Genomic DNA, 57,671 nt, shown 5'->3' with positions numbered 1-57,671 from the left:
TTCAGCTTATTGCGCGCTTGCGCCTTATTGGGCAGAGCAACTTAACAAGTGTTCGTTGATTGGCTATCAGGCGTCAGAGCGCGGTGGCTATGTCGGCATGATGTTGAAAGAAGATCGCATAGAATTAACGGGACAAGCCGTAACTTTAATCAGGGGAACCATTAGTGTTTGAGAAAATATGGCGACCAAAGCTAGTTGAGTTTATACAGCAAGAAATGACCACAGACCCTGCGCATGATTTAAACCATGTTCTGCGCGTGGTGAACACCGCGACGCAACTTGCGGTGGCTGAGGGAGCTAATTTGGACATTGTACTGCCAGCCGCGTTTTTACATGACTGTTTTACTTACCCCAAAGATCATCCTGAGAGAAAGCAAAGTTCATTCATAGCCGCCAATAAAGCCAGCGATTTTTTGTCGACAATTGGCTATCCAGGTCACCATATCAGTGCTATTCATCATGCGATTGTGGCCCATAGTTACTCGGCTAATATTGAACCGACGTCTTTAGAAGCACGAGTGGTTCAAGATGCTGACAGGTTAGATGCTCTGGGCGCCGTTGGTGTGACACGCTGCATTCAAGTTTCGGCAAGCTTAGGGCGAACATTATACTCAGCGAATGATCCGTTTTGTGCAGAAAGGTCGCCAGATGATAGCCAATTTACAATCGACCACTTTTATACCAAGTTATTTTCAATCGCCAAAACGATGCGGACAGAGGCAGGTCGGAGTGAGGCGATGATGAGAATGAAGTTTATGCAGTCTTATTTAACGCAGTTAGAACGAGAGATATCATGATTGAACATCAAATCGAAAGAAAGCGCTTTGTGTACAGTAAAGACGGACAAGAGGGAGTGTTGGATTATAAATTGAATGGCAATAGCGTTAATTTTACTCATACTTTTGTTCCTGATGTTTTCCGTGGTCAAGGTGTCGCGAAACAATTGGTGGCCGAAGGGCTAAATTGGGCAAAGTCACAAGGATATGAGATAGAAGCCGATTGTTGGTATGTGGCGAAAGCACTCTCCTAGTGATTGGCTTGATTCATCGATGGGTAACAATCGTTGACAGGTAACAATTGTTGATGAATAACAATCGTTGATGGGTAGGGATAAAAAAAGGGATGCCGGCTGAGTGGCATCCCTTTTGAGTTTTATCCTTGTTGGCTATCTCTTAACTTAGGCAACAACGATAAAGAATAGAGTGGTCGCGATAATACCAATCAGAGCATATGGGAACTGAGTGGTTGCGTGCTGCATGGATGTACAGCCTGAGCCCTGAGCTGACAGTACGGTAGAGTCACTAAAGAAACAAGAATGACTACCTGCCGCAGAAGCGGATAGCATCGCTGCAATGGTCAAGTGCAATGGCACACCAATTTGATTTGCTAGAGGCAAAATGATTGGCATCGCGACTGCGAATGTGCCCCACGATGATGCTGATGCAAAGACAAGTCCACCCGTAATCAAGAAGATAAGAGCTGGAAAGTATTGCGGAGACAAATAAGGGCTCGCGGTATCAATAACAAACTGAGTTAGGCCAAGTGAATCATTGACATTCTTTAACATGAAACCGCCAATAACGGTTGCAAGTGGCAATAGCATGACTTTAATGCCATCGTAAACCGCATCGAATAGCTCATTCATCGTCACGAGTTTTTGGATGCCGTAAAAACAGATAGTAAAGATAATGGCAACAAATACCCCAGCAAGCAGGTCAATCCCAAAGTACCAACTTGCACCCACTAAAACTACCATAGGTAATAGGAAGTTAATCAGTCCCATGGTTGGATTTGAGTGGGCTTTGATGTCGGCACCAAAGTCGATATCGGTCGCGCCATCGGGTTTTACTTGACCCGATTTAGCACGGGCTTCTGCTGCTTTCATTGCGCCTAAATCAGGCATTTTTCCCATCGCGACTAAGAATACAATGATCAATGTTACCCAACCGTAAGCCATATAAGGAATGGCTTCGATGTAGGCGGCAATACCTTGTCCTGGTTCTGCGACGCCATTGGCTTCAAGCAGTGAACTAAAGAAGATTGCCCATGTGGAGATAGGGACTAAGATACAGATGGGGGCAGCCGTGGAGTCCACCATATAGGCAAGCTTCTCACGAGAAACCTGATAGCCATCGGTGATTTTTTTCATCGATGATGAGATGGCAATGGCATTAAGGTAGTCATCAATAAAAATTAAAATACCGAGGAAAAAGGTCATCAAAAGTGATTGATTACGGCTTTTAACTTTATTCACTAGCATGTCGCTGAAGCTAAGGATACTGCCGCCTTTTTCTAGCACTGCAATTAATCCGCCCATTAGGCCACAGACCAAAATGATCCAAGCAATGGTTTCATTCATCATGACATCCATAGAGATGCCAACGATTTGCTCAACAGCTTCAGTAGGATTAATGAGCAAGACACCTGCAATAGTGCCACTAAATAGTGCTTCTACGGTGCGGTGTGTCGTTAAGGCGAAGACCAAAACTAAACTTGTCGGTAATAAACTCATCCATCCATAACTTTCTCCTGGAACGTGATTCAGTCCAATGGTGGTAAAAGTAATGAATAGGAACACGATACTAAGGCTTACCGCCACGTGTTTACTGCTGAGCTTAAACGGCGCATCCAGCGCCTTGGTTTGGGTAGTCATAAAAACAATTTCCTTCTGTTATGCCGAGTGTAACATCCAGTCGATTTCTAGCGGCGTGATGATGCGCTCAAATTCGATGAGTTCACTTTGTTTGCAAGCAAGATAGAGATCGATGAAGTCCTTAGAAAAATACTCACCTAATTCACTGTTTTCGAGTTGAGTTAGGGCATCGGACATGCGCGTAGGCAAGTCGATAGCAGTATCGCTCAGAGCAGGAGGACATTGATCTTGGTTATAGTTATTACTCGCTAGTACTGCTGAGAGTACAACGGCAGCGAGGATGTAAGGGTTAACGTCAGCGCCAGCAATGCGGTGTTCTATACGTCGGTTTTTTCCATCACTGATTGGAATACGCAGTGCAACGCCTCGGTGGTTCTCACCCCAATCGGCTTTGGTTGGTACATAAGCACCTGGGACAAAGCGACGGTATGAGTTGACGTTAGGACACAGCAGTGCCATCGAGTCAGAAATATGAGACAACATAGCGGTAAGAGTCTGATAAAAAAGCGGGCTGGCAGAGTCATCTGGCTGAGAAAACAGGTTATTACCTTTATCGTCAACCAGACTGATGTGCATGTGTTGGCCATTGCCCGCTTCTTCAAGGAATGGTTTAGCCATGAACGTGGCATCAAAGCCGTGTTTATGAGCAATTTGTTTGATTAGGCGTTTTGAAAAGATGATTTCATCGCAAACACGCATTACATCTTGGGAGTGGTTGAAGTTAATTTCAAATTGCCCCGGAGCCGATTCAGACAGTGCCCCAGCGGTGTTCAATCCTTGTTGCGCTGCGGCATTGTTTAAATCTGAAAGGAAATCAGCATAATCATCAAGCCCATCGACGTCGTACACTTCGGTATCGCGTTCGCGACGGTTTTTAGTTGGATTAATGGCGGTCTGCAACTCACCGTTTTCACCGCGCACCTTGTCGATAAGGTAAAATTCAAGTTCAAGTGCCACGACTGGAAATTGATTGTTGCTGTGAAGCTGATTCAACATACGCTCGATAATATTGCGGATGAAAAGGTGGTGGGGAGTTTTGCCGTCATCTTCCATCATGCTGAGCAAAATTTGCCCGGTTTGCTCTTTTGCCGTCGGTAATAGGCTTCCTAGAACGGGAAAGCATAGATTGTCGGGTTCACCAAGGTCTTCGCCCAACCCAGCCGATTCAACCACGGCACCTTTTGTATCCAATGTGATAGTTGAAAGAGGAAGTGCGACGCCTTTAGCGAGCTTCTCCAGTGCATTAACTGGAATTCGTTTACCTCTTGGGGTTCCGTTTAGGTCGGTAAATATAAGGTCAACGTACTCAATTTCAGGCCACTTTTGGCGAAAATTTTTAACTTCCTGTAGATATGCTTCCATCTTTACTACTCCTGATAGCCACGTGTAATCAGTGATACTGAGGCTTGATTTAACAACTTCACTACAAAAACCATGCTTAAAATATGGTTAATGACCAAATATCAATTTAACCATTTGATTTTATTTGATATTGGATAAATTCAGTTTGTTTTGCATTTGTATTTTGTTAACTAATTTGTAACAGTTGATCGCCTTTTGCTCAATATTTCGAACGAAATTAGTGTTTTTTTTAACCAAAATAGGGATGGCAATCACATTTTGGCATCTATTTCGAACGAGGGTGTTGATAATTTCGCACATCGCTTGTAGTGTTTTTGTTAAATAAATCGAACATGGATGTGACAATGTCTGAAGTAAGAAAACCAATAATCGGACTCGTAAGTTGCAGGAAGTCACTTGCTGGTTACCAGATACAAGCGCTGAATGAGTTTTATCTTCAGGCAATCAAAGACTTTGGAGGAACGCCTCTTATTCTTCCTTCTTCTATTGAAGCCTCTGAACTTGATCAGGTACTCAGTATCTGCGATGGATTGGTGTTTCCTGGCAGTCACTCTAATGTTGCGCCTCACCGCTATAACGGGACACATGAAGAAGCAAAAAAAGATGAAGACCGAGATGAGTTAGCGATTATGTTGATACGTCACGCCATTGATAAAAACATACCGTGTTTAGGGATTTGTCGTGGTTTCCAAGAAATGAATGTTGCGTTGGGAGGCTCGCTTGATCCTGCGGTGCATGAGTCTGGCTACAACGATCACCGTGAAAACCCCGTTGAAGCATTTGATGAAAAGTATGCTCCTGCTCATCCTGTGTTGGTTGAGGCTGGTGGCGTTATTTCAAAATGGTTGCAGCAAGAACAATGGCAAGATACGTCCTCATTTGAAGTAAATACATTGCACAACCAAGGTGTAAAAAGGCTGGCAAGCGCGCTAAGAGTCGAGGCGAAAGCACCAGATGGTCTCGTCGAAGCATTTAGTTTACCTGGGCAGAAATACTTCGTAGGCGTGCAGTGGCACCCAGAATGGCAAGCAAAAACCAATCATTTCTCACAAATTTTATTTAAAGAATTTATTATGTCCGCTTCAGATTGATTTAAGGACTGAATAATGGACAACCAGCAAATTGGTAAAAATATTGCGCACCTAAGAAAAGAGCGTGGATGGTCACAACGAGAATTGGCAGAAAGAGCAGGTATAACGCACAGTGCGATTTCTTCTATCGAGAATGGCAAAGTCAGTCCATCGGTGAGTTCGTTGCAAAAAATAGTGAACGAATTTTCATTGTCACTTTCTGAGTTTTTTACATTAGAGCAGCAGAGTGACAAAAAAGTAAAAGTGCTGGTGAAGAGTGATGAATTGATTGAAATTGGCAGCAAGTTAGTTTCAATGAAGTTAGTCAGCAATGGCAGTAATAAACAAGAAATTGGATTCCTGATTGAAGAGTATGCACCACATAGCACAACAGGTTCGGCCAATATTAAACATGAAGGTGAGGAAGTCGGCACCGTCTTAGACGGTGAAGTTGAGCTGGAATACGATGGCGAAACTTATCTGATTAAAGCGGGTGAGTCTTACGTTATTGATACCACGATTCCTCACAAATTTACTAACCACTCCGATAAGGCATGCAGAATGATTAGTGCCCACACGCCTAAAGCATTCTAGCGCCTTGAGGTAAGCAAGGAGCGCGTATGAAAACGCAAGAGCAATGGATTGAATTTAAAGACGCATTAGCGATAGAGCAGCGAGCTTTCTTAAATGGAGAGTATCGTGATGCAATACAAGGTGAAACGCTAGAGGTCGTCAATCCAGCGACAGATGAAATTATAGCGACTATTCCTCGCTGTCAATCTGGCGATGTGGATCTTGCGGTTAAGTACGCGAGGCAAGCGTTTATCGAAGGTGAATGGAGCCAGAGTGCCCCTTCACATCGTAAAGCGGTACTAATGAGATTTGCCGCGCTCATTGATGCCAATACAGAAGAGTTAGCCATGTTAGAGACACTGGATACGGGTAAGCCGATATCACACAGTGTGTCGACGGACATTCCAGGCTCCGCCCAGTCCATTCGTTGGTACGCAGAAGCGATTGATAAAGTGTACGGTGAGGTCGCTCCAACTGAAAAAAATGTCCATGCGTTTGTTTCCCATCAAGCCATTGGTGTCGTGGCGGCGGTCGTGCCATGGAACTTCCCACTTTGGCTCGGAAGCTGGAAACTCGGTCCGGCGTTAGCAGCAGGCAACAGTGTCATTCTTAAGCCTTCCGAAAAGTCTTCGCTGAGTGCAATTTTCCTTGGGAAATTGGCCAACGAAGCAGGGATCCCAAGTGGCGTATTCCAAGTGGTCACCGGGTTTGGTCATGAAGCCGGTGAAGCACTAGCAAGACATGATGATGTTGATTGTATTGCCTTTACAGGCTCGACTCGTGTTGCTGGGCATTTGATGATCAGCTCTGGTGAAACCAACCTCAAGCGAGTGTGGGCAGAAGCGGGCGGCAAAAACGCCAATATTGTATTTGAAGATTATCAAGACCTTGACAAAGCGGCGGCAGAAACGGCAGCGGGATGTTTCTATAACCAAGGTGAAGTGTGTGTTGCAGCCACTCGGTTGCTAGTCCATGAAAGCATTAAAGAGATATTTATTGATAAAGTGATGTCGGCAGCGCAACGCTTTATGCCAAAAGATCCCATGGATCCGTCTTCGTCTATGGGCGCGCTGATCGATCGTGAGCACAAAGAAAAGGTGTTAGGTTACGTAACACTGGCTCAAGACGAAGGGGCTGTTGTGCGTTGCGGTGGTGATGTAGAAGGTGTTGGTGCTTTTGTGGAGCCAATCATTATCGACCAAGTTGATAACAAAATGCGCGTGGCACAGGAAGAGATATTTGGTCCAGTACTGTGTGTGATTTCATTCAAAACTGAGCAAGAAGCCATTCAAATTGCCAATGACTCTAAATACGGACTGGGTGCCGCACTTTGGAGTGATAACCTAAATCGAGTTCACCGTGTTGCTAAGCAGCTAGAAGCAGGCTCTGTATGGGTGAACAACTACAACGAGGGCGATATGACCGTCCCATTCGGTGGATTTAAAATGAGCGGAAACGGACGAGATAAATCGATCCACGCCATTGAGAAGTTTACTGAAACCAAAACGACGTGGATACGTCTCCAACCTTAGGCCAGTAGCGCTTAGTACCGTCATGCTTAGCCCTATCGGGATAAAACAAGCCGTGGCAACAACAAGGAATTGAATAATGAATAAACATACAGATTCATACTACGCGGACTCAATCTTGAATGTAAGTGAGTACCCACAACTACGAGACAATATCGAGTGCGACGTGTGTGTCGTTGGGGCTGGATTTTCAGGTTTGTCGTCGGCGCTACATTTAGCAGAGAAAGGCTTTAAGGTTGTTATTTTAGAAAACGCAAAAGTGGGTTTTGGCGCATCGGGTCGTAACGGTGGACAAATTGTGAATAGCTACAGCCGTGACGTTGACGTAATTGAAAGTCGCTACGGTGAAAAACAAGCAAAAGCACTCTGCGATATGATTTTTGAAGGCGGCAGTATTATTCGCGGCTTAATTGATAAGCACAATATTGATTGCGACTTCAAGCAAGGCGGCATGTTTACCGCTCTAAACGCTAAACAAATGAAAGGTTTAGAAGAACATAAAAAGCACTGGGAACGCTATGGCAACGACCAACTCAGTTTGTTAGATGCAGGTGAAGTAGAGACGGCGGTTGGCACAAAAGCCTATAAAGGTGCGCTACTTGATATGAGTGGTGGACATATCCACCCACTTAAACTTGCGTTAGGTGAAGCCGCGGCAGTGACGGCGCTAGGTGGTCGAATTTTCGAACAGTCAGGGGTAACACGAATAGAGAAAGGCGCTAACCCAGTTGCCCATACCGAGCACGGTAGCGTGAAAGCCAAGTACATGGTGTTAGCAGGCAATGCTTATTTAGGTGGCTTGGCACCAAACATCAGTAATAAAGCGATCCCTTGTGGTACGCAAGTAGTGGCAACCGAGCCATTAACTGACGCGCAATTGCAGCAAGTTCTACCGTCAGATTACTGCGTTGAAGATTGTAACTATCTATTGGATTACTTCCGATTGAGCGCGGATAAGCGTCTGCTGTTTGGTGGTGGTGTGGTATATGGCGCTCGCGACCCTGAAAATATTGAATCGTTATTGCGTCCGAAAATGGAGAAAATCTTCCCACAATTGAAAGGGATTGGTATTGACTATAAGTGGACGGGTAACTTCCTACTGACGTATTCGCGTATGCCTCAATTTGGTGCTTTCGCTGACAATATCTATTACCTACAAGGATACAGTGGTCACGGTGTTACGTGTACACACCTAGCGGGCAAGTTACTGGCTGAAGCCTTAGCTGGCCATGCAGAGCGTTTTGATGCGTTTGCACAACTGACTCATATCGCCTTTCCTGGTGGACGTCATTTTGCCATTCCAATGACGGCGATGGGCGCAGCGTACTACAACTTACGAGACAAATTAGCCATTTAATTACGCAATAACGAAATTAGTTCAACACTATGAACGACGAATGATGGCAAAACCATAGTCACCGTTCAATAACGTGAAACAAGAAAAAAGAAGCGCCTGCAATGACGGGCGCTCATCAGCCAAAATCAACGATAAGATAAAGGAAGATCTCATGAGTAGAGTAGTTAAATTCGCCGCGCTTCAATTGTCCAAAACGTGGGACCTTGATGCCAATATGACCAAAATCAAAGGCGCTATCCGTGAAGCGGCGGCAAACGGCGCGAATGTGGTTGTTCCCCAAGAGTTGTTCGCTGCCCCTTATTTTTGCAAGAAGCAAGAATCGAAATATTTTGAACTGGCGGAAGAGTTTGATACCAGCCCTTTGATTCATACCATGAGTGAACTGGCAAAAGAGCTAAACGTTGTGATTCCGGTGAGCTATTTTGAGAAGGCAGGTAATACGTTTTTTAACTCACTTGTCATGATTGACGCTGATGGCACGATTTTGGAAAACTATCGCAAATCACACATCCCAGATGGTCCTGGTTATAGCGAAAAATACTACTTCAGCCCGGGTGATACTGGCTTTAAGGTTTGGAAAACCAAATTTGGTACATTTGGTGCGGGTATTTGTTGGGATCAATGGTTTCCTGAATTGGCACGTAGTCTTGCGTTAAATGGGGCAGAAGCGATTTTCTACCCAACGGCGATTGGCTCTGAACCACAAGATTTGACGCTTGACTCTCGCGATCACTGGCAGCGGACGATGCAAGGTCACTCTGCTGCGAACTTGGTGCCTGTTGTTGCGGCCAACCGTGTGGGTGTGGAAGTGGATGACGGCATTGAAACGACGTTTTATGGGTCATCGTTTATTACCGACCACACGGGTGGAAAACTGGCCGAAGCGCCACGAGAAGGCGAGACCATTGTTTATGCGGAAATCGATCTTCAGGCGACCACAAAAGCTCGTCATGCATGGGGCTTGTTCCGCGATCGTCGTCCTGATTTATATCAAGACGTAATGAGCATGGCGATATAGCGAGGTCACAATGAGACTCACAACAACACCTAAACAAGACGGGTTTTCTTTTCCAGCAGAGTTTGAGCCAGTGAGAGAAGTGTGGCTAGCGTGGCCCGAGCGAAAAGATAATTGGCGCAATGATGCCATTCCTGCTCAACAGACATTTGCTAATGTCGCGAACGCCATTGCTGATGTAGTACAGGTGACAGTAGCCGTGGCATCTGGGCATTATGAACGCGCTCGCACTTTACTGCATAGCTCAATTAAGCTGGTGGAAATGGATTATAACGACTCTTGGATGCGTGATATTGGACCAACGGTTGTTGTGAATGCATTAGGTGAGCGCCGCGGCGTGAGTTGGAAGTTCAACGCGTGGGGTGGTGAGTTTAACGGCCTTTATGACGATTGGCGTGCAGATGATCAAGTGGCAGAGTCGGTGTGTGACGTTGCGGGTATGGATCATTATCGAGCGCCGATCGTGTTAGAGGGGGGCTCCATTCATACTGATGGAGAAGGCACACTCTATACCACGGAAGAGTGCTTGCTTAGCCCAGGTCGTAATCCACAGCTAGAGCGTGCGGAAATCGAGCACAACTTGTGTGAGTATTTGGGTGCTGAGAAAATTGTTTGGTTACCGAAAGGGCTTTATAACGATGAAACCGACGGTCATGTTGATAACCTGATTCATGTTATTGGACCAGCTAAGGTGGTACTGAGTTGGACAGATGACCCCTTTGATCCACAATTTAAACTCTCTCGTGAAGCTTATGCTGCACTAGCCAGCCAAAGAGATGCGAAAGGCAGAACGATTGAGGTCATTAAGATCCCTGTTCCAGGTCCCTTGTACTACACACAAGAAGAAGCGGAAGGGATCGAATCAAGTGACGGTATGGTGCGTCAAGAAGGCGAACGCTTAAGTGCCTCGTACGCGAACTTTCTCATGGTCAATGACCACGTATTTCTTCCATTGCTTGATGAACAATTTGATCGCGTGGCAATCGAAATATTAGAACAAGCACTACCCGGTTTTGACATCGTGGGTATCCCAACCAGAGAAGTATTACTGGGTGGTGGCAATATCCACTGTATAACACAGCAGATCCCTGCTTAATAATTTAGGTGTTTTCCGAACAAAGCGTATGGCCTAAGGAAGACAAAAAGAAGGTAAATCACCATGCAGCAAATACAGAATAAAAGCTTACTCTCTTTTATGACTTCTGCGGCTGAGCAGACGGTCACCGTGACAAATCCGGCAACAGGTGAGCAGGTAGGTCAAGCACCCGTGTCGAATGAAGCGGCATTAATGGACAGCATTGAACGCGCCCATGTGGCGCAAAAAGAGTGGGCGAAATTGCCAGCCAAAACTCGTGCTGGCATGCTTAATCGTTGGTATCAATTGCTTCTTGAGAACAAAGATGATCTAGCGCGTATTATGACGCTAGAACAAGGTAAGCCATTAGCGGAAGCGGCGGGTGAAGTGCTTTATGGTGCCAGTTTTATTGAATGGTTTGCTGAGGAAGCGAAACGCACGTACGGTGAATCCATTCCAGGCCCAACGTCGGATAAGCGTTTGGTGACCATCAAGCAGCCTATTGGCGTAGCATGTGCGATTACCCCTTGGAATTTTCCTATTGCCATGATTACCCGAAAAGCTGGCCCAGCACTTGCGGCAGGCTGTAGTTTTATTGTTAAGCCGTCAGACTCGACGCCGTTGTCGGCATTTGCCGTTGTTGAACTGGCTTATCAAGCGGGCATCCCTCGTGATGCATTGCAGGTCGTTCTAGGTGAAAGTTCTCGTAAGATAGGTGCAATCTTCACATCCCATCCTCTTATTAGGAAATTGTCTTTCACTGGCTCGACTCAAGTGGGTAGCGTATTGATGGCGCAAAGCGCCAAAGACATTAAACGCACCTCAATGGAGCTGGGTGGTAATGCACCCTTTATCGTGTTCGAGGATGCGGACATCGACGCTGCGGTTCAAGGCGCAATGGCATCAAAATTTAGAAACGCAGGACAGACGTGTGTTTGTGCTAACCGTTTTTACGTACACGACGCCGTATACGATGAGTTTGTGACTAAATTTGATGCCGCCGTTCAACAGCTTAAAATCGGCAATGGTTTGGATGAAGGGGTCAATATCGGTCCCGTCATTAACGAGTCAGCAAAGAAAGGTATTCAAGCGCTAATTGATCGCGCAATTGAGCAAGGCGCAACACCGACAACAGAAATTAAGACGTTGGATGGGCTCTTTATGCAGCCCGTTATTTTGAAAGATGTGACGCACAATATGGACATCATTCAAGAAGAAATTTTCGGCCCTGTCGCGCCGGTGGTGCGTTTTGAAACTGACGAAGAGCTGATTGAAATGGCTAACGATACGATTTACGGCTTGGCGTCGTATTTCTATAGCCAAAATATCCACCGTGTATGGAAGGTAGCAGAAGCACTAGAGTACGGCATGGTAGGCATTAATGAAGGCATTATATCAACAGAAGTCGCGCCGTTTGGTGGCGTGAAACAATCGGGTATCGGACGTGAAGGCGCAAGACAAGGGATAGACGAATATATGGACGTCAAATACCTATGTTTTGGTGGCAACTAAGAAGGAATGAACAATGAAAAATCAACAACTACACCAAAGAAGAAGCCAAGTGATTGCTCAGGGTATGGGCGCCCTCTATCCCCTTTACGTTGAGAAAGCAGACAATGCCTTTGTTTGGGATGTTGATGGCAACAAATACATCGACTTTGCGGCAGGCATTGCCGTGACGAATACAGGTCATTCTAATAAACGTATTTCAGAAGCCGTGAAAGCGCAGATCGATAATTTCTCGCATACTTGTGCCATGGTTACGCCTTACGAATCGTTTGTAGAGCTTGCAGAAAAGCTGACCGACATCGCCCCTGGCGATACACCGAAGAAAGCGATATTCCTAACAACCGGTGCTGAAGCGGTAGAAAACGCCGTCAAAGTGGCTCGCGCACATACGGGTCGTAGTGGTGTTATTGCCTTTAAAGGCGGATTCCACGGTCGTACCAATATGACGATGGGATTAACGGGTAAAGTTGCGCCTTACAAAGCAGGCTTTGGACCGTTTCCTAACGAAATTTTCCACGCACCTTACCCAAATGCCTATCACGGCATATCAACGGAGCAAAGTCTGCAGGCAATCCACGATCTCTTTGCTTGCGATATTGAACCAAGCCGAGTCGCGGCCATCATTTTTGAGCCAGTACAGGGCGAAGGTGGGTTTTATCAAGCACCGCCAGAGTTTGCTCAGGCATTACGTCAATTGTGTGATGACCACGGTATCATGCTCATTGCCGATGAAATTCAAACCGGTTTTGCGCGTACTGGTAAAATGTTCGCAACAGAATACCTAGGTATTGAACCTGACATGATGACAATGGCGAAAGGCATTGCGGGTGGTTTCCCAATTTCTGCCGTAGTGGGTAAAGCGCATGTCATGGACTCGGCATTACCGGGCGGTCTGGGTGGTACTTACGCCGGTTCCCCGCTTGGCTGTGTTGCTGGGTTAGAAGTGCTTAAAATTGTTGAAGAAGAGCAGCTTTGTGCGAAAGCGCAGGGCATTGGTGAGGTAGTGAATGCGCGCATTAATAAGCTGAAAGAAACCGTGCCAGCAATTGGTGAGGTTCGCACTATCGGCGCGATGATGGCGATTGAGTTTACCGACCCCTCGACTGGGCTACCAGGTCAAGATATTACGAAAGCTGTAATCAGTAAGGCGCAAGAAAATGGATTGATCTTGTTGTCTTGTGGCGTAAAAGCGAATGTGATTCGTTTGTTGCCACCATTGACGATTGAATCTGAGGTATTAGCGGAGGGTCTTGATAGGCTTGAAGCGATCATTCAAGAAGTGACAAAGTAGCTTTCCTTACACCCTGAGTTCCAATAAGCGGTATGCTATTTTAACTCAATGAGCATACCGCGATAAAGCCAGCCCCCTCGATTCGAGCCCGAGGGGGCTTTTTACGCTTTGGGCATTTCTAGTCTCAAATCCGACCAATTATTACCCTGATACCCTCCCTATATCTCTTTGGTCATGCTTTCTAAGCTCTCGTTTCATTCATCACGATCGCCAATATCAGGACATGATAAACATCAGTGAAATCATGTGAGATTTAATTTCATTTTGGTAATTAAATTTCATTAATGGCGTAAATAGGCTGATTATTACTCACTTCTGTCGCCATTGGTGTGCCGTTATTACGCTTGATGAGTCGTAACTTTCCTCAAGTGTGATCTCTATCACTAATTATTTTATAGTGGTACGTATGGGTAGTGTGATCAATATCACTTGTTATTGATAGTTATTATCACTTGGTATGGCTTGTAATTTATGGACAGGTAAAAGATGTGATATTAATCACCATAAGTCATTTCTTGTGAGCTAATCTTATTGAGCTGCGTCACAAAATGTCGGGTGGTGGTCATTTTTTGAAATCTTGTGTTACTTTTATATGGACTTTTGCAAGACACATTTTTGTCAATAACGACATTGTTCAACGAATAATACAATAACGAGGACACCCTTATGTTATCTCCTGAAGCGAAAATCAAAGTGCAAAACTTTGGTCGTTTCCTATCCAATATGGTGATGCCAAACATTGGCGCATTCATCGCTTGGGGTTTGATTACGGCTCTATTTATTCCTACTGGTTGGATTCCAAACGAGACGTTGAGCTCAATGGTGGGTCCGATGATTACTTACATGCTGCCGCTACTGATCGGTTATACCGGTGGTAAAATGGTAGCGGGCGACCGTGGTGCTGTTGTGGGTGCAATTACCACGATGGGTGTTATCGTTGGTACTGACATACCGATGTTTATGGGAGCGATGATTGTTGGTCCTTTAGGCGGCGTTGCAATCAAGAAATTTGATGAAGCAGTAGACGGTAAAGTTAAGAGCGGTTTTGAGATGTTGGTGAACAACTTCTCGGCAGGTATCATTGGTATGATCTGCGCTATTCTTGCCTTTATCGTTATTGGTCCAGCAGTAAAAATGCTGTCAACGGGTCTAGCTGGCGGCGTAAACTTCCTCGTTAACGCAGGTTTGTTGCCACTGACGTCAATTTTTGTAGAACCTGCGAAAATCCTGTTCCTAAATAACGCGATTAACCATGGCATATTCTCTCCACTGGGCATTCAGCAAGCAGAAGAAACGGGGCAATCCATCTTCTTCCTTATTGAAGCAAACCCAGGTCCAGGTCTTGGTCTTCTACTTGCTTATATGTTCTTTGGTAAAGGCAATGCAAAAGAATCGGCACCGGGCGCCGCTATTATCCACTTTTTTGGTGGTATCCATGAGATTTACTTCCCGTACGTATTGATGAATCCACGTCTTATTCTTGCGGTGATCGCAGGGGGTATGACGGGTGTATTTACACTGACAATGTTTAATGCAGGTTTAGTTTCTCCTGCGTCTCCAGGTTCAATTTTTGCGATTCTACTGATGACACCAAAAGCGTCGTTCATTGGTGTAATTCTATCGGTTATTGCTTCAACGGTGGTGTCATTCTTAGTTGCTGCGCTTCTGATGAAGACACAAGCTAAAAATGAAAATGAAGAAGATTCTTTAGAGAAAGCAGCAAGCCAAATGCAAGGCATGAAGGCTGCATCAAAAGGTCAAGCAAGTGCAGAACTGAATCTAGCAGAAGTACGAAAAATTATCGTCGCGTGTGATGCAGGTATGGGTTCAAGTGCTATGGGTGCAAGTTTGCTACGTAAGAAAGTTGATGCGGCGAACCTTGATATCTCAGTGACAAATCTAGCAATCAATAACTTGCCTCAAGACGCAGACATTGTCATTACACACAAAGACTTAACAGACCGTGCCCGCACTCATGCAGACACCGCGCATCATATTTCTCTGAATAACTTCTTAGATAGTGCTTTGTACGATGGTCTAGTGAGTGACCTTAGTGCGGCGCAACAAGCAAAAAAGTCTGAAGCGCCAGTAAACACAAGCTCTAGCAATAATGGAACGCTAAAGCTTTCAAATGAAAATATCTTCTTAGGCATGGAACTTAAGTCCAAAGAAGAGGTTATCAAGTTTGCTGGTGAGCAACTCGTGAAGCTTGGTTATGTTGAACCACAATACGTTGCTGGAATGCTAGCTCGTGAAGAATTGGTGTCAACTTACTTAGGCGAGTCTATTGCTGTCCCTCATGGCACGATTGAAGCAAAACAGTTTGTGAAGCAAACGGGCATCGTATTTTGCCAATTCCCTAAAGGTGTTCAATGGGGTGAAGATGAAGATGACGTCGCTAAGATGGTTATAGGTATTGCTGCTCAGGGGGACGAACACATCCAAGTCATTACCGCTATCACTAACTCTTTGGATGATGAAGAAGCTGTAGAGTTGTTGAAGTCAACGACTGACGTCTCTGATGTACTTCGTATTTTGAACGGTAAATAGGGCTATGTATCGCTCCTAAGTGAAAGAGACCAACACCCCCGTGTTGGTCTCATTTTGATTTTTTCTTTTTCTTTTTATTCGTATTTATTTAGGAAATATCTTATGAAAGCTCTCCATTTTGGCGCAGGTAATATCGGTCGTGGTTTCATTGGCAAACTTCTTGCTGACGCAGGTATCCACGTCACGTTTGCAGATGTAAATGAAACAGTGGTGAATGCCCTGATAGAGCGTCAATCTTTTCCTGTGAAAATTGTTGGTGAAGACTGCGTCGTTGAGACAGTAACCAACGTCACGGCGATTAATTCAACCAGCAGTGATGTGATTGATCTGATTGCTGACGTTGATATGGTTACCACCGCTGTCGGCCCGACGGTACTGAAGATCATCTCCAAGTCTCTGGCACACGGTATTGAAAAGCGACTTGCTGTGGGAAATACTTCGCCGCTTAATATCATCGCGTGTGAAAATATGGTGCGTGGTACGAGCCAGCTGAAAGACATGGTATTTGAACATCTTTCGACGCAGGCGCAGCAATTTGCTTCTCAGCATATTGGTTTTGTAGATTCTGCCGTTGATCGTATTGTCCCACCGGCGGAAGCGGGTGAAACAGATCCACTCGCTGTAACTGTGGAAACGTTTAGTGAATGGATTGTCGATCAAACTCAGTTTGTTGGTGAAATTCCATCGATAAAGGGAATGGAGTGTACTGATAATTTAATGGCATTTGTTGAGCGTAAATTGTTTACCCTCAATACCGGGCATCTAATTACCGCGTATCTTGGTGTACTTGCGGGGCATGAAACGATTAAAGAATCGATTGAAGATGCTGCTATTCTCGCTGATGTAACCGCGGCAATGCAAGAGAGTGGTGAAGTTCTGATTCGTCGATATGGATTTGATAAAGAAGCGCATGCCGCGTACATCCAAAAAATCCTTGGCCGTTTCGCTAATCCATATTTACGTGATGAAGTTGACCGTGTAGGGCGTCAGCCTATTCGTAAACTGAGCCCACAAGATCGTTTAATTAAACCGTTGAACGGAACATTAGAATACAATTTGCCGAATAGTCACTTGCTAAAAGGTATCGCCGCTGCGTTTCTTTATCACAACGACGACGATCCTCAGGCGGTAGAATTACAAGCAATGTTCGCCGAACAGGGGTTTGATAAGACATTATCCCATTATTCAGAGCTGAATGTTGACGCAGAAGTTGTTACACTTGCTCACCAAGCGTATCTCGCGCTTAAATGATGCAAGTAACGAGTGCCACTTCTGTGGCACCGTTCGTTTTAAGAGAACTTATGCCGTTACATCCACCTAACGAAACTGAACTATTAGAAGCGTTGTCTGAAGCGAAAGATGCGAGTGAGTGTCTAATGGCGGCTTACGATGCAATAGATGACACCCTTGATGCGCTAATCAATACTATTTTTCATAAAGATGACTACGCTGTGAAGTATGTGGTAGATCCACTATTGAGCGGAGATGGGCCATTAGGTGATATTTTAGTTCGAGCTAAATTGTTGCTAGGGTTGGGCGTTATTTCAAAAGAAGTCTACGATGACATTGATATCTTTGTGACTCTTCGAGAGTGGACTAAGCTTCAGGAAAATAACGTCAACTTCACTGAAGTTGACGTTATTTTTGAACTAAATAAAGTCACTGCAATTCAGAAAATGATGCCGATTGAATACGACGCCAGCATGGCGGAAGGATTAGATCCTGTTATGTTGAAAATGTATCTAGAACGCCATTATCAACGAGTCAAGTCAACGCTAATCCTCGCCATTACTGAGTTGGTGAGCACACTGTGTCGGGATAACCCTCTATTATAGTCACGGCTCTTTAAACAACGCTTTTACCCATATCTAATTGTTAACACTCAATGGCGGTTTATCTTAACCGCCATTATTTTGCCAATAATTCGAGCATTTTACCGCGTACTGGCGTCCTTCTTTTTTGCTCTTGTTGCTTCCTTACTGTGATTAGAAACCCCTCTAACTCCACCCATTCCTTCATGCCCCGTTGGCTTCATTAAGCATTAGGTGCTTGCTTCTTAATCTTATTCCCTTAGTACGACTCACTCTTTTGCACCCGGCTCATTGACAGTGAATAGGCTTGCTATGTTTCGTTTCGTAACTGAGGCATAATCGGTAATCTGTAATAAAAATGAGACTTTGAAGGATGGTCAGCGGTTTGCTGCTATCTTGGTTTGCCAATTATCTTCCGTTGTGAAATAATTAATGCAGTTAATAAGTTTTGAAGTGAAACTAATGCGAAAGCGAAATACTCAAGTAAGGCGTCATTCAATTGCCCAGCTGGTGAAAGAGAAAGGACAAGTCAGTGTGGAAGAACTGTCTGCGCTGTTTGATACTTCAGAAGTTACGATTCGAAAGGACCTGACTTCTTTAGAGAATAATGGTCAGCTCTTAAGGCGATATGGCGGTGCAGTGGCGTTGCCACAAGAAGCGGTTGATGAAGTTTTGAACCATTCTATTGAAGATATCGCGGATAAAGAAGGCATTGCCAAAGCTGCCGTTGACTTAATTAGAGATCACAACCGAATCGTGATTGATTGCGGCAGTACGACAGGTGCATTGGTGTCGTGTTTAGGGAGTAAAAAGGGGCTCGTTATTATGACGAACTCGCTGGCGTTAGCCAATGCCGTCAATGAATTAGAAAATGAATCGACACTACTGATGACCGGGGGAACATGGGACAGTCATTCTGATTCATTTCAAGGCAAAGTGGCCGAGTCGGTACTACGATCGTATGACTTTGATCAATTGTTTATCGGTGCTGATGGCGTAGACCTGACTCGTGGAACCACGACGTTTAATGAATTGACCGGGCTAAGTAATGTTATGGCGGAAGTCGCGCGTGAAGTCATAGTCATGATTGAGTCTGAAAAAATTGGTCGAAAGATACCTAATTTAGAGCTTGCGTGGGATGCCATTGATGTCTTAGTGACGGATAGCGGCTTATCACTTCAACAAAAACAACAAATAGAATCAAACGGTGTAAAGGTAATCTGCGCCTAAATCAAATTTACCCTCCTAAATAATGACTGGCTTGCGTTCATAGGAGGAAAAAAATAAATGGAGAAATGCTATGTGTGGAATCGTAGGTGCGGTAGCGCAACGTGATGTCGCTGAAATTTTGGTTGAAGGGCTTCGTCGCCTCGAGTATCGCGGCTATGACTCAGCGGGTGTGGCTGTGGTCAATGAAAGCGCAGAACTGACACGTGTTCGTCGTTTAGGTAAAGTACAAGAGCTTGCTGATGCTGTGAATGCACAAGATGTGATTGGTGGGACAGGTATCGCTCATACCCGTTGGGCAACCCATGGTGAACCTTCAGAAGCGAATGCGCATCCACACGTCTCTGGTGATATTGCCGTTGTGCATAATGGGATTATTGAAAACCATGAAGAACTGCGTAGCCTGCTGCAAGAGCGTGGCTATGTGTTCCACTCTCAAACCGATACAGAGGTTATTGCTCATCTTGTTGAGTGGGAGCGCCGCACGTCTGATACCTTAGTTGAAGCGTTGCAAAAAACCGCCGCTCAGCTGGATGGTGCATACGGCACGGTAGTCGTCGATCGTAAAGACCCAAGCCGCATTGTTGCTGCGCGTTCAGGTAGCCCAATTGTTATTGGCTTTGGGGTTGGTGAAAACTTCTTGGCTTCTGATCAACTGGCGTTACTGAGTGTGACTCGTCGTTTCATGTATCTTGAAGAAGGTGATGTGGCAGAGATTACTCGTCGTGAGGTAAAAGTACTGGATGTCGATGGACAACCGGTTGAGCGTGAAATTACGGAATCGAACGCTGAGCATGATGCGGGTGATAAAGGTCAATATCGTCACTTCATGCAAAAAGAAATCTACGAGCAACCGCGTGCGCTTATTAATACAATGGAAGGGCGTATTACCGATAAAGCGGTAGTTACGGAAAGCATTGGTGTCAACGCTGTTGAGATCCTTAATAAGGTCCAACACGTTCAAATTATTGCCTGCGGCACATCGTACAATTCAGGAATGGCAGCGCGCTATTGGTTTGAGTCTATCGCTGGTGTGAGTTGTGATGTCGAAATTGCTTCTGAGTTCCGTTATCGTGATTTTGTTGTACGTCCAAATAGCTTACTGGTAACGCTATCTCAATCTGGTGAAACGGCCGATACATTGGCGGCATTGCGTCTCGCAAAAGAGAAAGGTTACATGGCGGCGATGACAGTATGTAACGTGGCGGGTTCTTCACTGGTGCGCGAATCTGATTTTGCCTTTATGACTCGTGCGGGAACAGAAATCGGCGTAGCATCAACAAAAGCGTTCACCACACAGTTAGCCGCGATGCTAATGATGGTGGTGTCTATTGCTCGTCTCCAAGGCCGTATGACGGAAGAACGTGAAGCGGAAATTGTTAAATCACTGCACGAATTGCCCGCAAATATAGAGAAAGCATTAGCGTTTGATAAAGAAATTGAAGCACTCGCTACCGATTTTGCCGATAAACACCATACGCTATTCCTTGGTCGTGGTGAATACTACCCCATCGCCATGGAAGCGTCTCTGAAGCTAAAAGAGATCTCATACATTCACGCTGAGGCTTATGCGGCGGGTGAATTAAAACATGGTCCTTTAGCATTGATCGACGCGGATATGCCAGTGGTCGTGGTCGCGCCAACGAATGATTTGTTAGAGAAGCTAAAATCGAACATTGAAGAAGTGCGTGCTCGTGGTGGCTTGCTCTATGTCTTCGCCGATGAAAAAGCAGGCTTTGAAGGTGATGAAAATATGAAGATCATCCAGATGCCACACGTCGACGATATTATTGCACCAATCTATTATACGGTGCCGATGCAGCTGCTGTCTTACCATGTAGCCCTTATCAAAGGGACCGATGTAGACCAACCTCGTAACCTGGCGAAAGCGGTGACAGTTGAGTAAGTATCTTGCGTTTAGGTACGTGGTTGTCGGCAGACAATAAAGTTTGATCAGTTACAATAAAGTCTGATCATATACAATAAAGATTGATCGTTTTTTGACCTCCTGCTAAGTTTAGCTTAGTCGGAGGTTTTTTTATGTCAGATGCAGACAAGCCGCTCAAAAAGAAAGACCAGAAGCGTTTAGATGAAAACGAGGTGAAAGGAGGGAAAATATTACGTTCCTTTTAATAAAGTCGGAGAGTTCAGCAGTTCAGGTGAAAGCATTCGTGATCCGCACCAGAAGTTTTGGACACTGAGTTAAGTGAGTACAATCACTAACGAGGTGAACAATGACAACTAAGAAAACACGAATCAAACATGCTCCTGAATTTAAAGCCGAAGCACTTAAGCTAGCTGAGAAAGTCGGTGTCGCTGCTGCTGCACGACAGCTATCGTTATATGAATCTCAGATCTATGGATGGCGTAAAGCCGTCAAAAAAGACGCGAAAATCAGCGATAGAGAAAGAGAACTCGCCACTGAAAATGCCAAGCTCAAACGATTATTGGCAGAGCAAGCTGAAGAGCTAGATATCGTAAAAAAGGCCACCTACTTCGCGAAAAATCTAAAGTTGATTGCTATGAGTTTATGCTCGAACAGCTGATGCAATATAGGATTGTCCGTATGGCTAAGGTGTTGGGGGTTTCTCGAAGTGGGTTTTATTATTGGATTGATAATCGCCATAAAGCCACTCAACGCGACGGTGCAAGGCGTACTCAAAAAGAACTTGAGGCAAATGGTAATAAGCACGATGTAAAAACCATTGCCGCGAGCATGAAACGCCAGAGCTTAGTCGCGAAGGCCGCACACAAGTTCAAATGTACGACAGACAGTAAGCATAGGCTTCCTGTTGCCCCGCACTTACTTGAATAAGACTTTAATGCGTCAGCACCAAACCAAAAATGGACTGGAGATATCACCTATCTAGCAACAAGCGAAGGTTGGATTTATTTAGCCGTTATTATCGGCCTGTACTCACGGCAAGTCGTTGGATGGTCAATGAATACCAGAATGACCGCAACTCTGGTTTGTGATGCTCTATCAATGGCATTGTTCCGCAGAGGTATGCCAGAAGAGGTGATTATCCACAGTGATAGAGGTAACCAATATTGCTCAAAAGACTACCGAGACTTAATCGCAGCTCATAATCTAAAACAAAGTATGAGTAGGAAAAGAAACTGCTGGGATAACGCCTGTGTTGAAAGCTTTTTCCACTCAATGAAAGTAGAAGCCGTCCAATACGAGCCGATAATGACTCGAGAAGAGATGCGCCAAGCGCTTTTTGAATACACTGAAGTTGATTATAATCGAACAAGAAGGCACAGTGCTCTTGGGTATGTAAGCCCAGTTAACTTTGAAAAACAATATGTCGCTTAATGCGGTGTCCAGTCTGACTGGAGCAGAACAACATTTGACAATGAGCTACATTGAAGCTTTTGAAGCAGAATTAACTAATTTCATACAATAACTTACAAGGCTAATAATGATAGCTAGCTGCAGATTACTCAGTATCAGTTACAACCCCTGAATAATTCAAAGGTTGTATGCGCTATTTATACTACTCCGCTTCTACAAAAAACATATCATCGTCTTCAAGAAGCGATTCATCTTTTGTATCTACTAACTTTAGTAGCTCAGACTTACTATGTTTCAAATGAGCTAGCATTGTCTCCTTCGCGAGTTTTTCATCCCTCATTTGCAGAGCATAGAAGATTTTTTTGTGCTCATCTAACCAACTCCGCTTTAGCTCTTCATCATGTAAATACTTGATATTAAGCTTATTCCATAAAGGGCTATCTGTTCGCACTATATTCCATAAATTATAAGCCGTTGCGATTAGCATTCTATTTTGAGTAGACTCGGCTATTGCAAGGTGAAACTTACGGTCAAGCTCTTCAAACTTCACATTATCATTGATGAACTCTTCTTGTTGTTGGATTATTGTTCTCAACTCACGAAGTTCATTTAACTTAATGTTGCGGGCTGCAAACTCAATAATGCTAGTCTCAAGAACCATTCGAGACTGAAGCAGCTCAAAGACTCCAACATTCTGTGGATTCAATTCATTTGATACGCCATCAGAATTTTCATCATTATCTAAAGAAACTATATCTTTAAAGTATATGCCGGCACCCTGCCTCACATCCACTAGGTCTTTCAACTCAAGCATAATGATAGCTTCACGAATAGTCGCTCTACTGGTCTCAAATTGTTCACTCAAGTTCCGCTCAGAAGGTAACCTTTCTCCAGGTTTAAAAACGCCGGTTACTAGCAACTCCTCTATTTGTAACCCCACCTCATGATAGCGACGCTTTGAGTTCCTACTGCCCGTCATATCACCTCTTTAATAGGTTAACCAACTTCAATCTCGGTAAGATAGCATATCTGCACTTTTATTTTAATAAAAATCAATAAATCACTAACCACGGTAATGACTGTTATTTCATATAATTGCGTTGATAAGTGTATGTGATGACATCCCTGGTTTTATAAATGTCACTTAACAAAGAGCATGGTAGAGCCACAAATTCTATTTATATTGACTCACCATGCAACTTTAAGACTATTTAATCAAATATTCGTATACAGACTTAGCGATATTAATTCCCAACTTCTCGCTTTCTAGTTTGTAAGCATGCTGTGGGTCATTAGGTGCCATTACCTTTTCTTTTCCTGGCATAGGCTTAGTTGCTCTCAACTCGCTTACCAATTGCAGCATCATCGCACCAAATAGTGGATTACCGAGTTTTTCTGGATTAACAACAATCACTAAACTAGCCAGTTTTCGCATCTTGTCATAGTCATCATACATACGAACAACATGATTACTCATATGTGCCCCCATAAGACCACCCGTTAATGCATCAATAGCCAATGCAATCCCTGACCCTTTGTGACCACCAAAGGTTAGTAGGTTCTCAACCTTATTTGGATCTGTCGTCATATTCCCTTCGGCATCTAACGCTAGGTTCTCTCCAATTGGTTGTCCCGTTTCTTTTGCCACCAAAAGTTTACCAAAGGCTGTTGCGCTTGTAGCCATGTCTACAATCATCGGATGGGAATCTTTAACTGGAAATCCAAAGGCAATAGGGTTAGTTCCTAAAAAACGCTCTGCAGATCCATGAGGAGCAACACAAGTATCTGTTTGGGTCATTGAAATACCAATCATACCTTCATTGGTAACTTGTTCCATAAAGTACGATAGTGCACCACAATGTGAACCATTTTTAACAGAGACAAAACCAAGCCCGGTTTCATTAGCCAGTTTCATTGCATGCTTGGTCGCCGCAACCATCGCTGAATGTCCCATTCCGTCATCAGCATCGAAAATGGCAAGGGATGGTGATACTTGCTCTACATTGTATTGAGCATTTTTATTAATCCCACCCATCGCAAGTCGATGACAGTAATGCTCGACTCTAAGCAACCCATGAGAGTGTACGCCTGTTCTTTCTGCATGTAGAAGTACATCGACGACTTCATCACAAACACTTGGTTCAAGGCCAGCTTCCAGAAGTTTTGCTGTTGCATGATCTTTTAGTTCTGCTTCATTTACTCTAATCATAACCTTTATCCTTAAAACGTAATCACGCCTTTGACTAAATCTCTGTTTTGACATACATCTTCGCCATAGGTAAGACCAAACGAATGGAAGTCATATTCTTTATTCTTCATAATATTTTCTGAAATTGCGCCAGACGCCATCAACTCAATCACATGCTCAAAGTCTTCTCTCATTGCATTGCGAGAACTCATTAATGTGGTTTCTTTCATATGGAATGTAGTGTTATGAAACGACAGTTCACCTTTGGTGAAGCCTATAAATACCAATTTCCCACCATTGCGAATGAGGTTTACGGCGTTTGACATCGATTTATCAAAGCCAGTCGCGTCGAAGACAATATCAGCACCTTGGCCGAAAGCTTCATGTACATCTTGTTGATATCTATCTGAAGATGCATTAAGTGTTTTTACCCCAACTTTATCTGTAGCCCAATCCAAGCGCTCCTTTGCAATATCAGCAACTATGACATTTGCTCCAGCAGCTTTAGCTATCGCCGCAGTACCTAAGCCTATAGGGCCTGCGCCAACAACCAATACACAATCATTTGGCTTAACCTCTGACCGACGAACCGCGTGAGCGCTAATAGCAAAGCATTCAATAAGCGCACCTTGAGTATTTGATACCGCATCTGGGAGTTCAATGAGGTTAGTATCGCGAACGGCTAGGTATTCACAAAAGCCACCATCCTGATGGACACCATACAAAGAAATACTGTCACAACAATTCGGCTTTCTGTCTTTACAAGCAGGGCAAACACCGCAAGAAATCGCTGGGATAACCGCGTAACGCTTACCAGGCTCAATCGTCGCTACTTCGCTCCCCATTTCTTGAGCTGTACCACTGATTTCATGACCTAGTACTCTCGGGTAACTAAAGAACGCTTGTTTACCAGCAAATGCATGTATGTCTGTACCACATATACCGACAGCGTTAATCTTTAAAAGAACTTCATTTGACTCAATTTTTGGTACTGCTCTTTCAACATATTCCATTTTGTTTGGTTCTTGGCAAATTAGGGTTTTCATTCTTTCGTCCTTTTAAGCTAAGCTTTCGATTGTTTTTTTAATGCCTAAATCGTTGATCTTGTTAAAGGCGTTCAATACTTCATCAATCAATTGCGTATTCATTTTCCCGTGGCTACCAAATACACTTTCAATATCGAGGAAACGGTTTGCAATATTCGATTTGTCGTTTATTAACGTCATAATATCTTTGAATGTTGGCGCGAGCGGATCGTGAATCTCTCTCATTGATTCATCTGAATTCAGTAGATAGTGCATCCATCCTGCGATAATCAATGGTTGAATTTTAGGAACGACACCGCGCTCTTGAAGAGTTAAGAACGGATCCAATGCGCGTTGTGGTAACTTCTGCGAACCGTCCATCGCAATTTGATGTGTTTTATGTTTTATATTTGGATTACTAAAGCGCTCAAGTAACAGTTGCGCATACTCTTCTAAGTCGATTTCGAGTGCTGGGTTTAACGAGCGACCTTGCTCCTCAACCATTAATTTTTTAGTCACCGATTTGAATACGCCATCCTCCATGCACTGGTAAATATATTCATAACCTGCAAGGGAACCGTTATAGGCCAAGAAAGAATGAGAGCCATTGAGCATACGAAGTTTCATTTCTTCATAAGGAAGGACATCATTGACCAGCATTGCACCCGCTTTTTCCCATTCAGGGCGACCCGCTACAAAATTATCTTCGATTACCCACTGACGGAAGTCTTCACAGATAATACCGCATGGGTCTCTATAACCTGTATGGCGCTCAATGGTGTCAAATTCTTCTTCTGTCATTGCTGGAACAATACGGTCTACCATTGTGCTTGGGAATGTAACATTAGATTCAATCCATGCTCCTAGCTGATCATCTAATTGACGGGCAAACTCAACAATGACGCCTTTTGTTAATGCCCCATTCTCAGGGATGTTGTCACATGACATGATACTAAAAGGTTGTAACCCCTTATCTCTACGAATTCGTAATGCTTCGGTTATAAGTCCAATAGCAGATTGAGGTGACGTTGCATTTTCTAGGTCATGCTTAATAAGGTTATTTGTTAAATCAATGGTTCTAGACTGAGGATCTGCACAATATCCTTTCTCTGTGATAGTCATAGAAACGATAGCAACTTGCGGTTCTACTAATTTCTCGATTGCTTTATCAATACCAGTACTCGGCGTATGAATAGAGTCAACAATAGTCCGAACCAAGCGTGTATTGACCGCCGCCTTCGATGTTTCAACAACAGTGAATAAGTTATTTTGTTGCTGCAAACTAGTCATAAGGTCTGAGGCGCCAAACATGTTTATTTCACTAATCCCCCACTTCTCATCAGATAGCTGATTTGTGATGTCGTTGTAGACAGCTTGATGACCTCGATGAAATGCACCAAATCCAATATGTACAATCTTGCTATTTAGTTCAGCACGATCGTAAGTTGTGGCCTCATTAAAACTACCTTTAAGTATCTTTTCCAACATCTGCTTCTCCCCTTAGATTCGTTATTGACGCCCGACGAATTTGTACCTGAGGTGTACTGTTCCGTTATTAAGTCTGGAGTCAGTATAGGAACACCGCTAAAATACATCAACCAATTTGCATATCTGGTTTACAAAAATATGATAAAGATCTAGTTAAATCATTCAAAGAAACAAGAGGGGATTTCAAGTATTTGATTTGTAAGGATAAAAATAAGATAAATAAAGCTTTGTAATGATATGTTTAATAAGTTTCAAATATAATTTCAACTTGAAAGCACTAAAATAAATCATCAAAAAGTAAAAACTATCGCTTTACTTGTTGCTAAGAGCAACGCTCAGTGATTTCTGTAGTTAAAAGTAATGAAATCACCATGTAATCTAGCATGCTGAATCAACAAATATTATTAAAAATTAATGACTTAAGCACAGAAAACCAAACCAAAGTTTATGGTTGACCAATTTGTTAATACATACCTATTATAGGTTTATGTATATCTTAGATGTATACTGATAAAACCTAAACATCATTGCAATTAAACTGACAAAATCACCTTAACCCACCCAGGTATAAATTAAAAATTATTATTTTTCATGCATTTATATAGAAATTTATATCAATCACCTTCATACCTGTGATCACCTTAAAGAAAATAAAAAAATACAGCATACCAATTCAAAATCGGTCTATCGTTTGTGATTAAAGTCACTACATCCGTATAAAATATTGTGTATAAAAGTCCTTATTGGTTAATCAATTTGACTAGCAAAACTAAACGGAGTTCCCAATGCTATTTGGCAATGTAAACAAACTTGATTTAATTCCCTATGTTTCAAATAAGCTCCCATCATGGATAGCGCAAGCGATTGCGATTGCAAATAGCGATCAAATTCAACTAGGCCGCCATGAGATTGATGACGAAGTTTTTGTGATGCTTGCCGAAGCAACAACAGAACCAAAGGAAATCCGCAAGTCCGAAATACACAAAATGTATATCGACATTCAGATCATGATTGATGGCGAAGAAACCATTGGCTATTCAAACCACATAACTGATGAAGCAAAAGCAACAGACACATTAGAGAATGACGTTATGTTTTTTGCAGACGTAGTTGGTGAGCAGTATGTAACACTTAAGAAAGGTGATTTTGCTGTATTTTTCCCGAACCAAGCACATCGTCCTTTATGTGCAGTCAACAAGCCAATACCTGTTCGAAAAGCCATTGTGAAAATCCCAGTATCTTCACTTTAGCAATGTATTTCCCATTGGGATACCAAGGTTCACTAAATACTAAATGATAACAAACAAGAGAGCATTCATGAAAGTTAACTACAATAGCAATCCTAAGGACTCAAAATCCTACGACACTTCACGCTTGCGCGAAGAGTACCTAACTGACTCAATGTTCATTGAAGATGAAATCGTATCTGTATACAGCCACATAGACCGTATTGTAGTGCTTGGGGTTTCACCCACGACTTCTAGTCTTACCCTTGAAGATCATATTGATTCAGCTACATTTGGTGTGGATTATTTCCTGCAGCGCCGTGAATTTGGTGTGGTAAATGTTGGCGGTAGAGCGCAAGTTAAAACCGCTACTGGCACTTATACAATTAATCACTTAGATGGCCTGTACTTAGGCATGGGAACACAAGAGCTTGAGTTCAGTTCTTTAGATGCCGATTGTCCTGCTCTACTGTATTGCATCAGCGCTCCTGCGCATCACACTTACCCGTCACGTGTTGTAAAAAGAGAAGAAACAAATCTAATTCAACTTGGTGATTCTACCAATGCCAATGAACGTGTAATTCGTCAATATCTGCACCCAGATATTCTACCAACATGTCAACTTTCAATGGGCGTTACATCTTTGAGCGAAAGCAGTGTTTGGAACACCATGCCAGCACATACTCATGAGCGCCGAATGGAAGCTTATTTCTATTTTGATATAAAACCACAACAGGTTGTATTCCACTTTATGGGTGAACCAACTGAAACCCGCCATGTTGTGCTTAGAAATCATCAAATGATTTTGTCCCCAAGTTGGTCAATACACTCTGGTTGCGGAACACAAAATTACAGCTTCATCTGGGGGATGCTTGGAGAAAACCAAACCTTTGATGATATGGATTTTGTCGACATGGACGCTATTAAATAACTGCTGTTTTGAACAAATAGCAAATTACAAGCAACGAATAACAAACGTACCCTACACACTCAATGGAGTCGAAAATGAAGACATTTAAAATACTACCCCTTGCAGCCGCATTAATTGGAACAATGGGCTTGTCATCAATGGCAAATGCCGCAACAGAGATTAAAGCTGCATTTAACCAATCTGATCAGCACCCTCAATATCGTGCTTTGCATGATTTTGGTGAGAAATTGGAAGCTGCTACAGATGGTCGCTACACCCTTGAGATTTACCCAAACGAACTTTTAGGTGATCAACGAGCGTCACTAGAACTTGTTCAAAATGGTGCTATCCAAATGGCTGTGGTTGCGAACCCGCTAGTGGAAAACTACAACAGTAATTTCACTGTTATTGGCCTTCCTTATGTTTATAGCGGTTATGATCACCAGGAAGCAGTATTTGCCTCAGGAGCGCTTGATGACTTATTCAAAGAAACGTCTCGAATGGGCTTTGAAATTGTCGCGGCATATACCGGTGGTGCACGTTCTATCTATAGCAAAAAAGGCCCAGTCAACAATATTGCTGACATGAAAGGGATGAAAATCCGTGTGATGCAATCAGACACTATGATCAAAACACTAAATTGCATGGGTGGTCAAGGCGTACCAATGGGACAAGGAGAAGTTTATTCTGCAATACAACAAGGAGTGCTTGACGGGGCTGAGAATAGTGAAATTACCTATTACGACCTTAAACAATACGAAGTGGCAGGGTACTACTCCGCAACTCGACACCTTATGGTTCCAGACCTTGTTGTCGCAAGCAGTTACTTCTTAGATTCTATGTCTAAAGAAGATCGAGCTTCATTTGAAAGACTAGCCAAAGAAAGCACAGCTACTCAGTTCGAGCTTTGGAAAGATCAAGTTAGTATTTCTAAAAAAGCCGCTGAGGATATTGGCGCTAAGTTCAACGAAGTAGACATCGCTCCGTTTGTAGAAGCCTGCAAACCACTCCAAGAAGAGTTGCTTAAAACACCAGAACAGAAAGCAATCTACTCGCGCATTACAGCACTACTATAATCACCACACGAAGGATAGTGGGCTAATAATGCCTTCTGTCCTTTATTAATTTTGGAGTAAGTAAAAATGACAAACCTTAAGCAAGGCAAATTCTTTGCTGCTTTGAGTTGGATACGATCGTGGGTTGATCGAATACTCTCATGGTTACTCATTTCCATCGTTGGAATCATGACAGCTTTAGTTACTTACCAAGTAATAGCACGATATGTTTTTAATAGCCCAAGTGCCGTAAGTGAAGTCCTTTCTCGCTATTTGTTTATTTGGTTAGTTTTACTTGGTGCAGCTTTTGTGTTTGGACTTCGTGAGCACATGGCGATCACTTTTGTAAAAGACAAGCTAAGCCATAAAGTCCGAACACTTGTAGAGATTGTCATTGAATCTGTGACTGCCATCTTTGCCTTTACCGTCATGTTTACTGGGGGCTATAGCAGTGCAATACGCCAAATGTGGCAAATTGATTCAGCTTTACAAATTCCAATGGGTGTCATTTATTCTGTCATTCCCATTGCTGGTGGCTTGATCCTTTTTTACGTCGTAATTAACGTAATAAATTTATTTATTGAACTATTCAGCCCCCCATCGCTAACTGAAGGAGACGCATAATGGATCTCGCATTAACTGCTTCAATAGTTATGTTTACGGGCGTATTAGTCCTTCTCATTATTGGAGCGCCAATTGCCATTGCCGTTGGTATTTCATCATTCGCCGCAATGACTTGCATCTTGCCCTATCAAGGCGCATTAACCACTTCAGCACAACGTATGTTTGTTGGCTTAGATTCCTTTGCTTTACTGGCCATCCCATTCTTCATATTGGCCGGCAATATAATGAATAATGGCGGTATTGCGATACGGTTGATAAATTTTTCTAAGATCATAAGTGGTTTTTTCCCCGCCCCATTAGCCCAAACCAATGTTGTATCGAATATGCTTTTTGGTTCAATAAGTGGTTCAGGTGTTGCATCGTGTGCTGCTGTTGGTGGTATCATGACTCCAATTCAAAAGAAAGAGGGCTACGATCCTAAATTTAGCACGGCGGTGAACATTGCATCAGCGCCTACAGGCATGCTTATTCCACCGTCAAATGCGTTAATCGTTTATGCAACGGTTGCCGGATCTGTTTCCGTTTCTGCATTATTTATGGGGGGCTACCTACCCGGTATTCTTTGGGGTCTTGGCGTAATGGTCATTGCGGCCATCACAGGGAAGCGTCTTGGCTATATTGGTCAACATAGAATGTCATTGAAACAATGCATTGATGTTTCGATTAAGGCGATACCAAGTCTTTCACTTATCGTTGTCGTTATTGGTGGGATCCTTGGAGGAATATTTACCGCAACAGAAGCCTCTGCTATAGCTGTTGTCTACGCAATGATCCTTGGGTTTTCTTACCGTCAACTTAAGGTTATTGACTTACCGACAATCTTTCTAAACACCGCTAAAATGACATCAATCGTTATATTTATGATTGGTGCATCTTCAATTATGTCTTGGGTCATGTCTTTCACTCAGATCCCAGGAATGATTGCCGACGGTCTCTTAACGTTAACCGACAACCCTATTTTGATCTTATTGATTATTAATATTGTTCTTCTGTTTATTGGTACCTTTATGGATCCAACACCAGCAGTATTAATTTTCACACCAATATTCTTACCTATATGTATGGGGTTGGGAATGCACCCAGTACAATTTGGTATCCTAATGGTATTCAACTTGTCTTTAGGTACGATTACCCCACCTGTAGGCCCTATCCTTTTCACTGGTTGTAAAGTGAGTGGTATCAGTATTGATTCAATTGTTAAACCATTACTCCCTTTCTTCCTAGTAATCTTCATGATTTTAATGCTAGTAACTTATGTGCCAGCAATTTCTATGACTCTACCAAGTGCATTCGGATTAATTATGTAATTGGAGCAACAACCTTAATGTCCGTTCTTATGACCGATTAACAAGGCATAAGAACCGACCAAACTATAATGAATAGAGCTTTTCATGCTGAATTTGCGCCATTTTCTCTATTCTCATCAATACAAACACCGAGCAAGCTAGGTCAACAAAAAAGGGACGTACATGAAATCATATAATATCGCAGTCATTGGCGAATGCATGGTTGAGCTACAAACAAAAGAAGATGGGCTCAAACAAGCATTCGGGGGCGACACATTAAACACCGCGCTTTACTTATCCCGCCTAACACAAGAACACAACGTGAAAACAAGTTATGTGACAGCTTTAGGCGAAGATTCATTTAGTTCAAATATGTTAGCCGCTTGGGAAGCTGAAGGGATAGACACAAGTCTCGTTTCTCGTTTGAGTGATAAGCAGCCCGGTTTATATTTTATAGAAACTGACAACAGTGGTGAACGTAGCTTCTTCTATTGGAGAAACGACGCCGCGGCTCGTTGCCTTTTTGACCAAGAAAACGTATCTGAACTAACAAACGACCTGCTTAAGTTTGATGCTGTGTATATAAGTGGTATTACCCTTGCTATCTTAAGTGAAAACAGTCGAAACGTTCTATTTCACTTCTTAGAGCAATTTAAAGCTATAGGAGGACAGGTTTTCTTCGATAATAACTATCGACCTAGACTTTGGTCTAGCCAGAACAAGGCTATCTCATATTACCTAAAAATGCTTAAGTTAACTGATACAGCCCTGCTTACTTTAGATGATGAGCAAGATCTATACGGTGATATTGATATCGAACAATGCATTAAACGCACGACTGAAGCTGGCGTGAAAGAGATCATCATAAAACGCGGAGGCGAAGATTGTTTGGTTGTTGAGGAAGGCAATATTTCTAATGTGTCTCCAAATAAAGTGACCTCTATTATCGACACTACAGCTGCTGGTGACTCTTTTAGCGCGGGATTCATAGCAAAACGATTATGTGGTGGTGATCCTCGTGAAGCCGCTTTTGCTGGTCACTGTGTTGCAGGAACCGTGATTCAATACCAAGGCGCGATTATTCCAAATGAAGCAATGCCAAACCTATCCCTTTAAATATATAAATAGGGCTTATAACCATCACTGTATATAAGCCCTATATGGAAAAAGAACATTTATTATGACAACTCTTAATGAACAATTAGCAAATTTAAAAGTGATCCCGGTTATTACAATAAACAAAGTGGAAGATGTAATTCCTTTAGGCCGAGTTTTAGTTGATAACGGTATGCCTTGCGCTAACTCTACGTACGGAATGTGCAATCGATGCAATTCGCTTGATGCGTAAAGAGTTTCCAGAGATGCTCATCGGTTCTGGTACCGTGCTGACCAATGAACAAGTTACGGCTTCAATCGAAGTAGGTGCTGACTTTATTGTAAGCCCAGGTTTTAACCCACGTACCGTTCAATACTGCCTAGATAAAGGTGTTCCAATTATTCCTAGTGTAAACAATCCAAGCTTAGTAGAACCCGAATTCAACTGCGAAGTGCGACACTCTCCAATATCAAGCAGCCAATGCCATTTCTTTAAAGACAATCGCTGGCTGCTTGAAGCCTAAACACTTTTTCGGTCGATAATTTATCCGCGATAAAGCGAATTCAATATCGCTGTCCATTACCGTTGTTAGGTCGGTTCCTTTCTTCACATATTGCCTTAAAAGACCGTTAGCATTCTCATTAGCCCCACGCTCCCAAGAACTATAAGGGTGGGCAAAGTACACATCAGCCTCCAGCTCCTTTGCGATGGTTTCATGACCTGCAAACTCTCTCCCGTTATCTGCCGTGATGGTATGGACATGCTCCTTGTATGGCATGAGTAACTCTATGGTTGCTTTGGTGACATCATCCGATGATTTGGATGGCACTTTCTTTACCACGTAAAATCGTGTTTTGCGCTCTAAAATAGTCACCATAGCCCCTGTACCGTGCTTGCCTAATACAGTGTCGATTTCCCAATTGATCTGCTCCAGTCAGATTGGACACCGCATTAAGCGACATATTGTTTTTCAAAGTTAACTGGGCTTACATACCCAAGAGCACTGTGCCTTCTTGTTCGATTATAATCAACTTCAATGTATTCAAAAAGCGCTTGGCGCATCTCTTCTCGAGTCATTATCGGCTCGTATTGGACGGCTTCTACTTTCATTGAGTGGAAAAAGCTTTCAACACAGGCGTTATCCCAGCAGTTTCCTTTCCTACTCATACTTTGTTTTAGATTATGAGCTGCGATTAAGTCTCGGTAGTATTTTGAGCAATATTGGCTACCTCTATCACTGTGGATAATCACCTCTTCTGGCATACCTCTGCGGAACAATGCCATTGATAGAGCATCACAAACCAGAGTTGCGGTCATTCTGGTATTCATTGACCATCCAACGACTTGCCGTGAGTACAGGTCGATAATAACGGCTAAATAAATCCAACCTTCGCTTGTTGCTAGATAGGTGATATCTCCAGTCCATTTTTGGTTTGGTGCTGACGCATTAAAGTCTTATTCAAGTAAATTCGGGGCAACAGGAAGCCTATGCTTACTGTCTGTCGTACATTTGAACTTGTGTGCGGCCTTCGCGACTAAGCTCTGGCGTTTCATGCTCGCGGCAATGGTTTTTACATCGTGCTTATTACCATTTGCCTCAAGTTCTTTTTGAATACGCCTTGCACCGTCGCGTTCCTTTTTATCATCAAAGACTTCTCGAACTTTGCTATCAAGATGCTTACGGTACTCGTTGCGTAGAGTGACTTTATGGCGATTATCAATCCAATAATAAAACCCACTTCGAGAAACCCCCAACGCCTTAGCCATACGGACAATCCTATATTGCATCAGGTGTTCGAGCATAAACTCATAGCAATCAACTTTAGATTTTTCGCGAAGTAGGTGGCTGCCTTTTTTACGATATCTAGCTCTTCAGCTTGCTCTGTCAATAATCGTTTGAGCTTGGCATTTTCAGTGGCGAGTTCTCTTTCTCTATCGCTGATTTTCGCGTCTTTTTTGATGGCTTTACGCCATCCATAGATCTGAGATTCATATAAGGATAGCTGTCGTGCAGCAGCAGCGACACCGACTTTCTCTGCTAGCTTAAGTGCTTCGGCTTTAAATTCAGGAGCATGTTTGATTCGTGTTTTCTTAGTTGTCATTGTTCACCTCGTTAGTGATTGTACTCACTTAACTCAGTGTCCAAAACTTCTGGTGCGGATCACAAAGCGAGCAAGCAAAAGGACAGACACCAGAAGTATTTTATTTTTAAGGTTGTCTGTCCTTGTGTACTCGGTTGCTGTTTCGGATTCAGAAGTGATGAGCGAGCTATTTGACGTAACGGTGTTGAACACCGCTTGGACGGATTCAGCAGGCCCAGATACCGATGGTGTCGGCTCTATAGGGTTATTTTCTTGGCTATCAATGGGTCTTTTTGCATGGCTGCGTAGACGTCACGCATGGAAACAGGCATAACGGACAATACTTTACGCGAGACTGACTTATAGAAGGAATTGGCAGGGCGTCGCGCATGCTAGCTTTAATCGCGCTACGCCTTTTTTCTCACTGTTAGTTGTCGATTGTAAAAGAGAGAGGTATCGAAAATATTTATTGAATATCTTTCATAAAACCGCTTGACAACCTCCGGAACTCTAGTATTATCCACCTCGCTCTGTTGTTCAGAGTTATTAATGATACATCAAGTAAAGCAATCCTCAGAATTCTTCGTAATAGTTGTTATCCTCAGCGGTTCCCTTAGCTTCATCGTCACATTCAATAATTCAAGCTTTCAGCGCATCGCGAAATCGCGATATTTTTCTAATGAATTTAACTTTATAAGGGACACATTATGTCTACTAAAACAACTGGTATCGTAAAATGGTTTAACGAAGAGAAAGGTTTTGGCTTCCTAACTCAAGACAACGGCGGCGCAGACGTATTCGTACACTTCCGTGCTATCGCTTCTGAGGGTTTCAAAACTCTTGCTGAAGGCCAAAAAGTATCTTTCGAAGTTGAGCAAGGCCAAAAAGGTCTTCAAGCTGCTAACGTTGTAGCTATCTAATTTCGACGTTACCGCAAATGGCCGATGGTCATTTGCGGTAATATTTACTTTTACTCTCTATACTGGAATTTCGAACACAGAAAATACGCAACACCTGCCTTTCACGCATGTCACACGTTTTATTCACTTCGCAATATCAATATAAACACCATAATTTTCATAAAATCAGCAACTTAAAATATCTCATTCATGTGAGTGACGGTATCTTCGTTGCAAAATAATATTAAGGATCTTCTATGTCTCGTTCAATGGGTCGTAAGCGCTTTTGGTTTCAACACTGTAAAAATAATAGCAATAGCAATAGCAATACAAAAAAAGGTAATCAATGACAGTAAATTTTGTTTTATTTAAAAACCAACTCTCTTGGAGTGTGTTAATACACCAGCTTAACGGCGATATTTTATCGCGCCATGTTATGATGAAAGATAATATGGGTAATGTTGGTATAGACTTTTCCTACTGCGAAAGAACTCAGCAAGGAAGTATTACTAACAGTCTAAATGAATGTATTGGTCGTTTTTCTCTATCCTCTTAACGTCATACAATATCATTCTACTTTTCGCTAAACTCTGAATCATAAATTTTAGAAACGTTGCACTAAAATACTTTTTGTATATGGCAATTACCCCATTATTCTTGCCATGTAGATTCAGACTTATCTTCTAAAATGACAGATTGTTCATTATCTTATGTATATGTTTAACCTAATAGTTAATAATAGAAAGGCAACCGCTTTGCTGCCTTTCTATAAATAAAATCATGGATACGCGTTATTGCTGAGCGTCGAGATTCAATATCGTTATAGCATTGGCTACACTGGTCGCCAAAATGTCTATGGCACCGGTTCGTAGTGCACCAACAATCGCTAATGGTTTGCTAGCTTCCGAAGCGATGGCGATAACTTGTGGGATTTTTTGATAATCGCTGATGGTAAGCCCAACGACTCGATTACTCATTTTTGTATCCTGAACTCTCCCTTTGATATCATAAAAATCATACCCCCCCACTTCTCCTACCACGCCTTGTTGAATCCTTGCTTCTACCATTTCTTGAACTGAAAACCACCCTAAGTTCACCATATAACTGCTTTCGCTGAGATCACCTATACCCACCAGCGCGACATCTGCTTTCTTAGCGATATCCAATGTTTGCTGAACGGTTTCATCTTCCATTAGCGCTTGGCGTAGGTTTGGGTCTTTAATAAATGCTGGGGCGTAGAGCGTTTCACTCACTCCATCAAATGTTTTAGCAAAGCGACGTGATATGTGGTCGGCGTTTAGCATGCCTCCTCTTGGGTGGATGCCACCGATACTCGATACAAACGTACACTTTTTTGGATTCACAATGCCAATATGCTCAGATACGGAAGAGACATTTCGCCCTTGTCCTATTGAAACGACCATTCCATCTTTTAGGGTGGAAGAGAGATAGGTAGAGACAACGCCGGCGAGTAAACTACGTTGCTCGTCTTCTGTCGGCTGGTCAAGGGCGATAAGCGCGCGTTTTAGACCGAATCGTTCTTTTAACTGTTCTTCTAATTTAGCGCCAAATACTGGATGGTATTTAACTTTTATTTCAACAATCCCTTTGTCTCGGGCTCTTTTTAGCAGCCGTCCGATCGTGACTCTGGATTGCCCAAACCGTTTAGAAATTTCTTCTTGAGTCGCTCCATCTTGGTAATACGCTACAGCGATTTCAGTGAGTAGATTATTTTCTTCTGTTTGTTCAATATTTGATAAATCCATATTCCCTTACCGCGTTATTGGGCGCAAATTAAGTTTGCGACAATTTAGGCTGATTTGGCGTGTAATTCACTATTAAGTAATGAAAAATCATGTGTAGATCGAATTTTTCTGATTATACGGCTTTGCCCATGAATCAATAGTGTTTCTGTCGTTAGGTTTTGGCTTCCGGCTTTTACTCCCTCTAGTAAATCACCTTTGGTGATACCCGTTGCTGAAAATATAACATTTTTTGAACTGGCCAGATCGTTTAGCTCGAGCTTGGTATTAGCTTTAACGTGCATTTCTACGCATCGTTGTTGCTCTATCTGTGCGTGCAACTGATTTTCGGTTGATTGGCCTTTAACTTGATCGCGAAAGAGTAGTTTGGCTTGCATGTCCCCACCCAAGGCCTGCATGGCTGCTGCCGTAATCACGCCTTCTGGGGAGCCGCCAATACAGTACATTAAATCAATATCACTTTCCGGCATACAAGTGAGAAGAGAGGCGGCGACATCGCCGTCTGGAAAAGCGTACACTCGCACACCCAGGGATTGCACTTGTTTAATAACGCCGTCGTGTCTAGGCTTGGCTAAAGTCGCCATGACTAACTCATTTATAGGCTTACTTAATGATTGGGCGATACGAGTTAAGTTATCTTCCAAGGATAAGTCCAAATCAATAGCCCCGTGAGATTTCGGTCCTACTACTAGTTTTTCCATATACATATCTGGTGCTTGCAATAAACTTCCTTGCTCGCTAGCCGCAAGCACGGCGATGGCGTTTGATTGCCCCATTGCTGTCATTCGCGTTCCTTCTATTGGATCAACGGCTATATCTATATTGGGGCCACCTTGTCCAAGTTCTTCGCCAATGAAGAGCATAGGAGCGTCATCAATCTCTCCTTCACCTATGACGATTTTTCCATTGATTGCTGCATTGCTTAGTAATAGGCGCATCGCCTCTACTGCTGCTTGGTCTGCATTTTCCTTGTTACCACATCCTAGCCATTGATAACCCGCTAGCGCGGCACCTTCAGTAACTTGGACAAATGTTAAAGCGATATCGGTATTCATAAAAGTTCCATAGTGATTGGGTTGTTCATCTGTTCACTATAAATATCATATGTACACCTACGTGACTGTTGCAGTGCTCTCATTTACGAATGGCGCTTTTTATTTCTGCATTGAAATAAAAATGAAACACTAATGTGAAACGCTTTATAAAATAGAGTTTAAGCTCTATTTTATAAAGCCTTGAAGTGCATCTAACATATTGATTTTAATTGTTATTGTGTTTTTTATTGTCTTTTTCAGATAAGAATTGGTTAAAACCTCGCTACCTTGTTTTTGTCATGTGAGGTTGTGGTTTGATCACATTAATGTTGCCAAAATGTAATCAAAGAGTGATTTGTATCTCGTTTGATATAGAAACGCATGTAATTGTTAAGGTGATAAGTGCATTATCATTTGTAACTTGTTTGGTCATATGTACATGGTAGGAGTAAGGAATGATAGCGATTGGATGTGATGATGCTGCCATTGAGCTGAAAGAATGTCTTAAGGCGCACATGCTCAAGAAGGGTATAGAAGTCGCAGATTATGGTGTCGATTCCGATAGTGAGGCGCTTTATCCCGATATTGCAAAGGCTGTCAGTGTGGCTGTGAGTGAGGGTAAACACCAAAGAGGGATCATTTTATGTGGTACCGGAATCGGCGTCTCAATAGTGGCGAATAAAGTTCCTGGTATTAGAGCAGCACTTTGTCACGACACATTCTCAGCTGAAAGGGCAAGAAAAAGTAATGACGCACAAATCATCACGATGGGTGCGCGAGTTATTGGCTCTGAGCTTGCGAAATCAATATTAGATACTTGGCTTGCATCAGAGTTTGTTGATGGGCCGTCAACCCCCAAAGTTAATCGAATTAAGGAGATCGAAAAAGAGTTCATTTCATAGCGAAAGAGACAAACCAACCATCTGATTAATGGAATAACGTGGAAATTTAACATGAAAAATAAAACGCTAACTTATACCAGTATCGCAATTGCAGTAATGATGTCATCTGCCGTAGCAGCAAAAGATCTTAAAGTCGCGACTAGTGCACAACTCGGTTCGTTGCAATACAACACTACGCAGCATTTTGCGGATTATGCTAACGAGCAATTCAAGAAATCTGGTCTTGATTACAACCTAAAGTTCTTCGGTGCGGCTCAATTAGGAAAAGATAAAGATGTCCAACAAAAGCTAAAATTGGGCACCATTGATCTTGCATTATTGACGTCAACACTGCCAACTCATGTCCCTGAAATGGCGTTGTTTGAGTTACCTTTCCTCGTATCCGATCGTGAACATGTGGCAAAAATTGAACAGGATGTATTTTGGCCGTATATCGCACCTGCAGCAGAGAAAAAAGGCTACAAAGTGATAGGTTTTTGGGAAAATGGTTTCCGTAATATCACCAATGCACAACGTCCAATTAATACCCCTGCAGACTTAGAAGGTCTTAAGATTCGCACACCTAATAGTTCTTGGCGCGTAAAAATGTTTAAAAACTGGGGAGCAAACCCAACGCCAATGAGCTTCAGCGAAGTTTTCATTGGTTTGCAAACGGGAGTTATTGACGGGCAGGAAAACCCATATACCAATATTTATGCGGCTAAGCTACACGAAGTACAAGGCTACGTGAGTGTCACTAACCACGTGTATACCCCTGCTTACTTAACGGCTGGCGCTCGTCACTACAAAAAATTCCCTTCAGAAGTCCAAGACATTCTAGAAGCTTCGGCAGTAGAAGCTCAGCAGTGGGGCTACAAGGAAGCGGCTCGATTGGAAGGTGAGTTAAAAGACAAATTGGTCGCAGGTGGAATGAAGTTAAATGTGGCTAATCGCGATGCTTTCGTTAATGCCAGTCAACCGATTTACGATGACTTTGTTGAAAATGTAAATAACGGTTCTGCCATGTTAACGAAAGCCATGGCAAGCGCTAAGTAACGATATTGCCATGGCCGACGAGGTCATGGCTTTCTCAGGTGTTTTTACGAGGGATTATGATGTCTTTTCTAGCTGGCATAAATACCATTTCAAATGTACTAGAAAAAGTGCTTATCGCTATTTCATTAACGATATTGCTGTCTCTAAGTGCAATCATCATTGTTGCTGTTTTTTCTCGTTTTAGCGGTGCGTCTTTGTACTGGTATGACGAAGTGTCGGCGATTTTATTGGCCTGGTTAACATTCTATGGCTCGGCACTTTGTGCGCTAAAACGCTCCCACATGGGGTTTGGCGGACTCGTTGCAAGCTTATCGTTAGGGGTAAGAAAGCTGGTCTTCTTACTAAGTGAATTTATTGTCATTGCCTTCTTTGTGGTGATGGCGTGGGCAAGTTACTACCTTTTAGAAATTTTTGGTGATGAGACGCTGACTAGCTTGGAGTTTATTACCTTATCATTCGCGCAATCTGCTTTGCCAATCGGTGCTGTTCTTTTTGTGGTGGCGCAACTTTGCTCTTTTCCGAAAGCATGGGAAATGGTTTGCAAAGGTTCGACGCAAGAGGAAGAAGAAATTCAAGATGCAATTCGTGATGCCAAGAAAGATATGGCAGAAGTGATGGAGGTGGTAAAATGAGTGCACTAATTGTACTGGCCTGTTTAATTGCGTTGGTCATGATTAATGTCCCTATTGCTGTTGCGATTGGTGCGGTAGCGCTAGTAGGCATGGTGGCTACATCGGGTATTGATGCCATATATAATGGCGCCCTAGCGATGTTCGAAGGCGGCTCTAAATTTACGCTGCTATCGATACCTTTATTTGTCTTCGCAGGCGCGTTAATGAACACGGGCGGCATCTCGCTGAGACTGATAAACTTCGTTAGTGCGATTGTTGGTTTTGTTCGTGGCGGATTATCAATGGTCAACGTTGGCGTATCGATGATTTTCGCAGAGATATCAGGCTCAGCAGTCGCGGACGTTGCCGCATTGGGTTCTATTTTGATACCTGCGATGAAAAAACGGGGTTATTCAGCCAGTTTCTCCGCCGCTGTGACTTCTTCATCGGCTTCACTCGCCGTGATTATTCCTCCTTCTTTACCCATGATCATTTACGGTGCGATGGCAGATGTCTCGATCTCTCAGCTATTTGTAGCGGGGATTGTCTCGGGATTGCTTGGCGCTGCGGGTATGTTTGGTGTGTGTTACTACTATGCGGTGAAATATAACTTACCTCGCGAAAATGCCTTTAGTTTGCGTAAATTATGGATAGCGTTTAAAGATGCATTTTGGGCGCTAACCCTACCTTTTGCCATTCTTGGCGGGATATTGTCTGGCTTTATGACCGCGACAGAAGCGGCAGGTATCGCCGTACTTTTAGCGTTGGTGATCAGTGTTTTCATTTACCGAGAAATGGATCTGAAACTGTTTTATAAAGCTGCGATGGAAGGAGTGACAGGGACCTCTGTTGTGATGTTACTTGTTGCGACGTCGGCTGTTTTAGGGTTATTCCTAACCGAGCAAGAAGTGCCTCAAACGATGGCCGCCGGCATTCTGAGCATTTCAGAAAATAAGTATGTGGTACTGATGATGCTGAACGTCATGCTACTCATCGTCGGTATTTTTCTGCACGGTGCTGCCGCTATCATATTAACGGTTCCAATCGTATTACCACTTATTCATGAGCTAGGAATTGACCCTATTCATTTTGGCATCATGTTGGCACTTAATATTTCAATTGGGCAACAAACGCCTCCAGTCGCCAGTGTGCTTATTACTGCCTGTTCTATCGCCAAGCGTGATATTTGGCAGGTGACAAAAGTGAATGCCTTATTTATCGGTGTTCTGTTTATCGTACTTCTGCTCGCGACCTACGTACCTGCTTTGTCTGTTGGGTTCGTGGATTACATTTATAACAAATAATTATCAAGGAATGAGAAAATGACGAAACCAACGATAGCTCTTGTATTAGGTGACCCATCGGGTATTGGTCCAGAAGTCGCGGCAAAAGTGCTTAATCAGCCGACCAGTCGGTCACTGGCAAATATTTTGATCATTGCGGATGAATATGAACTGCGAAAGGGTATGGACATTGCTCAAGCTTCTTTTGAATACGATGTGGTAAATACGTTCGAGCAGGTGGAATTTCAAGAAGGTAAGCCAGTGCTTCTTCAATTCAAATCGTCTCACGTTGATAGCATAGAGTATGGAAAAGCGACGCCGCAAGGTGGCACCTACGTTCTGGAAACATTAAAAATCGCCGTCGACCTAACGTTGGCGCATAAAACGCATGGAATTTGCTTTGCTCCGTTAAATAAGCAAGCCATGAGTATGGCCGGGTTAGAGCACAGAGATGAATTGTCATGGTTTGCTGAATTGACGGATTTCCATGACTTTGGCTGTGAGATTAATGTTGTCGATGATATTTGGGCAGGACGAGTGACGTCTCATATTCCATTTAAAAATGTGGTTGAAAACCTATCCATAGACTCCGTTCTTAAAACCATCGAACTGATGAACAACACCTTAAAATCGGCCGGTTTTGAGGAGCCGAGAATTGCCGTTCAGGCATTGAACCCTCACGGGGGGGAAGGGGGGCTGTTTGGCGATGAGGAAATTACCGTGATCACCCCAGCGATTGAAAAAGCCAAAGAAAAAGGTATTCAGGCATTTGGCCCTTTCCCTGGCGATACCACAATGTGGATCGTGGAAAAAGAGAAGATGAATTCGATCGTGTCTATGTATCACGACCAAGGTGCAACCGCCTTAAAAATGATGGGTTTTGATCGTGGTGTCACGGTTCAAGGCGGGATCCCATTGCCAATAGCGACCGCTAACCATGGCTCGGCATTTGATATCTATGGAAAAAATATTGCGGCCATTCCAGCGATGGAAAATGCGTTGAAGCTGACGGTGAAAATGGCCACCAGCTATCAAAATAACGTGTGCAAATAAACGTGAAATAACTGTTAAAAAATAAGTGGTGAACCCATGAGAAAACCAAAAAAACTGATTAATGAGCCGCTTAATGTGGCACAAGAACAATTTGAAGGTCTTCTGTCTGTCATGAGCGGAAAGTTGGAAGCACTTCCGGGTATTACAGCGGCCATTCGTACCGATCTTCCTTCGGATAAAGTGGCCATCTTGACGGGCGGTGGTGCGGGTCATGAGCCTTTATTTGCAGGGTATGTCGGGCATGGTTTAGCGGATGCTGCCGCACTAGGTGATATTTTTGCTGCGCCTCCACCTAATGTTATTTTGCAGACCACAGAAGCGGTAAATAACGGCAAAGGGGTTATCTATATATATGGTAATTACGCCGGAGACAATATGAATTTTGATATCGCCGCAGAGCTAGCAGACGACGATGATATTAAGACTCATACCATTCGAGTATGGGACGACGTGGCGTCAGCGCCGCTAGAAAAAATCACGGAAAGGCGCGGCACGGCAGGGGATGTTTATGTATTGAAAATTGCTGGTGCCGCCTCTTTGTCATATAGCTTCGAAGACGTTGTGAAGGTCACAGAGCGTGCACGAGACAATACGCGTTCAATAGGTGTGGCGTTATCAGCAGGTTCCGTGCCGCAAACCAATACCTTTAATTTTGAGTTACCAGATGATGAACTTGAGATTGGTATGGGGCTACATGGTGAACCTGGCGTGGCAAGAGAAAAAATGTCATCGGCAGATGAGGTTGTGACGAAGTTAATTGATCAACTGTGTGATGACTTACCGTACCAAAAGGGTGATGAAGTCTGTTTACTTGTGAACAACCTGGGCTCATCGACTTATATGGAGCTGTTAATCGCGAGCCGAAAAGCACACGCTTTGCTTGCTGAACGTGGTATTAGCGTTCACCACACGTTAGTGGGGAATTACTGTACATCGCAGGAGATGTCGGGTTATTCACTGACCATGCTCAAATTGGATGAAGAAATTAAATCACTTTACGACCTACCTTGTGACTCTTTTGCGTTAAGGAATTAAGAAATGGATGCATTAACAACGAAAAACATGATGGCTTATGTGGCAGATAAAATGATCGCAAGTGAGCCGGTATTAACCAAATATGACCAAGCCATTGGTGACGGTGACCATGGCATCGGTATGGAGCGTGGCTTTAAAGCGGTGGCCGAATTACTGGCAAGTGATTATCAGCCAGAAGATGTCAGTAAGTTATTACTCAAAATTGGCAGCACTATGATGGCATCAATGGGTGGGGCATCGGGCGCTATCTTTGGTACGTTGTATCGTTCTGGCGCAAAAGCCATTAAAGGGGCAACGGTATTAGATACCCAGACGTTGTCGGCGTTTTTAACCGCGGGATTAGAAGGTGTCTATGAACGTGGTGGTGCAAAGCCCGGTGACAAAACTATGATTGATGCTCTGGTCGCGGCGGTGAAAACATCAGAGTCACTGTCCGGTGATTTAGCGGAACATCTCCCCGCGATTGCAGCGTCAGCAAAACAAGGTGTTGAGGCGACAAAAGAGATGATCGCGACAACGGGTAAGGCAAAAACGTTAGGCGAGCGTTCCCTAGGCCACCCGGACCCAGGCGCCATGTCGATGGCCTTCATTCTTGAATTCATGAGTGAGTTTGCCTGTGAGCAGGTTCCGGCATGAAAAAAATATGGGTAGGGACAAGCTGGAAAATGAACAAGACCGGTGAGACCGCACAAGATTGGGCTAATGCGGTGTCTACGTCGGTCAAAAATTGCAACGCTGGTGTTCAACCGTTTGTTATTCCTCCTTTTCCTTATATCACTAATGTGGTGAGCCATTTCAGTGATACGAAGATGAAAGTGGGCGCACAAAATATGTGCTGGCAAGATGAGGGCGCTTTTACTGGAGAGGTTTCGCCAGTAATGCTTAAAGATTGTGGCGCGACGTTAGTAGAAATTGGGCATTCTGAGCGAAGAGGCTTGTTTGGCGAATCGGATAAAACGGTGAACCAAAAAGTACGAGCGGCGTTAAAGCATGGTCTGACACCGCTAGTGTGCGTAGGCGATAGTGCCGATGAAAAACAATGGGGTGTGTCGATTGAATCTGTTGTTAGACAGGTGAAAATCGCGTTGTTTCAAGTGCCGCTTGCCCAAGTTAGTCAGGTCATTATTGCTTACGAGCCTATTTGGGCCATCGGTGAAAATGGCACCCCGGCGACCAATGAGGAAGCGGAAGGTGTTCACCAGGCAATTCGAGAGGCGTTGAGTCGCCAGTATGGAGAGCCAATAGCGCAAGACATGACTTTGCTCTATGGAGGGAGTGTTAATTTGGATAATGCGTCGGAATTACTCGACCAGCCCAATATTGATGGCGTTTTTGTCGGGCGGACCGCATGGCAAGCCTCGGGCTACCTTGAACTGTTGTCTATTGCGCAAAGTAAAGCTAATAGTACCGTGAAGGAGCCTTGCTAGTTTATGGAGCAAGCCAAGTTAATGTCATGGATATTCCTTGGCTTCTTCATTGCTAAAACGGTTCCGCAAGTGACTCAGGTGCGGGTTGACTGGATTCGAAGCTTTGCTTTTAGTTACCTAACCCCGAGTTTGTTTTTTTCATCTATTTATCGCGCGGATCTTAATTTACTGCCATCACTGAGCGTTATTGCCACTTACGGAGTTTGTGTCGGCACGCTCTTTTTTGGTTTACGCCATAGTCTGATGAAAAACAAGCTGAACACGGCCGCCAGCTCCAATATTAAAGCTATTTCAGCGATATACCCCAATGCTGTTGGCGTCGGTGTACCATTGATATTCACACTTTATGGCGCGGAAGCTGAACTCATTTTAATGGGTATTGTTGTCACTAACTTACTGGTTGTGCTTCCGTTATTTAACGTATTGATGATTCATTCTGGGGAATCAGGTTTTTATAGTTATCGTAAGGTAGCCACAGACCCCATTCTTATCGCGATTGTGAGTGGACTATTATTGAATTTGTGGGGGATGACGTTGAGCCCATGGGTCGTCAATGGTTTGTCTGCGGTGGGCTGGGTGGCCTTACCTGTTATTTTATGTGTACTTGGAGCCAGTTTAAGCTTCTACCAACTTAGATCGCTTGCCAAAGAAAAAGTGTTGTCACTGTTACTGGTTAAGATACTTTTTTTCCCACTTCTAGTATTACTCATTGCCAATTACGTGATTGGTTTAAGTGTATTAGAAACCCAAGTCTTGGTTCTTCTATCGAGTTTGCCCACGGGCATTAATGTATACCTTCTATCGGAAAGGTATCACGTCGCCAAACAAGCCACCGCGAGCGTGATTTTATTTACGACCCTATTCTCCCTGTTATCTCTTTTGGGCTGGGAACGAGTGGTTGGATATATTGTGACTTAAATAAAGGATTATCGTTATGAGTATTACAGAAAGGTTAGCCATAAATACGGCCATATTTGATGGGCATGATTTGAAAACGTCACTGAAGACAATTAGTAAACTTGGCGTTCAATATGTTGAGTTTGCCTTTAATCAAGGGTATGTAGGGCAGCTTGATAGCGATATGTTTTCCAAAAATCATGCTCAGTACTTATTAACACTTTTGGAAAAAGAATCGCTGCAATCAAATGCGTTGGGGTGCACGATGAATTTAGCGGCTCCAAATGCAATCGCAGAGTTTAAAATGCGGATTGATTTTGCGAACCATTTGGGCGTTCGTTTTCTCAATACCTGTACTGGTCCTATCGCTGACCGTCAGGTTATTGTGGATAATTTGAAGATACTTGCGCCCTATGCGGAAGATCTCGGGTGTGTCATTTGTATAGAAAATGGCGGCGATCTTAATTTTAATGCTTTTGCCACTGCGCACGACGGCATAAGAATTTTACAAGAAGTGGGGCACCCTGCTTTAGCGCTCAATTTTGACCCCGGTAATTCGGTATCCCTCGTTCCGAATTTGAGTCCCAGTGAAGAAGCGAAAATAGCGATGCCGTTTTGCCGTCATTTTCATGTCAAAGATGTGCAAGTTCATGATGACAAGTTTACCTTTCCGGCACTGGGCGATGGCATTGTTAACTTTACGCCGATTATTGAGTCATTAGCCATGAGGAAAATGCCTTTTAGTATCGAGAAGCCGCTTAGAATGTATCGTCGCAAAGATTCATTTCCCATTCGAGGACGCTCGCCTGAAAGTATTCAAATTATCGCAGACACGTTAGAGCAGAGTGTCTCTTTTATTAAAAATATTGAGAATCAGTAAGGTGTAAGTGCGATGGCAATTAGCAATATAGAAGACGTCATTGAAGATTACCGTCAAGGTAAAATGGTTATTTTGATGGATGACGAAGACCGTGAAAATGAAGGTGACATTATGATGGCGGCGGAAAAAATCACCGCTCAAGATGTCAACTTCATGGCCACCCATGGCCGTGGGCTTATTTGTTTAACCATGACCAAGCAGCGCTGCGACAGCTTAAAGTTATTTCCGATGGTACAGAACCCGACAGAGCCGTGGGCAACGGCATTTACCGTTTCAATTGAAGCGGCGGAAGGGGTGACCACTGGAATTTCAGCAGAGGATCGCGCGGTCACCATACAAGCAGCGGTTAGTAAAGAGGCTAGACCGCAAGATTTGGTGCAACCAGGGCATATTTTCCCTCTTGCTGCGAAAGATGGTGGAGTCCTAGTGCGCGCTGGGCATACCGAAGCAGGGTGCGATTTAGCGAGGCTAGCAGGATTTGAAGCCTCTTCGGTTATCGTCGAAATTCTGAATGAAGACGGCACAATGGCGAGACGCCCTCAACTTGAAATTTTCGCAGAAAAGCATGGAATTAAGCTGGGTACGATCGCAGACCTTATCGAATTTCGGAATAATACAGAAACGACCATTGAACGAATCGCCGAATGTCGATTACCGACTGAATTCGGTGAGTTTAATATGGTGACCTATCGCGATACCGTGGACAACCTGGTTCACTTTGCGTTGCAAAGTGGCACCGTGACAGCAGAGCCCACCAATGTACGCGTCCATGTACAAGATACGTTTCATGATGTGTTACTTTCAGCTCGTGAACCTCGCCATATTTGGCCACTGCACAAAGCGATGCAAAAAATAGCAGAAGATGGTGGCGTGATGGTGATTCTTAGCCAACAAGAAAACAAAGAAACTCAGATCAATAAAGTGAAGCATTTTGCCGCGCTTGATAAAGGCGAGGTTTCTCATGTCAGTAAGAAGCTAGATACCTCAAGGCGAGTCGGTGTTGGTTCGCAAATCCTATCGGATATAGGGGTGACCAGAATGAATTTGTTGTCGTCTTCTGATAAAAAATATCATTCCTTGTCGGGATTTGGCTTGACCGTGGTCGATTACATTGAAAGTTAGCATTGGAGACTAGGTTTCCCCTCGTTTTTGGGTTAATGGAGCGAGTGTTTATTATTGGTTGACCTTCCCCTAAGGGTAACCTTTATACTCGCTCCGATTATGTTTCTTTAGGTGTGGTATGCGTCTTTCAAATGCTCGCAAAATTTGGCTAACTCTTTTGAGTCTGGTGGCACTCGTTGTTTCAACGTTTGTCTCAGGTATGCCTGCGATGAGCATGATGGGAGGTATGGACGCTATGTCTGCCTCAATACCTTGCGAAATGAATCAAACTGCTATCACGCACCCAATACGTGGTGAGTCACACCATACTAGCCAAGTGGCAAAGACCCACGGTCTAAAATCCAATGTTTTGAATACTGACGCTTCAGGCTCTCCTGCTGTGGTTTACCATGAGTCAAGCCGTGTTATGGTAGATTGCTCTGATAGCAGCGATATGGCTCATACGTGCTGTACGACGGCGTGTGGAAACACACTTGGTCTGTCTCCAATCGCACTGATTACCAACGGTCATAGCTCGCGTTTTTCGAAAAGAAACAGTGAGCACTTCCTACCTATATTAACCCGCATTGAATCATTAGAACGCCCACCGACCATTTAATCTGATCTGAATTTTCGTTGAACCCTTAGCCTAGCGCTATGGGTTGATTTAATCGTGCTTGTTTTTTAGCACGCAGATTGGAATTTATTGTGAATCAAAGCATTAATGTGGTTGCGCTTGCTGTGAGCGTAATTCTATTCGTGCCATCAACGGTGTATGCAAACCTACCCGTTGTGAGCAAACAGCAGATACAACAACCTTCAGTCACGCTTTCTGAGCTCATAGAGTATGCGATTGCTAATGATGCGAATCGTATGCAGTACTATGCGCAATCGCAGTCAATGCGGGAGTCGGGTATTGCCAGTTCAACGCTTAAGGATCCCGTGCTCAAAGTGGGAGTCGGTGGCTTACCTACTGACAGTTTTGCATTGGATCAAGACCCTATGAGTAACGTTTCGGTAGGGCTGATGCAGCAATTTGGGCGAGGTTCAACGCTTGACTTGCAGAACCAAAAAGCTCAACAACAAGCCAATGGTGTCGAGTATCAAGTGGCTGTGCGAGAACTTGAGGTCGCGAACAGCCTATCTCAGCTTTGGTATGAACTGGGTTTTCAACAACAGTCAGAACGTGTGTTGCGAGAAAATCAGCAACTGATGCGGGAAATGGAGCGGTTTATTCAAACCAATTACGCCATTGGCAATAGTGAGTCACAGGATCTGATTCAAGCTCAGCTACAAGTCAGTAAATTAGATGACAAGCTGCAAGCAAATCGTCAAATGCAGGCGCGTATTGTATCTCAGTTTTCTGAATGGCTAGGGCCTACATGGCTTGCGCAGCAACCTCAAATTACCGCCACCACTTCCTCCGATTGGTATGAGTTGGAGAGACAACTCTCGCGAGCAAACCAGCGTGATTATTATCCATTACTCAATCGTCATCCGATGGCTCGCATCGCAGATGTTCAAATATCGGCCAGTGAGACTCAAGTTGCCATTGCGCAAGAGGCGTATAAACCTCAATTTGGTGTCGAGGCGATGTACGCGCATCGTCGAGCCAATAATATGCGTGGTGAACCAGCACCGGATCTATTAAGTGCCTATGTCACCATGGACATCCCCTTATTTACCGGCAATCGCCAAGATAAAAATCACACCGCTGCCGAGTACCAAGTGGTGGCATCGAAATCCAGCAAAGATGCGTTGCTTTCTCAGATGAATGCCAAAGTGAATGCGTTAATGATGGATAGGCAAAATCTCATGGAGCGTACAGAGCGCTATCGTCAGAATCTGTTGCCTCAAGCTCAGTCTAGGACCCAAGCCGTTGAACGTGGTTATCAGAATAATACCTCACAGTTTAGTGATGTGATTACTTCTGCCACGGATGAACTGGCGATGGAATTAGAGGCGCTGAGACTCGAAACAGACTTAAGTTTGGTCAATAGCAATTTGGCTTATTTCTTAGGTGGGTTCGCTTATCGCGTTGAGCAGCCCACGGTGTCGACATCGTCAAATACGAGTCAATAAGTCACCGTTAATAAGCAAAGGTTAATAAACGATAGCGCCAATAAAGTACAAATTCTGAGAAGGTAATGGATATGAAAACGAGAAATATAGCGCTACTTGCTTTAGTTATTGGAGCAGGGGTAGGGGGTGTCGGTAGCCAGTATTTAATCGGGCACGATATGGCTCTGATGCTTGGCAGTCAAAATGGCACCAGTAGTAATGGTAGCGGTGATAGTAATAATAACGGTAATAGTAACGAGCCGTTATATTGGGTGGCGCCAATGGATCCGAATTATCAACGTGATCAACCGGGTAAGTCACCCATGGGCATGGATTTAATTCCCGTTTATGCGACGGATGCAAGCAGTGCTAACGACAAGGCGGGAACGGTCATTATTAATCCTGCCGTAGAAAATAATCTTGGGGTAAAAACAGAACAAGTAAAGCAAGAGAAGCTTTCCCCTCGTATCGAGACCGTCGGGTATATCGCTTTTGATGAAAGTCGCTTATGGCAAACCAATATACGTGTATCCGGTTGGGTGGAAAAGCTATACATCAATGCGGTTGGTGAGCGAGTCAATAAAGGGGACGTGTTGTTTAAGCTGTATTCACCTGAGTTGGTTAAAGCGCAGGAAGAGTTATTGAACGCTTATCGCACCGGACGAAAGACGTTAGTGACAGGCGCAACGGAACGTTTGCTGACTCTTGGGGTAGACAGGGCTCAAATCAACCAAGTGGTTAAGACGGGAAAGGCTTCTCAGACCATTGATATTAAAGCATTCGGCAGTGGCATTGTTGCTAAATTAGACATTCGGGAAGGGGGATATTTATCACCCGCGCAGCCGGTGATCAGCGCAGGTCCAATCGATGAAGTGTGGGTCGATGCGGAAGTCTTTGAGCGTCAGGCGCAATGGATTCATGCCGGGAGTGAAGCGGTCATGACGCTTGATGCCCTATCAGGTAAAGAATGGCGTGGTGCGGTTGACTATGTTTATCCCATTCTTGACCCTGCGACTCGCACCCTAAGAGTTCGTCTCAAATTTACCAATTCGGATTATCAGTTAAAGCCCAATATGTTTGCCAACATTGCGCTTCAGCCGACAAGCCAAGAGTCGGTACTCACGATCCCACGTTCTAGTGTCATTCGCTCTGGTGGAATGACGCGAGTGGTGCTTTCTGAAGGCGATGGGAAATATCGCTCTGTACGAGTGGATATTGGACGTGAAGCGAATGACAGGGTGGAAGTGTTAGCCGGGCTGACGTCTGCTGAGCGTGTGGTGACTTCTGCACAATTTATGCTGGATTCAGAGTCCAGCCAAAGTGCCGATCTAGCGCGGATCAATGGTGTTGAAGCCGAACCAGAAACGGTGTGGGCGAAAGGAGAAATTAGCAGTGTTATGTCGCAGCACGCCATGGTGACGATTAATCATCAGCCTGTTCCTCAGTGGAACTGGCCCGGTATGACCATGGATTTTTCTGTGCAAGAAAACGTGGATCTATCGAAGCTAAAAACAGGTCAGCAGATTGAATTTGCAATGGAAAAGGGTACGTCAGGGCAGTATGTCGTGACGGAAATTAAGATCAGCAGCGACGCACTGGCAGAGCAAGTCTGGGTTGATGGCACGATCACAATGTTAATGGCGGACTTTGGCATGGTGACGCTTAGTCATGATGCGGTGCCAGAGTGGAACTGGGCGCCAGGAGAAATGAATTTCACGACCAATGGTGAAGTGGCGCTTAGCGATTTTTCTGAAGGGCAAAAGGTTCGCTTTTTAGTCAGTAAAAATGGTGCTGAATATGTGCTTTCTGAACTGCAAAGTGGGGAGGGAGCATTATGATAGGCGCGATTATACGCTGGTCGATCAGTAACCGATTTTTAGTGTTGGTTGCCAGCTGCTTATTAACGTTAGCAGGGTTATACAGCGTTAAAAATACCCCGGTTGATGCGATTCCTGATTTATCCGATGTGCAGGTCATTATTAAAACCAGCTATCCCGGTCAAGCCCCTCAAGTGGTGGAAGATCAGGTTACCTACCCGTTAACGACGGCGATGCTGGCTGTGCCGGGCGCAGAGACCGTGCGAGGGTATTCGTTTTTTGGTGATTCTTACGTTTACATTATTTTTAACGATAAGACGGATATGTATTGGGCGCGTTCACGCGTGTTGGAGTATCTCAGCCAAGTGGCGCCGAACTTACCCTCACAAGCGAAACCCACGTTAGGGCCGGATGCGACGGGTGTGGGCTGGGTGTATAGCTATGTGCTGCAAGATAAAACCGGTCAGCATGATCTCGCTGAGCTGCGAAGCCTTCAAGATTGGTTTTTGAAGTACGAATTACAGACCGTTGATGGTGTCTCTGAAGTGGCGACCGTGGGTGGCATGGTGAAGCAATATCAGGTGCAAATTGATCCTGCCAAACTTCGTGCTTATGACCTAACACTTCAGCAAGTGAATGCCGCCATTAAGAATGGCAATCAAGAAACGGGCGCATCCGTTATCGAAGTCGGTGAAGCTGAACATATGGTTCGTACCACGGGCTACTTAACCAGTATTGAAGACATCAAAGCATTACCGCTCAAGGTCACAAGCAAAGGCACGCCATTACTTCTAGGGGACGTTGCCGATGTGAACCTTGGCCCACAAATGCGTCGAGGTATCTCTGAATTTAACGGTGAAGGCGAAGCCGTTGGCGGGGTTATCGTGATGCGCTTTGGCGAAAACGCCAGTCAGGTTATTGATAATGTAAAAAACAAACTACAGGCGCTACAAGGTGGGTTACCTGACGGCGTAGAAATTGTTGCGACCTATGACCGCTCAACGCTGATTAATGCAGCAGTAGACAACCTTTGGAAGAAGTTGGCAGAGGAATTTATCGTCGTTGCCGTGGTGTGCGCTTTGTTCCTATTTCATATTCGTTCGTCGCTTGTCATTGCCATTAGTTTGCCTATTGGGATTTTGTCGGCATTTATTGTCATGCATTGGCAGGGTATCAACGCCAACATTATGTCTCTAGGAGGGATTGCAATTGCCATTGGCGCGATGGTGGACGGGGCGATTGTTATGATTGAAAATGTGCATAAGCACATAGAGAAAACCCCGCTCACGGATAAAAACCGCTGGCAAGTGATTAGCAAAGCAGCGGAAGAAGTGGGCGCACCGCTTTTCTTCTCTTTATTAATTATTACTTTGAGCTTTGTGCCTGTATTTGCGTTGCAGGGACAAGAAGGCAAGATGTTCTCGCCCTTGGCGTACACCAAGTCCTACGCAATGGCCGCCGCCGCAGGCTTAGCGATTACGCTTGTGCCCGTACTCATGGGGTACTTTATTCGCGGCAACGTGTTACCAGAGAATAAGAACCCGGTAAATAGAGCGCTGGTGGCACTGTATCGTCCGATGCTGAATCTCAGCCTGCGTTATCCAAAGTCTATGATTTTGGTCGCCGTTACGCTGATGGGGTCGGCGTATTACCCCACAAGTCAACTAGGCAGTGAGTTCATACCGCCTTTGGATGAAGGCGATCTGATGTACATGCCAACCACCTATCCAGGGATCTCTATCGGCAAAGCGCGCGAGTTATTGCAACAGACGAATAAGCTGATTAAAACCATCCCAGAAGTGAACACCGTTTGGGGGAAAATTGGTCGCGCTGAAACCGCAACGGATCCCGCACCGTTAACGATGATCGAAACCACGATTCAGCTCAAACCAAGAGAGGAATGGCGAGAAGGCGTCACTACAGAATCGTTGCGTAAAGAGTTCGATGACTTGATTCAGTTCCCCGGTCTCACTAACGCTTGGGTCATGCCGATCAAAACGCGTATCGATATGTTGGCAACCGGTATTAAAACACCAATAGGGATCAAGATTGCCGGACCTGATTTATCGGTCATCGAGAAGATTGGTTCGGACATTGAGCCAATATTGAATCGTGTGCAAGGAACGGTTTCTGTTTATGCCGAGCGGGTGGCGGGTGGACGTTATGTCACGATTGATATTAAACGCCTAGCAGCCGCACGCTATGGGCTGAATGTCAGTGATGTTCAGCAAGTCATTTCCACCGCGGTAGGGGGAATGAACGTTGGGGAAACCGTTGAAGGACTTGAGCGATACCCGATAAATGTACGCTACCCACAAGATTATCGAGACTCGGTGGTGAAGTTACAAAATTTGCCATTAGTCACGCCAAACGGGGCAAGAATTGCCTTAGCGGATGTCGCAGATATTCGTTATGAAGATGGGCCTCCGATGATCAAAACAGAAAATGCTCGTCCTAACGGTTGGGTGTTCGTGGACATCGCTGAACGAGATCTTGGTTCTTATGTCAGTGAAGCGCAGAGAGTGGTGAGCGAAGAACTCGTGCTGCCTGCCGGTTATTCGTTGGCATGGTCTGGGCAGTATGAGTATATGGAGCGCGCCAAAGCGCGGTTAAGTGTCGTCGTTCCCGTGACGCTGGCCATTATCATGTTGTTACTTTATTTAAGCTTTAGACGACTAGGGGAAGTGTTCATCATCATGGGTACATTGCCGCTGGCGATGGTGGGGGGATTATGGCTGATGCACTTTCTTGGCTATAACTTCTCAATTGCCGTTGGGGTGGGTTTTATTGCCTTAGCGGGCGTCGCGGTAGAAATTGGTGTCATCATGTTGGTGTATCTCAATCAGGCATGGCATGCCCGAAAACTATCCGCTCAAGAACAGCGAACGCCATTGACCGCAGCGATGTTAACGGACGCGATTCAAGAAGGTGCTGGGTTACGTGTACGTCCGGTGATGATGACCGTGCTTACCGTGATCATTGGTCTTATTCCCATCATGTATGGCTCTGGAACAGGTTCTGAAGTCATGCAGCGTATTGCCGCACCGATGATTGGTGGCATGGCGTCGGCGTTGCTACTGACACTATTAGTGCTACCCGCGATTTATCAGCTTTGGAAGGCGAAAGAAATCCAGTCTGACAATATCGCGACAGCTGATGAAATTAACTCAAAGTAAACGATTGATATTGTTTAAGAAAGAGGCCGCTTTGCTATCGGCTAGGCGGCAACATCACTATTATAAGGAACAGAACATGAAAAAATCACTACGCGCGTTAACTCACACTTTAACCATAACGATGACACTATTTTCGGCAAGCTCAATGGCTAATGAAATGGACCACTCCAAGATGAATCATGCGATGCCGATGGAGCATGGCTCTATGGATCATAGCAAAATGGATCACTCGATGATGGATGATGCGAAAATGGACCACGGCAACATGATGAACATGAAAGGGTTGTCGGCGGTAGGCATGCCAGCTAAAGGCGCGAAGCCGGATAAAGTGGTTCATGTAGTATTAGGGGATGATATGAAAATCACCTTCAAGCGAAGCGTTGATATTAAGCCGAATGATGTGGTGCAATTTGTCGTAATGAACACCGGTAAAGTCGAGCATCAATTCTCTATTGGCTCAGTGACGGAACAGCTTAAACAGCGCGAGATGATAAAATCGATGCCAGCGTCGCAAGAGCTGCAAAAAATGGACAATGTTGTTTATGTGAAACCGGGTAAAGCAGGGCAGATTCTGTGGCATTTTCACGGTGAAAAACAAGTAGAGTTTGCGTGTAATATCCCCGGTCATGCTGAAGACGGGATGACAAAAACCATCGAAGTACAGTAATACTGTAGTGCTGAGTGAGCTCTGAGTACGGAATGGCGCGATAGTGGTGAGAAATGTCCTATCGCGTCATTGTCCGGGGTTAACGTAACAAAGCGAGGTTAGCATTAATTGGTTATGTTAAGCTTGCCACGGATAATGGCATATCCACGATGCTTAAATGTCTAACTAAACCAACGAGGCGCGATGTGAAGTCCCTTTTTCTTACTGCAATGCTGATAGCGGCACCTATGTTGATAGTGGCACCTAGGTTGATAGCGGCACCGAGCTATGCAGGCTCTCTGTGTCAGTCGAATGAAGTGGATGTCACAGGCTGTGAACTGAGAAATGGAAAAACCGTCAGTTTCTGTGCTGATAGTGAAGGGTTGATCACTTACCGCTATGGCAAAGCAGCCAAGGTTGAACTGAGTGTCACAGAGCCTAGAGTTGGAGCCATGAAGATAAGCAGTGAGTCCTATTCTCGAGGCGCGGCCTCCGAGTATCAAGCCGTAAATGGTCAATATTACTATGACTTTGTCGATGCATTATATGGAAGCAATGACGCGAATTATTTGCTATTAGAATTGGACCATCGTGGCGTGAATATTCCTTGGTTGAATGAAGGGAGTATGTCGCACCATACCATCAATAAGTCGTTAACCGTGTCCCATGAAACCAAAGGTGAACTGGTTTCGTTGCTGTGTGTTGAAGATAGCCATTTTTACGGAGAGCCTCATAAGCAAGCTGACTATATT

49 protein-coding genes and 4 pseudogenes (2 of these 53 cut by a window edge) are annotated in these 57,671 nt (G+C 44.0%); 43 read left to right on the top strand and 10 right to left on the bottom strand.

All coding sequences use genetic code 11. From position 1 onward, the window contains the following. The 3 genes in view from MD535_RS07810 to MD535_RS07800 are tightly spaced (at most 43 nt apart) and all read left to right on the top strand, a layout consistent with a single transcriptional unit that may run on beyond the window. Nucleotides 1–172 carry the final stretch of a PhzF family phenazine biosynthesis protein gene (locus tag MD535_RS07810; protein ID WP_265674313.1) on the top strand. It extends 626 nt beyond the left edge of the window, so only the last 172 of its 798 coding nucleotides appear in the window; the start codon falls outside the window, past its left edge; it ends in the stop codon at nt 170–172. 43 nt (nt 173–215) lie between these two features. Further along, complete coding sequence (locus MD535_RS07805) at nt 216–797, top strand: HD domain-containing protein (RefSeq protein WP_265674352.1); 582 nt, start codon at nt 216–218, stop codon at nt 795–797. Next, nucleotides 794–1,030 (top strand): GNAT family N-acetyltransferase, encoded by a 237-nt coding sequence (locus tag MD535_RS07800; RefSeq protein WP_265674312.1) that lies wholly within the window; start codon nt 794–796, stop codon nt 1,028–1,030. Before MD535_RS07805 ends, MD535_RS07800 begins: the two co-directional genes overlap by 4 nt. A 147-nt stretch (nt 1,031–1,177) precedes the next feature. Here the strand turns inward: MD535_RS07800 and MD535_RS07795 are convergent, their stop codons facing one another. After that, nucleotides 1,178–2,653, bottom strand: coding sequence for a Na+/H+ antiporter NhaC family protein (locus MD535_RS07795; protein WP_265674311.1), 1,476 nt, complete (start codon nt 2,651–2,653; stop codon nt 1,178–1,180). Between the two features lie 18 nt (nt 2,654–2,671). Further along, nucleotides 2,672–4,015: a glutamine synthetase family protein gene (locus MD535_RS07790; RefSeq protein WP_265674310.1), complete on the bottom strand. Its 1,344-nt coding sequence runs from the start codon at nt 4,013–4,015 to the stop codon at nt 2,672–2,674. 344 nt (nt 4,016–4,359) lie between these two features. Here MD535_RS07790 and MD535_RS07785 point away from each other — a divergent pair, with 344 nt between their 5' ends. From MD535_RS07785 to MD535_RS07720, 14 genes and pseudogenes are all read left to right on the top strand, one after another. Continuing rightward, entirely contained in the window at nt 4,360–5,106 is a 747-nt protein-coding gene (locus tag MD535_RS07785; RefSeq protein WP_265674309.1) for a gamma-glutamyl-gamma-aminobutyrate hydrolase family protein, read from the top strand. A gap of 15 nt (nt 5,107–5,121) precedes the next feature. After that, nucleotides 5,122–5,679: an HTH-type transcriptional regulator PuuR gene (gene puuR, locus MD535_RS07780; protein ID WP_265674308.1), complete on the top strand. Its 558-nt coding sequence runs from the start codon at nt 5,122–5,124 to the stop codon at nt 5,677–5,679. A 26-nt stretch (nt 5,680–5,705) separates the two neighbouring features. Further along, nucleotides 5,706–7,190 carry an aldehyde dehydrogenase gene (locus MD535_RS07775; RefSeq protein WP_265674307.1) on the top strand — a complete coding sequence of 495 codons (1,485 nt, stop codon included), beginning with the start codon at nt 5,706–5,708 and terminating at the stop codon, nt 7,188–7,190. A 76-nt stretch (nt 7,191–7,266) separates the two neighbouring features. After that, a complete protein-coding gene (locus MD535_RS07770; RefSeq protein ID WP_265674306.1) occupies nt 7,267–8,544 on the top strand; it encodes an NAD(P)/FAD-dependent oxidoreductase in 1,278 nt (425 codons plus the stop codon). A gap of 151 nt (nt 8,545–8,695) precedes the next feature. Next, on the top strand, nt 8,696–9,562 hold the full coding sequence (gene aguB / locus MD535_RS07765; RefSeq protein WP_265674305.1) for an N-carbamoylputrescine amidase: 867 nt from the start codon (nt 8,696–8,698) through the stop codon (nt 9,560–9,562). A gap of 10 nt (nt 9,563–9,572) precedes the next feature. Then, on the top strand, nt 9,573–10,655 hold the full coding sequence (aguA, locus tag MD535_RS07760) for an agmatine deiminase (protein WP_265674304.1): 1,083 nt from the start codon (nt 9,573–9,575) through the stop codon (nt 10,653–10,655). Nucleotides 10,656–10,718: 63 nt separating this feature from the next. Beyond that, nucleotides 10,719–12,146: an NAD-dependent succinate-semialdehyde dehydrogenase gene (locus tag MD535_RS07755; RefSeq protein ID WP_265674303.1), complete on the top strand. Its 1,428-nt coding sequence runs from the start codon at nt 10,719–10,721 to the stop codon at nt 12,144–12,146. Between the two features lie 13 nt (nt 12,147–12,159). Next, nucleotides 12,160–13,434 carry a 4-aminobutyrate--2-oxoglutarate transaminase gene (gabT, locus tag MD535_RS07750; RefSeq protein ID WP_265674302.1) on the top strand — a complete coding sequence of 425 codons (1,275 nt, stop codon included), beginning with the start codon at nt 12,160–12,162 and terminating at the stop codon, nt 13,432–13,434. A gap of 666 nt (nt 13,435–14,100) precedes the next feature. Beyond that, nucleotides 14,101–15,984, top strand: a complete 1,884-nt coding sequence (locus MD535_RS07745; RefSeq protein WP_265674301.1) for a PTS mannitol transporter subunit IICBA — start codon at nt 14,101–14,103, stop codon at nt 15,982–15,984. Between the two features lie 102 nt (nt 15,985–16,086). Continuing rightward, nucleotides 16,087–17,235: a mannitol-1-phosphate 5-dehydrogenase gene (locus tag MD535_RS07740; RefSeq protein ID WP_265674300.1), complete on the top strand. Its 1,149-nt coding sequence runs from the start codon at nt 16,087–16,089 to the stop codon at nt 17,233–17,235. 50 nt (nt 17,236–17,285) lie between these two features. Beyond that, nucleotides 17,286–17,819 (top strand): MltR family transcriptional regulator, encoded by a 534-nt coding sequence (locus tag MD535_RS07735; RefSeq protein ID WP_265674299.1) that lies wholly within the window; start codon nt 17,286–17,288, stop codon nt 17,817–17,819. A 438-nt stretch (nt 17,820–18,257) separates the two neighbouring features. Then, nucleotides 18,258–19,025 carry a DeoR/GlpR family DNA-binding transcription regulator gene (locus tag MD535_RS07730; protein ID WP_265674298.1) on the top strand — a complete coding sequence of 256 codons (768 nt, stop codon included), beginning with the start codon at nt 18,258–18,260 and terminating at the stop codon, nt 19,023–19,025. 70 nt (nt 19,026–19,095) lie between these two features. After that, the gene (glmS, locus tag MD535_RS07725) at nt 19,096–20,928 is read left to right on the top strand and encodes a glutamine--fructose-6-phosphate transaminase (isomerizing) (protein ID WP_265674297.1); all 1,833 of its coding nucleotides are present in this window, start codon (nt 19,096–19,098) and stop codon (nt 20,926–20,928) included. Between the two features lie 328 nt (nt 20,929–21,256). After that, nucleotides 21,257–22,341, top strand: a pseudogene (locus MD535_RS07720) (IS3 family transposase). Between the two features lie 181 nt (nt 22,342–22,522). Here the strand turns inward: MD535_RS07720 and MD535_RS07715 are convergent. The 4 genes from MD535_RS07715 to MD535_RS07700 form a co-directional block, all read right to left on the bottom strand. Continuing rightward, nucleotides 22,523–23,299 (bottom strand): FadR/GntR family transcriptional regulator, encoded by a 777-nt coding sequence (locus tag MD535_RS07715; protein WP_265674296.1) that lies wholly within the window; start codon nt 23,297–23,299, stop codon nt 22,523–22,525. 228 nt (nt 23,300–23,527) lie between these two features. Further along, a complete protein-coding gene (locus tag MD535_RS07710) occupies nt 23,528–24,529 on the bottom strand; it encodes an Ldh family oxidoreductase (RefSeq protein WP_265674295.1) in 1,002 nt (333 codons plus the stop codon). Nucleotides 24,530–24,540: 11 nt separating this feature from the next. Next, nucleotides 24,541–25,554 carry a zinc-binding alcohol dehydrogenase family protein gene (locus MD535_RS07705; RefSeq protein WP_265674294.1) on the bottom strand — a complete coding sequence of 338 codons (1,014 nt, stop codon included), beginning with the start codon at nt 25,552–25,554 and terminating at the stop codon, nt 24,541–24,543. A gap of 12 nt (nt 25,555–25,566) precedes the next feature. Beyond that, the gene (locus MD535_RS07700; RefSeq protein WP_265674293.1) at nt 25,567–27,021 is read right to left on the bottom strand and encodes a mannitol dehydrogenase family protein; all 1,455 of its coding nucleotides are present in this window, start codon (nt 27,019–27,021) and stop codon (nt 25,567–25,569) included. Nucleotides 27,022–27,806: 785 nt separating this feature from the next. Between MD535_RS07700 and MD535_RS07695 the strand changes: the two genes are divergently transcribed. The 7 genes and pseudogenes from MD535_RS07695 to MD535_RS07665 form a co-directional block, all read left to right on the top strand. Continuing rightward, nucleotides 27,807–28,271, top strand: a complete 465-nt coding sequence (locus MD535_RS07695; protein WP_265674292.1) for a YhcH/YjgK/YiaL family protein — start codon at nt 27,807–27,809, stop codon at nt 28,269–28,271. A gap of 67 nt (nt 28,272–28,338) precedes the next feature. Then, nucleotides 28,339–29,178, top strand: a complete 840-nt coding sequence (gene kduI / locus MD535_RS07690; RefSeq protein ID WP_265674291.1) for a 5-dehydro-4-deoxy-D-glucuronate isomerase — start codon at nt 28,339–28,341, stop codon at nt 29,176–29,178. Between the two features lie 74 nt (nt 29,179–29,252). Further along, a complete protein-coding gene (locus tag MD535_RS07685; protein ID WP_265674290.1) occupies nt 29,253–30,233 on the top strand; it encodes a TRAP transporter substrate-binding protein in 981 nt (326 codons plus the stop codon). Between the two features lie 66 nt (nt 30,234–30,299). Beyond that, a complete protein-coding gene (locus MD535_RS07680) occupies nt 30,300–30,836 on the top strand; it encodes a TRAP transporter small permease (protein WP_265674289.1) in 537 nt (178 codons plus the stop codon). After that, nucleotides 30,836–32,143, top strand: coding sequence for a TRAP transporter large permease (locus MD535_RS07675; protein ID WP_265674288.1), 1,308 nt, complete (start codon nt 30,836–30,838; stop codon nt 32,141–32,143). The genes MD535_RS07680 and MD535_RS07675 overlap by 1 nt, the downstream gene beginning before the upstream one ends. 162 nt (nt 32,144–32,305) lie before the next feature. Next, a complete protein-coding gene (gene kdgK, locus MD535_RS07670; protein ID WP_265674287.1) occupies nt 32,306–33,238 on the top strand; it encodes a 2-dehydro-3-deoxygluconokinase in 933 nt (310 codons plus the stop codon). Between the two features lie 64 nt (nt 33,239–33,302). Continuing rightward, a pseudogene (locus MD535_RS07665) lies at nt 33,303–33,675 on the top strand (bifunctional 4-hydroxy-2-oxoglutarate aldolase/2-dehydro-3-deoxy-phosphogluconate aldolase); the annotation flags it as partial. A gap of 12 nt (nt 33,676–33,687) precedes the next feature. On the opposite strand, the pseudogene MD535_RS07660 reads toward MD535_RS07665, so the two are convergent. Together MD535_RS07660 and MD535_RS07655 are read right to left on the bottom strand one after the other, a co-directional pair. Then, nucleotides 33,688–34,140: pseudogene (locus MD535_RS07660) on the bottom strand (IS30 family transposase); the annotation flags it as partial. A gap of 29 nt (nt 34,141–34,169) precedes the next feature. Continuing rightward, nucleotides 34,170–35,320, bottom strand: a pseudogene (locus MD535_RS07655) (IS3 family transposase). 157 nt (nt 35,321–35,477) lie between these two features. Between MD535_RS07655 and MD535_RS07650 the strand changes: the two are divergent. Both MD535_RS07650 and cspE read left to right on the top strand, forming a co-directional pair. Beyond that, entirely contained in the window at nt 35,478–35,633 is a 156-nt protein-coding gene (locus MD535_RS07650) for a hypothetical protein (RefSeq protein WP_265674286.1), read from the top strand. A gap of 373 nt (nt 35,634–36,006) precedes the next feature. After that, nucleotides 36,007–36,219 (top strand): transcription antiterminator/RNA stability regulator CspE, encoded by a 213-nt coding sequence (gene cspE / locus MD535_RS07645; protein WP_250619120.1) that lies wholly within the window; start codon nt 36,007–36,009, stop codon nt 36,217–36,219. Nucleotides 36,220–36,989: 770 nt separating this feature from the next. Here the strand turns inward: cspE and MD535_RS07635 are convergent. Both MD535_RS07635 and glpX read right to left on the bottom strand, forming a co-directional pair. Continuing rightward, on the bottom strand, nt 36,990–37,964 hold the full coding sequence (locus tag MD535_RS07635; protein ID WP_265674284.1) for a sugar-binding transcriptional regulator: 975 nt from the start codon (nt 37,962–37,964) through the stop codon (nt 36,990–36,992). A gap of 44 nt (nt 37,965–38,008) precedes the next feature. After that, on the bottom strand, nt 38,009–39,016 hold the full coding sequence (glpX, locus tag MD535_RS07630; protein WP_265674283.1) for a class II fructose-bisphosphatase: 1,008 nt from the start codon (nt 39,014–39,016) through the stop codon (nt 38,009–38,011). A 434-nt stretch (nt 39,017–39,450) separates the two neighbouring features. Between glpX and rpiB the strand changes: the two genes are divergently transcribed. The 17 genes from rpiB to MD535_RS07545 form a co-directional block, all read left to right on the top strand. Next, nucleotides 39,451–39,897, top strand: coding sequence for a ribose 5-phosphate isomerase B (rpiB, locus tag MD535_RS07625; RefSeq protein WP_265674282.1), 447 nt, complete (start codon nt 39,451–39,453; stop codon nt 39,895–39,897). Between the two features lie 51 nt (nt 39,898–39,948). Beyond that, nucleotides 39,949–40,932 carry a TRAP transporter substrate-binding protein gene (locus MD535_RS07620; RefSeq protein ID WP_265674281.1) on the top strand — a complete coding sequence of 328 codons (984 nt, stop codon included), beginning with the start codon at nt 39,949–39,951 and terminating at the stop codon, nt 40,930–40,932. Between the two features lie 56 nt (nt 40,933–40,988). Further along, nucleotides 40,989–41,564 carry a TRAP transporter small permease gene (locus MD535_RS07615; RefSeq protein ID WP_265674280.1) on the top strand — a complete coding sequence of 192 codons (576 nt, stop codon included), beginning with the start codon at nt 40,989–40,991 and terminating at the stop codon, nt 41,562–41,564. Next, a complete protein-coding gene (locus MD535_RS07610; RefSeq protein ID WP_265674279.1) occupies nt 41,561–42,847 on the top strand; it encodes a TRAP transporter large permease in 1,287 nt (428 codons plus the stop codon). The genes MD535_RS07615 and MD535_RS07610 overlap by 4 nt, the downstream gene beginning before the upstream one ends. 18 nt (nt 42,848–42,865) lie before the next feature. Continuing rightward, nucleotides 42,866–43,879: a 4-hydroxythreonine-4-phosphate dehydrogenase PdxA gene (locus MD535_RS07605; RefSeq protein WP_265674278.1), complete on the top strand. Its 1,014-nt coding sequence runs from the start codon at nt 42,866–42,868 to the stop codon at nt 43,877–43,879. 36 nt (nt 43,880–43,915) lie between these two features. Continuing rightward, a complete protein-coding gene (locus tag MD535_RS07600) occupies nt 43,916–44,914 on the top strand; it encodes a dihydroxyacetone kinase subunit DhaK (protein ID WP_265674277.1) in 999 nt (332 codons plus the stop codon). Nucleotides 44,915–44,917: 3 nt separating this feature from the next. Next, entirely contained in the window at nt 44,918–45,550 is a 633-nt protein-coding gene (gene dhaL / locus MD535_RS07595) for a dihydroxyacetone kinase subunit DhaL (RefSeq protein WP_265674276.1), read from the top strand. After that, nucleotides 45,547–46,341, top strand: a complete 795-nt coding sequence (locus MD535_RS07590) for a triose-phosphate isomerase (RefSeq protein ID WP_265674275.1) — start codon at nt 45,547–45,549, stop codon at nt 46,339–46,341. The genes dhaL and MD535_RS07590 overlap by 4 nt, the downstream gene beginning before the upstream one ends. 3 nt (nt 46,342–46,344) lie before the next feature. Next, nucleotides 46,345–47,259 carry an AEC family transporter gene (locus MD535_RS07585; RefSeq protein WP_265674274.1) on the top strand — a complete coding sequence of 305 codons (915 nt, stop codon included), beginning with the start codon at nt 46,345–46,347 and terminating at the stop codon, nt 47,257–47,259. Between the two features lie 16 nt (nt 47,260–47,275). Next, on the top strand, nt 47,276–48,118 hold the full coding sequence (locus tag MD535_RS07580; protein WP_265674273.1) for a sugar phosphate isomerase/epimerase family protein: 843 nt from the start codon (nt 47,276–47,278) through the stop codon (nt 48,116–48,118). A 12-nt stretch (nt 48,119–48,130) separates the two neighbouring features. Beyond that, on the top strand, nt 48,131–49,240 hold the full coding sequence (gene ribB, locus MD535_RS07575; RefSeq protein ID WP_265674272.1) for a 3,4-dihydroxy-2-butanone-4-phosphate synthase: 1,110 nt from the start codon (nt 48,131–48,133) through the stop codon (nt 49,238–49,240). A gap of 118 nt (nt 49,241–49,358) precedes the next feature. Beyond that, a complete protein-coding gene (locus MD535_RS07570; RefSeq protein WP_265674271.1) occupies nt 49,359–49,838 on the top strand; it encodes a hypothetical protein in 480 nt (159 codons plus the stop codon). 89 nt (nt 49,839–49,927) lie between these two features. Then, nucleotides 49,928–51,301, top strand: coding sequence for a TolC family protein (locus MD535_RS07565; protein ID WP_390902905.1), 1,374 nt, complete (start codon nt 49,928–49,930; stop codon nt 51,299–51,301). A 71-nt stretch (nt 51,302–51,372) separates the two neighbouring features. Next, a complete protein-coding gene (locus tag MD535_RS07560; protein ID WP_265674270.1) occupies nt 51,373–53,118 on the top strand; it encodes an efflux RND transporter periplasmic adaptor subunit in 1,746 nt (581 codons plus the stop codon). After that, nucleotides 53,115–56,273 (top strand): efflux RND transporter permease subunit, encoded by a 3,159-nt coding sequence (locus tag MD535_RS07555; protein WP_265674269.1) that lies wholly within the window; start codon nt 53,115–53,117, stop codon nt 56,271–56,273. Before MD535_RS07560 ends, MD535_RS07555 begins: the two co-directional genes overlap by 4 nt. A 76-nt stretch (nt 56,274–56,349) precedes the next feature. Then, nucleotides 56,350–56,940 (top strand): copper-resistant cuproprotein CopI, encoded by a 591-nt coding sequence (gene copI, locus MD535_RS07550; RefSeq protein ID WP_265674268.1) that lies wholly within the window; start codon nt 56,350–56,352, stop codon nt 56,938–56,940. 185 nt (nt 56,941–57,125) lie between these two features. Continuing rightward, nucleotides 57,126–57,671, top strand: the 5' portion of a protein-coding gene (locus tag MD535_RS07545; RefSeq protein WP_265674267.1) for a hypothetical protein. It continues 336 nt past the right edge of the window; 546 of the gene's 882 nt are visible here — the first part of the coding sequence; the start codon lies at nt 57,126–57,128; its stop codon lies off the right edge, out of view.

The sequence above is a fragment of the Vibrio qingdaonensis genome, from assembly GCF_026191675.1.
GTDB classification, from domain to species: domain Bacteria; phylum Pseudomonadota; class Gammaproteobacteria; order Enterobacterales; family Vibrionaceae; genus Vibrio; species Vibrio qingdaonensis.
This window is presented reverse-complemented; position numbering and strand designations above follow the sequence as displayed.

Bases quoted from the DNA above. Each gene is read 5' to 3' on its own strand.
- MD535_RS07805 (WP_265674352.1), top strand. From the start codon at position 216: ATGACCACAGACCCTGCGCATGATTTAAACCATGTTCTGCGCGTGGTG.
- MD535_RS07800 (WP_265674312.1), top strand. From the start codon at position 794: ATGATTGAACATCAAATCGAAAGAAAGCGCTTTGTGTACAGTAAAGAC.
- MD535_RS07795 (WP_265674311.1), bottom strand. From the start codon at position 2,653: ATGACTACCCAAACCAAGGCGCTGGATGCGCCGTTTAAGCTCAGCAGT.
- MD535_RS07790 (WP_265674310.1), bottom strand. From the start codon at position 4,015: ATGGAAGCATATCTACAGGAAGTTAAAAATTTTCGCCAAAAGTGGCCT.
- MD535_RS07785 (WP_265674309.1), top strand. From the start codon at position 4,360: ATGTCTGAAGTAAGAAAACCAATAATCGGACTCGTAAGTTGCAGGAAG.
- puuR (WP_265674308.1), top strand. From the start codon at position 5,122: ATGGACAACCAGCAAATTGGTAAAAATATTGCGCACCTAAGAAAAGAG.
- MD535_RS07775 (WP_265674307.1), top strand. From the start codon at position 5,706: ATGAAAACGCAAGAGCAATGGATTGAATTTAAAGACGCATTAGCGATA.
- MD535_RS07770 (WP_265674306.1), top strand. From the start codon at position 7,267: ATGAATAAACATACAGATTCATACTACGCGGACTCAATCTTGAATGTA.
- aguB (WP_265674305.1), top strand. From the start codon at position 8,696: ATGAGTAGAGTAGTTAAATTCGCCGCGCTTCAATTGTCCAAAACGTGG.
- aguA (WP_265674304.1), top strand. From the start codon at position 9,573: ATGAGACTCACAACAACACCTAAACAAGACGGGTTTTCTTTTCCAGCA.
- MD535_RS07755 (WP_265674303.1), top strand. From the start codon at position 10,719: ATGCAGCAAATACAGAATAAAAGCTTACTCTCTTTTATGACTTCTGCG.
- gabT (WP_265674302.1), top strand. From the start codon at position 12,160: ATGAAAAATCAACAACTACACCAAAGAAGAAGCCAAGTGATTGCTCAG.
- MD535_RS07745 (WP_265674301.1), top strand. From the start codon at position 14,101: ATGTTATCTCCTGAAGCGAAAATCAAAGTGCAAAACTTTGGTCGTTTC.
- MD535_RS07740 (WP_265674300.1), top strand. From the start codon at position 16,087: ATGAAAGCTCTCCATTTTGGCGCAGGTAATATCGGTCGTGGTTTCATT.
- MD535_RS07735 (WP_265674299.1), top strand. From the start codon at position 17,286: ATGCCGTTACATCCACCTAACGAAACTGAACTATTAGAAGCGTTGTCT.
- MD535_RS07730 (WP_265674298.1), top strand. From the start codon at position 18,258: ATGCGAAAGCGAAATACTCAAGTAAGGCGTCATTCAATTGCCCAGCTG.
- glmS (WP_265674297.1), top strand. From the start codon at position 19,096: ATGTGTGGAATCGTAGGTGCGGTAGCGCAACGTGATGTCGCTGAAATT.
- MD535_RS07715 (WP_265674296.1), bottom strand. From the start codon at position 23,299: ATGACGGGCAGTAGGAACTCAAAGCGTCGCTATCATGAGGTGGGGTTA.
- MD535_RS07710 (WP_265674295.1), bottom strand. From the start codon at position 24,529: ATGATTAGAGTAAATGAAGCAGAACTAAAAGATCATGCAACAGCAAAA.
- MD535_RS07705 (WP_265674294.1), bottom strand. From the start codon at position 25,554: ATGAAAACCCTAATTTGCCAAGAACCAAACAAAATGGAATATGTTGAA.
- MD535_RS07700 (WP_265674293.1), bottom strand. From the start codon at position 27,021: ATGTTGGAAAAGATACTTAAAGGTAGTTTTAATGAGGCCACAACTTAC.
- MD535_RS07695 (WP_265674292.1), top strand. From the start codon at position 27,807: ATGCTATTTGGCAATGTAAACAAACTTGATTTAATTCCCTATGTTTCA.
- kduI (WP_265674291.1), top strand. From the start codon at position 28,339: ATGAAAGTTAACTACAATAGCAATCCTAAGGACTCAAAATCCTACGAC.
- MD535_RS07685 (WP_265674290.1), top strand. From the start codon at position 29,253: ATGAAGACATTTAAAATACTACCCCTTGCAGCCGCATTAATTGGAACA.
- MD535_RS07680 (WP_265674289.1), top strand. From the start codon at position 30,300: ATGACAAACCTTAAGCAAGGCAAATTCTTTGCTGCTTTGAGTTGGATA.
- MD535_RS07675 (WP_265674288.1), top strand. From the start codon at position 30,836: ATGGATCTCGCATTAACTGCTTCAATAGTTATGTTTACGGGCGTATTA.
- kdgK (WP_265674287.1), top strand. From the start codon at position 32,306: ATGAAATCATATAATATCGCAGTCATTGGCGAATGCATGGTTGAGCTA.
- MD535_RS07650 (WP_265674286.1), top strand. From the start codon at position 35,478: ATGAGCGAGCTATTTGACGTAACGGTGTTGAACACCGCTTGGACGGAT.
- cspE (WP_250619120.1), top strand. From the start codon at position 36,007: ATGTCTACTAAAACAACTGGTATCGTAAAATGGTTTAACGAAGAGAAA.
- MD535_RS07635 (WP_265674284.1), bottom strand. From the start codon at position 37,964: ATGGATTTATCAAATATTGAACAAACAGAAGAAAATAATCTACTCACT.
- glpX (WP_265674283.1), bottom strand. From the start codon at position 39,016: ATGAATACCGATATCGCTTTAACATTTGTCCAAGTTACTGAAGGTGCC.
- rpiB (WP_265674282.1), top strand. From the start codon at position 39,451: ATGATAGCGATTGGATGTGATGATGCTGCCATTGAGCTGAAAGAATGT.
- MD535_RS07620 (WP_265674281.1), top strand. From the start codon at position 39,949: ATGAAAAATAAAACGCTAACTTATACCAGTATCGCAATTGCAGTAATG.
- MD535_RS07615 (WP_265674280.1), top strand. From the start codon at position 40,989: ATGATGTCTTTTCTAGCTGGCATAAATACCATTTCAAATGTACTAGAA.
- MD535_RS07610 (WP_265674279.1), top strand. From the start codon at position 41,561: ATGAGTGCACTAATTGTACTGGCCTGTTTAATTGCGTTGGTCATGATT.
- MD535_RS07605 (WP_265674278.1), top strand. From the start codon at position 42,866: ATGACGAAACCAACGATAGCTCTTGTATTAGGTGACCCATCGGGTATT.
- MD535_RS07600 (WP_265674277.1), top strand. From the start codon at position 43,916: ATGAGAAAACCAAAAAAACTGATTAATGAGCCGCTTAATGTGGCACAA.
- dhaL (WP_265674276.1), top strand. From the start codon at position 44,918: ATGGATGCATTAACAACGAAAAACATGATGGCTTATGTGGCAGATAAA.
- MD535_RS07590 (WP_265674275.1), top strand. From the start codon at position 45,547: ATGAAAAAAATATGGGTAGGGACAAGCTGGAAAATGAACAAGACCGGT.
- MD535_RS07585 (WP_265674274.1), top strand. From the start codon at position 46,345: ATGGAGCAAGCCAAGTTAATGTCATGGATATTCCTTGGCTTCTTCATT.
- MD535_RS07580 (WP_265674273.1), top strand. From the start codon at position 47,276: ATGAGTATTACAGAAAGGTTAGCCATAAATACGGCCATATTTGATGGG.
- ribB (WP_265674272.1), top strand. From the start codon at position 48,131: ATGGCAATTAGCAATATAGAAGACGTCATTGAAGATTACCGTCAAGGT.
- MD535_RS07570 (WP_265674271.1), top strand. From the start codon at position 49,359: ATGCGTCTTTCAAATGCTCGCAAAATTTGGCTAACTCTTTTGAGTCTG.
- MD535_RS07560 (WP_265674270.1), top strand. From the start codon at position 51,373: ATGAAAACGAGAAATATAGCGCTACTTGCTTTAGTTATTGGAGCAGGG.
- MD535_RS07555 (WP_265674269.1), top strand. From the start codon at position 53,115: ATGATAGGCGCGATTATACGCTGGTCGATCAGTAACCGATTTTTAGTG.
- copI (WP_265674268.1), top strand. From the start codon at position 56,350: ATGAAAAAATCACTACGCGCGTTAACTCACACTTTAACCATAACGATG.